The following is a 57,671-nucleotide window of genomic DNA, read 5'->3' on the forward strand; positions in this document are numbered from 1 at the left end:
GCATGGTGGGCATCCTTCCAGCGAGGAGCGCATCCTCACAGGTCAGGAGTCAACCGAACCGGGGGCAGTCCCGTAGGCGCGACGTGTCAAGGAAGCGCCACAACGCACAGACAGGATCCGGCCACGTGACTGATCCGGATCCGGTCAGCCACGGTGAACACCGACCGACCGGCCGCGCCGAAGTCCACGCTGATGCTTTCGGCGTGGACTTCGGTCACCGCGCCACGGCGGACGAGGGACCAGCCGGTCGCTGGGTCGGGCTCGCCGAACACGAGCACCCGGTCGCCGGCGCCGAAGTGGTCCCACCGGCCACCGTTCGCCGGACGGACGAGCGAGTTTGCCGTTTTCGCGTGAGCTCCGCCCCCATCGGCGTTCGCGGCGCATGAGGTCGGACCGGAGCCGGTTCTGTCCGGCGAGGCTCTCATCCGTGATCCAAAGAGGACCAGGAGCGGCTGAGAACCTGGGCGCCACAGCCAGAATCGTGCGTCATCCGCCAGTCGCCGAGCCCGTCCACGGGTTGCGCCCGGACACCGTCCCGGCGAGCGGTACGGCGGCGTTGCTCGACGGTCCCGACTGGACGCAAGAAGACGGCGACCATCAGGTCGGCAAGCCCAATGGCACGGTCGGCTGCAGCACCGATTCCACCAGCGCCTCGCTGCGAAAATGGGCTACCGCCTGGTAGTCGGGGTCACGAATCATGTCGGCGAACGCCTGCCGGCTCGGATAGCGGACCAAAGCCACCATGTCCCAGGCCTGCCCCCGCCTCGGCGACCAGCGCACGCCCGCCGTCGCCCAGGTAGTCCACTTGCAGGCCATACCGCACGTTGACCACCGGACTGAGTGCCTCGGCGTAGCGCTGGTAGCTCTCGCGACCGCCGTCCGGACGGAACCGCAGTAGGTTCAGCATCACCACAGGACCGCCCGGATCCTCGCTCAGCAAGGCATTCAGAGCGTGCTCGTCGATCTCGATCATCGAAATCCTCCGTTCGCGAACATGTCCACCCTCTCATACTTGTTGGCTGGCCGACAAGTTTATCGTAGGATCCTCTTCATGACCACTACCCGTCGCACCCAGCAGCAACGTCGCGACCAGGCCGAAACCGCGTTACTAGGCGCCGCCGCCGAACTCGTCGTCGAACAGGGAGTGCGCTCACTGACGCTTGCGCGCGTCGGTGAGCGAGCCGGGTACAGCCGAGGCTTGGTCACGCACCACTTCGGATCCAAGCAGGTGCTCCTCGAACGCCTGGCGCGTGCGACGCAGACCGGATTCGTGCCCGGCCTCGATGGTCTGTCACCTGGGCTGGAGCGCCTTTTGCGGCTGATCGAGGGGTACATCGGCGCACTCGGCGGAGTGGGCGTGCTGAACCGGGCGTTCCTTTTGCTGTGGGCCGAGGCGGCCACGGCCTCGGAACTGGCCCCGATTTTCCGCGAGCGGGACGAGGCGTTTCGCGCCGACCTTCGCGAGGACGTCGCCGCGGGAATCGACGACGGCACCATCCGTCCCGACGTGGAAGCCGACGAGGTCGCGATTGCCGTTGTCGGGCAACTCCGCGGGATCGGGCTGCAACGGCTTCTCGATTCGAAAGCCGTTGACACGGACCGGTTACGGCGGTCGGTCACCGAGTACTGGCACCGAATGCTGAGCCGAACCCCACTGTGACTCGAGGCCGCTACGCCGCGGGTGCGACCACCGGGGCCGTGAGCGGGGGGACGTCGCCGTGGACGAGCCTGGCCCACACCGCCGCGATGCTCTCGACTCCCACCGTTTCCGGGACGTTGACATGGGCGGAGGCCCATTGCACGATGGCTGTCCTCGCGCGGTCCTCGAGATCGGTGACCGCCCGCTCGCCGAACTCCGAGACGAGATGAACCCGCCGGGCGCCGGAGTTGAAGCGCTCGACCGGCGGGCCCGCCGGTACGGTCGGAGGCTGCGCCGCCGCGGCCCGGTGGCTGCCACCCACGGCGATGCTGCGCTTCAGCGACGAGCCGAGGCAGGCGTGCACCGCCGCCGTCACCGCAGGCAGCCCCGCCACATCGAGGTAGATGACCTCGGGGGACGGCGCGATGGTGTCGACGTCGGCGTAGGCGATCACTTCGCCGTACATCCCTGCCAGACCGGCTGCCTCGACGTGCGCGGGCGAGGTGATGCCGACGACGTCGATGCCCCGCCGAGACAGCAACAGAGCGCTGGCGAGAGCCGTCTTGCTGGTCGCACTGGACACGACGACGCGGCCGATCCCGATACCCGCGACCAACTCGTCGAGCAGGGCCGCTGCGACGCCCGGCAGCATCGCCACTGCCGACCGGTCATCCTCGTGACCCGCGACCGGGGACAGGTCCCGGTAGAGCGGCAGCATCCCAGCCCGCTCGGGCGCCACGGCCCGCAACCGCTCGCCGTGGCGTTCCACCCGGACAGTGACGTGCGTGGCCATCGGCAGGTAGCCCGACCAACGGCTACCCGGCGTGGCCAAGGCCGGATCGCCGTCGATCACCACAGCGTATCCCCACGCCGGTACCCGGCCCCACTCGGGCGACGAGGCGGGGAACGCGGCCCAATGCCCCAACTGATCCCCGAGCAAAGCGTAGGTGAGGTTGTTGGAGGCCACCGCGAACCGCTCGATCGCGAGCAGCACCTCCCCGTCCGCCGGCGGCCGCAGGGCTTCGCCGACAACCCTTACCTCGTGCAGCGGGTCATCACGGCGAGCTTCGAAAACGTACGCGATTTCAGGTGTCATACCTCAGTTTTACTTGTTGGTCGACTAGCAAGTCAATAGGTCCGCGTTCGTCGCCCGTCTCGTGGCCTCGAAGCCATCAGGAATGCCCAGCGCAACCAGAGATCGTCTCGTCGCCGTGCTCACCCGGTTCCTGCCGCGCGGTTGGCGCGATGGGCCAGCTCGACGAACGCCGCATGCAGTTCCGGTGGCCCGAGCACCTCGATTTCGGTGTCGAACCGAGCCAGTGCCGCGGCCAGTGCGGCCCACGACCAAGACCCGGAGGTCAGCTTCGTGCGGGTCGGACCGACTTCCTCGGCCATCCCGTCGCCGGCGAACGGGGCGACCTCCGTCACCGGCAGCTCGAGGAGCACCTCGCCTTGGCAAGGCCACGCGTTCGTGCTCTCGGACCCCTTGAACCGCGCCGACAGGAAGGCGCTCACGTCGCCGCCAGGCACTTCGCGACGGGCGAACCGCGGGCCGTTCGGGATGCGCGGGGTCATCCGGTCGACGCGGTAGATCCGCCAGTCGGCCCGGTCGGGGGACCACCCGACGACGTACCACCGACCGCCCCGCACCACCAGGTGGTGAGGCTGCACCCGGCGCGGTGGCGGCGGCTCGGCTTCCTCCGGCCGGCCCGGCGACCGGTAGTCGAACCGCAGCTCCTCACCCGCGCGGACCGTAGCGCTCAACGTCACCAGGAGCGCGGTGTCGACCTGCAGATCGGCACCGCGCCCGGCCGCGGAGATCTCGAGGGCGTCGACGCGCTGCCGCAACCGCGACGGCAGCACCTGCCGCACCGTGGCCAGCGCCCGCGCGGCCGCCTCCTCGATGCCCGCGCCGGTCCCGACTGCGATCCGCAACGCGACGGCGAGCGCGACCGCCTGCTCCTCGTCGAACAACAACGGCGGCATCTCGCTGCCCGCTTCGAGCCGGTAGCCACCGTCGGGACCCTTGACCGCATGCACCGGGTAGCCCAGCTCACGCAGCCGGTCGACGTCGCGGCGCACGGTTCGTTCGCTGACGCCGAGCCGCTCGGCGAGTAGGCCGCCCGGCCAGTCCCGGCGAGCCTGCAGCATCGACAGCAGCGACAGCAGGCGACTCGAGGTCGTCGTCGAGGAAGCGATCGGCATGGTTTCACCATGCCACAAATAGCGGACGTTCTCTGACCTCTACTGCTGACATGGTGGCCCTCATCGCCGGAAACCTCCGGCTCCGGGAACCACTCACGAAGGACCGCAACCATGCCTCTCAACGCTGTCGCGCACCTGAACTTCCACGGCGAGGCCCGCGAGGCCCTGAAGTTCTACCAGTCGGTCTTCGGTGGCCAGTCCACCGTCATCACCTACGCCGACTTCGGGATGCCCGCCGAACTGCCCGGTGCGGCCAACGTCGTGTTCGGCCAGATCGTCGCCGACAACGGCTTCCGCGTGATGGCCTACGACGTCCCCGGCGAGCACGCGCCCGCCGCGCACGGCGCGCCCAGCACGCGACGCGAAAACGGCACCACGATCACCCGGGAACCGTTCTTCCTCTCCGTCCGCGGCGAAACCGTCGACGAGGTCACCCCCGTGTGGGAGGGACTCGTCAAGGACGCGACCGTGATCGAGCAGTTCGGCCCCGCCCAGTGGGCGCCCGCGTTCGGGATGCTGACCGACCGCTTCGGGATCACCTGGATCATCGACGTCGCCGCCGACTACGCCCAGGCCTGACCTTCCGCGCGAGGAGCGCGGCCGTCCCGCCGCGCTCCTCCACTTCCCACCAGGAGCACCCATGCAGACCCGCCCCCTCGGCCGGACCGGCCTCCAGGTCAGCGGTTTCACCCTGGGCACCATGATGTTCGGCCCGTACGGCAACCCCGATCCCGACGAGTGCGTCCGCATCGTCCACCGCGCCCTCGACGGCGGCATCAACACCATCGACACCGCCGACGTCTACGGCGAAGGCGAATCCGAGAAGATCCTCGGCAAGGCACTGCGCGGCCGCCGCGACGAACTCGTCCTCGCCACGAAGTTCAACGGCCCGATGGGCGCCGACCCCAACCGGCGCGGCAGCTCTCGGCGGTGGATCCTGTCCGCCGTCGATGGGTCCCTGCGCCGCCTGGACGTCGACCACATCGACCTCTACCAGGCCCACCACCCCGAGCCCGGCACCGACGTCGAGGAAACGCTCGGCGCGCTCACCGACCTCGTGCGCGCAGGCAAGGTTCGCGCAATCGGCCACTCCAACTTGCCCGCGTCGGACATCGTGGAAGCGCAATGGGTGGCCGAACGACGGGGACTGGCCCGGTTCTGGACCGAACAGCCGCACTACTCGATCCTCAACCGCGGGATCGAACGCGAAATCCTGCCGGTCTGCGAACGGTACGGGCTCGGGGTGCTGGCGTGGAGCCCTCTCGCGATGGGCTTGCTCGCCGGCCGTCTCCGCAAGGGCAACGGCGAAACGGCGTCGGCCGGCCGCCTGCACTGGGCGCGCGAACACATGACCGACGAACGCAAGCTCGGCGCCGTCGAAGCCCTCGCCGGGCTCGCCGGGCAGGCCGGGCTGTCGCTCCCCCACCTCGCTCTGGCCTTCGTCACCGCGCATCCGGCGGTCACCTCGGCGATCATCGGCCCGCGCACACCCACCCAGCTCGACGACCTGCTCGCGGGAGCCGGCACTGTCCTCGAGGACGACTTGCTCGACCAGATCGACGAGGTCGTCGCCCCGGGAACCGACGTCGGACCCGTCGACGTCGCCTACGTCCCGCCCGCGCTCACCCAGCCGGCGCTTCGCCGGCGCCCTGTCTGACCCCTCCGCTCACTCGCCGCCGGTCATCGGTGTCCGACACCTCGAAGGACAAGAAATGTTTGCTGTTTTCACCCAGATCAACTGGATCGCCGTACTCGTCTCAACCGTCGTGCTGGCCGGGCTGGGCGCCGCGTACTTCATGTTGGCTGTCCCGCAGCAGTACGCCCGCGCCCTCGGCCGCGAAGACATGCCTCCGACCGAACGGCGCACCGTCGACGGGATTGGCCCGCTGGTGTGCACGCTGGTCAACGTGCTCACCAGCGCGGTCCTGTTTGCCGCACTGGGCATCAGCTCGATCGGAGACGCGCTCGTGTTCGGCCTGGTGATCGGGATCGGTTACCTCGTGGCGATGACTTTCAACATCGCGATCAACCCGAACTTCCCGCACCCGTTGCGCTACGGCCTGCTCAACGCGCCCTACTTCCTCGTCGGCAGCTTGCTCACCAGCTTCGCTCTCGTCGTGCTCTGACGCTTACCCGACTTGTTCGTGTCGAGCAGCAGCCACGAGATCACCTGAACTCCACGCTGTGCGGGTGCACTCAGCACCCGGCGCCCGGCCGGGACCGGGTCAATGGCCACTACTGGCTCGGCCCGGACGGCGACCCGCACATCAAACGCCGGTGTCGTGGGCAAGGCCGACTACCTGATCACCGACGGTGCCACGTTCACCGGGCAGACCATCCGCGCATCGGCGAGGGCGAGTCGATCGCGCTGTGGTGGAAGGTGGAGAACTTGCTCCGCCCGAACTCGACGTTCCGGGACCTCGGCGTCGCGTCGAACCCCGCCTGCACGACCAACGCACGGACCGGGGTGGCAGGAACGACGACCGCGGACTGCCTGAGGGCGCCAACGCCGTCAAGGTCACCCAGCTGAACTTGGCCCCTGAGGTCCGTTTCCCCGACTCGCCCCGAAAAGGTTCAGGCGCTCCTCCGCTAACCTCGGCGAACTCGGCCGCATCGGCGTGGTCGACCACGCATTCCTGGTGCTGTGGGCGGAAGCCGCCACCGACGCCGAACTCGCCGCGATCTTCCGCCAACGCGACGAGGCCTTCCGGGGCCGATCCGCGCGACGATATTCGTGCCGCCATCGCAGAAGGCACCATCGACCCTCACCCCAGCCCCGACGACGCCATCGCCGTCGTCGGGGAACTGCGCGGCATAGCGTTCCGGCGGCTGCTTGCCCCATCGGACGTCGCTGTCCGGCGGTTGCTCGGCAGCGTCACCGACCGGCGGCGCCAAGCCCCTCGGCCTGGCATGACGCAGATCACTCGCTTCTCGCCGGGCGATTGAACCGTCGGCAGGGGTGCGTCGTATCCGTGGGCGACAAGCACTCCCCACCTCGTGAAGGAGACAACGTGTCCAACACCAACTGGGCCCGCCGCGTACTCGTCACCACCGGAGCGGCACTCGCCCTCGCCGGCGGGTTCGCCGTGCAGGCGTCGGCCGCGCAACCCGCGGCCCTGCAGCTCGCCGCCGCCTCCGCCGTCGTCCCCGGACCTGTGCCGGCGTCGATCCCGGTCACCGCGCGCCGGACCTTCCTGAGCAGCGTCACCACGGCCGCCAACCCGGCCTGGGCGACCGTGAACGTCACGAAGGCCGGGCGCTACACGGTGGAGATTGAAAACCTCCTCCCGACCGTCGTGACGACCACGGTGGACGGCGTGCGACTGCAGCCCGTCACCCTCGGCGGCTACGACAAGAAGTGGTCGCAGACCGTCTACTTGGGCGTCGGCAAGCACACCTTCGACGTCGGCGCCTCGTCGACCGAAGCCGCGATCGATGCGTACCTCCTGGGCACCCTTTGATCGCCTGATTCCCCCGCTGCGCTGGGTGCCCCGGCACCCGGCGCGGCTCCACTCGAGGATTCGGCGGGCTATGACGGAGGACGAGCGACTGCTGCGCGCACTGTACGACGAGCACGCCGGCGCCGTACGGCGCTACGCGCTCAGTCTCATGAGCGGCGACGTGGCACGGGCGGACGATGTCGTCCAGGAGACGTTCCTGCGGGCGTGGAAGACTCCGGCGGTGCTGGACCAATCGCGGAACTCTTCCCGCCCTTGGTTGTTCACGGTCGCCAAACGGCTGATCATCGACGAATGGCGCTCGGGTCGAAGGCGGTACGAGAAGGTGACCGATGAGCCACCCGAAGTCCCCACGGCGGACCGCACCGACGCCGTCGGTGACCGCACGGTCGTGGCCCAGGCCCTGTCCAGGCTGTCGCAGGAGCACCGGTCGGTGCTGCTGGAGACGTACCTGCGCGGTTCGTCGCTCAAGGAGGCGGCGGCGCGCTTGGGCGTGCCGCTGGGCACGATCAAATCCCGCACCCACTACGCGTTGCACGCTTTCGCGGCGGCGGTGGCCGACCTGGGAGGTGTCTGATGACCGCTGATCCCTACCTGACGTGGGACGCCGCCTACGTCCTGGGCCTGCTGGACGAGGCCAACCGACTTGAGTTCGAAGACCACCTCCGCGGGTGCGACGACTGCGCGAGACGGTTGTCGACGCTGAGCGATACCCCCCGGCTGCTCGACGTTGCCCCGCTCGAATTGTTTCTCGTCGAGGAGCCGGACGACCTCCGGCCGGCCCGACGGGACCAGCTGCCGGCGGATCTGGTGGCCCAGATGCGGGCCACCGGACGCCGTCGCTCCTGGACCCGGCGCGCGGCGGCGGGACTGGCGATGGCGGCGGCCGTGGCCCTCGGCGCGGTACTGGGTAGCGTCGTGGTGAGCCGGCCGGGTGAGGAGCAGAGCCTCCCGGTCAGCCAGGCCACCAACGCGGTGATCGCGGCTCAGTTGAGCGTGTCCGCGCACGATTCCTGGGACCAGGTGGATCTGCGGTGCACGTACACCAGTCAGCAGTTCATCCAGGGCAACTACGTGGCCGTGGCGGTGGACCGGACCGGCCGGAAGGAGGTCGTCGGGACCTGGCCGCCGATTCCCGGCCAGACCGCGACGATCCGGACGCCGACCACCTTTCGCTCCGGTTCGATCACCATGGTGTCGATCCAGGACGCCCAAGGAAGGACTGTGGCCCAGCTCGGCGTGTGACCCGGTCGGAGATATCCGGTCGACACGGCCGGGTCACGATACTTTTCCCGCTCGCCAAGGGCGGGGCTACGTCCTGGGCAACCTGGCCGTCTCGGTCATCGCCGGCGTCCTCGCCCTGACCTGGCTGCTGATCTTCGGCGTGCCCTACGCCGCGCTGCTGGCCATCGCCGTCGCCGTGCTCGTCAGCGGTGCCCTGCTCGGCATTCTCGGCGCTCTGGTCGCGATTCCGGTGGCGGCGGCGATCCTCCTGCTGGTCGAAGAAAGTTCTCTACCCCCGCCTCGACCAGGCGTGACGGCCGGGGTCAGAAGTACCCCTCCCTGCCGCGGTCCGGGGCGACCTGATTGCCGAGGTCGGCGCTGATCCGCGCGGCCGCGCGCACCACCTGCGGCACCACCTCACGGCGCAGCTTTTCGACGTCGGAGCGCCCGCTCGACGTCGACGACGCCAGCGCCGCCACCACCGCGCCGCTCGCGTCCCGGACGGGCGCCGACACCGAGAGCAGTCCCTCCTCCAGCTCTTCGGCGACCAGTGACCACCCTTGGTCCTGCACCGTGCGCAACGCCCGCCGGAAGGCGGTTTCGTCCGTGACGGTCCGCGCGGTCAGCGCCGGCAGCCCGGCCGCGACGACCTCGTCCACCAGCGCCGGCGGCGCCCAGGCCAGCAGCACCCGGCCCATCGACGTCGCGTGCGCCGGCACGCGGGTGCCGATCGAGATGTTGATGCTCATGATCCGCCGCACCGGCACACGGGCGACGTAGACGACCTCGGCGCCGTCCAGCGCGGCCAGCGACGCTGATTCGCCGGTCTCCTCGGCGAGGCTCAGCAGCCGCGGCTGGGCGGTCTCGATCATCCCGTGCGAGGCCGAGTAGTGCTGGCCGATGCTCAGCACGCGCGGGGTCAGCGACCAGCGCGGGCCGTCGCCGCGGACGTACCCGAGTCGTTGCAGCGTCAGGAGAATCCGCCGGACGGCGGGGCGGGACAGGCCGGTCGCGGCCGCCAGTTCGGCGAGCGTCGGGTTCGCACGCTCGGCGTCGAAGGCCATCAGCACGGCGAAACCCCGCTCGATGCTCTGGACGAAGTCGCGGTCGGTCTCCATGTCGACATCCTCCCGCACCGCCGTCTTGACAAAGCGAACGCGTCGGGGGAATCTCCTAAGCGTGTCCGCACAGCGTTCGTATTGTACGCACAGCGTACAGGAGGTAAGAGCAATGCCGCTCGACCAACGCGAAATCCGCAACGCCTTCGGCCGCTTCGCCACCGGCGTCACGGTGGTGACCTGCCGCAACGACCAGGGAGAGCCGCACGGCGCGACGGTCAACGCGTTCACCGCCGTTTCCCTGGATCCGGCGCTGTGCCAGGTCACGCTGACGCGGCGGTCAAAGGCCTGCCAGTACCTGAAGGGCGCACCGTTCGCGGTCAACGTCCTCGCCGCGGACCAGCTCGACACGGCCTGGCACTTCGCCGGCCGCCCGCACGACCGGGCTCCGGCCTGGGCCGAAGGCTCCCTGGCACCGGTACTGACCGGCACCGCGGCCACCATCGCGTGCCGCCCGTGGCGGACCTACGACGGCGGCGACCACCTCATCGTCATCGGCGAGGTCGAGCACCTCGAAACCAGCGACGCCGACCCGTTGCTGTTCTTCGCCGGCGGGTTCCGCGAGCTCGGCCCGCGCGGCCACACCCACTGGTCGGCCTCGGTCGACTGCCCCGATCTCGGCTGGTTCGGCTCGGCCACCGAGTTCGCCCCGCTCACCACCGCTTCCTGAAGCCGTTCGACGACGAAAGGTTTGCCCGATGACCATCCAGGAGCACGACGCACCCGCGAAGGTGCGCACGACCCGGCCGATGACCGGCGACGAGTACGTCGAATCCATCCGCGACGGCCGGGAAGTGTTCATCTACGGCGACAAGGTCGACGACGTCACCACCCACCCGGCGTTCCGCAACTCCGTGCGGATGACCGCGCGGCTCTACGACGCCCTGCACGACCCCGAACAGCGGGCGGTGCTCACCGCCCCCACCGACACCGGCAGCAGCGGGTTCACCCACCCGTTCTTCCGCACCCCGAAGTCCCAAGAGGACCTGTTCGCCGACCGCGACGCGATCGTCGCCTGGGCCCGGATGACCTACGGCTGGATGGGCCGCAGCCCCGACTACAAGGCCGCCTTCCTCGGCACGCTCGGCGCCAACTCCGACTTCTACGAACCGTTCGCCGACAACGCACGACGGTGGTACGCCGAGTCACAGGAGAAGGTCCTGTACTGGAACCACGCGATCATCAACCCGCCGGTGGACCGCGACCGCAACCCCGACGACGTCAAGGACCTGTTCATCCACGTCGAACAGGAGCGCGACGACGGCCTCATCGTCTCCGGCGCCAAGGTCGTCGCGACCGGCTCGGCCATCACCAACTACAACTTCATCGCCCACTACGGCCTGCCGATCAAGAAGCGCGAATTCGCCCTGGTCTGCACCGTGCCCATGGGTGCTCCCGGCATGAAGCTGATCTGCCGCAACTCCTACGCCAACGTCGCCGACGCCACGGCCAGTCCGTTCGACTACCCGCTCTCGAGCCGGTTCGACGAGAACGACACCATCTTCATTCTCGACAAGGTGAAGATCCCCTGGGAAAACGTCTTCATCTACGGCGACGCGGAAAAGGCGAGCACCTTCTTCCCCGGCTCCGGCTTCCTGCACCGCTTCACCTTCCACGGCGTCGCGCGCCTGGCCGTGAAACTCGACTTCATCGCCGGGCTGCTGATGAAGGGCGTCGAAGTCACCGGCACCAAGGACTTCCGCGGCATCCAGACCCGCGTCGGCGAGGTCATCGGCTGGCGCAACCTATTCTGGGCGCTGTCGGACGCGATGGCCTCGAACCCGGATGAGTGGAAGAACGGCGCGGTGCTGCCGCACCTGGACTACGGCCTGGCCTACCGCTGGTTCATGACGCTGGGCTACCCACGCATCCGCGAGATCATCATGCAGGACCTGGGCTCCGCGCTGATCTACCTGCCGTCCTCGGCGAAGGACTTCGGCTCGCCGGAGATCCGGCCCTACCTCGACCAGTACGTCCGCGGCTCCAACGGCTACGACGCCGTCGAGCGCGTGAAGCTGATGAAGCTGATCTGGGACTCGATCGGCAGCGAGTTCGGCGGCCGGCACGAGCTCTACGAACGCAACTACTCCGGCAACCACGAGGGCGTGCGCGCGGAACTGCTGTTCGCCGCCCAGCAGTCCGGCTCGGCCGAGGCGATGAAGGGCTTCGCCGAGCAGTGCATGGCCGAATACGACCTGGACGGCTGGACCGTGCCCGACCTCTACAACCCTGGCGCCACCTCCCTCTCCCGCTGACGAAGGAAACGCACCATGACCACCACCGACCACGCACCCACCGCCGCCGGCTCCGGCAGCTCCGCCAGCGAAGCCTTCCGCGCCGCCGCCCGCGAGACGGCGAGCGTGCCGCGCGAGCGCGTCGACGAGGTCGCCCGCGCCCTGCTGCGCGGTGTGCACCAGGCCATCCGCGAGCACGACGTCACCTACCCGGAGTTCCAGGCCGCGAAGCAGTGGCTGATGGACGTCGGCGAGGGCGGTGAGTGGCCGCTGTTCCTGGACGTCTTCGTCGAGCACGTCGTCGAAGAAGTCGCCGCCCGCAGCCAGGACGGGACGAAGGGCAGCATCCAGGGCCCGTACTACCTGCCGGAACAGGAAATGCTGCCGTGGAGGACGACGCTGCCAATGCGGCCGGACGAGAAGGGCGAGCCGCTGGTGTTCGCCGGGCAGGTCCGCGACGTCGACGGCACGCCCGTCGCCGGCGCGGAGCTGGACATCTGGCACGCCGACGCCGACGGCTACTACTCCGGTTTCGCGCCGGACATCCCGGCCGGCAACTTGCGCGGCGTCGTCGTGAGCGACGGGCAGGGCCGGTTCGAGATCACCACCGTCCAGCCCGCGCCTTACCAGATCCCGACCGACGGCCCCACCGGGAAGCTGATCACGGCCGCGGCCTGGCACGCGTGGCGGCCCGCCCACCTGCACCTGATGGTGCGCGCGCCGGGCCACCGGACGATCACCACACAGCTCTACTTCCGGGGCGGTGAGTGGCTCGATAGCGACGTCGCCGAAGCCACCAAGCCGGAGCTGGTGCTCGACCCGGAACCGCGGGAGGACGGGCGGCTCGGCGTGACCTACGACTTCGTGCTCGAGCGCGCCTGACGTCCCGAGCCGACCGGGTCTCCCCCCGGCCCGGCCGGCCCTTTCCCGAAACGAGGAGACATGACAGACCTGGCGATCGAGCGCGTCGAGACGGTCCTGCTGGACGTGCCGCTGCGCCGCCCGCACCGCTTCGCCCGCACCGGCATGGCCGCGCAGCCGGTGCTTCTGGTGTTCGTCCACACCGGTGGCGGCGCCGTCGGCGTCGGCGAAGGCGTGGTGCCGGGCGGCCCGTGGTGGGGCGGCGAGTCCGTGGAAACCATGCGGCTCGTCATCGAGCGCTACTTCACGCCGGTCCTGCTCGGCCGTCAAGTGGACGACGTCGCCGGGACCCTGCGTGATCTCGGCGACGTCGTCGCGGCGAACCTCTACGCGAAGGCCGCCGTCGAAGTGGCCCTGCACGACGCGTGGGCACGCGCGCTCGGCGTACCGGTCCACACGCTGCTGGGCGGCCTTGTCCGGCGGTCGGTCCCGGTGACCTGGGCGCTGGGCACTGAGCCCGCGCCGGTGGTCGCCGACGAGGCCCTCGCAAAGCTCGACACCGGGCACCGCAGCTTCAAGCTCAAGATGGGCGCACTCGATCCCGCCGACGACGTCACGCGGGTGTGCGCGGTGGCGGAGAAGCTGGTCGGGGTGGCGAGCGTGCGGGTGGACCTCAACGCGCGCTGGGACCTGCTGACCTCGCTGAAGTACCTGCCGCGGCTGGCGGACGCGGGCGTCGACCTCGTCGAGCAACCGGTGCCGGGCGCGGAAGTCGAGGCACTGGCCGAGATCAACCGCGCGCTGCCGATCCCGGTGATGGCCGACGAAAGCCTCCGCACGCCCGGTGACGCGCTGCGGCTGGCCAAGGTCCGCGCGGCCGACGTGTTCTCGCTGAAGACGACGAAGTCCGGCGGCCTGCGCGCCACGCGGGCGATCGCGGAAGTCGCGGCCGCGGCGGGAATCCCTTGCCACGCGGGCACTTCGATCGAAAGCCCGGTCGGCACAGCGGCCTCGCTCCAGCTGGCCTGCACCACCCCGGCAGTCACGTGGGGGAGCGAGCTATTCGGGCCGCTGCTGATGAGCGAAGAGCTGCTGACGACGCCGTTGCGCTACGACGGCGGCGAGCTGCACCTGCCGGCCGGGCCCGGCTTGGGCGTCGACCTCGACCTGGCGGCCGTGCGCCGCCTGGAAAGGCGCTGACGTGCTGTTCCACGTGCGGATGGACGTGACGATCCCGCCCGGGCTCGACGTCACCGACCGGGTCGCCGAAGAGAAGGCCCGCGCGCTGGAGCTTCAGCGCGCGAGCGTGTGGGTGCATCTGTGGCGGATCGTGGGGTATTACAGCAACTTCAGCGTCTTCGACGTCGCCTCGAACGACGAGCTGCACGGCATCCTGTCGAGCCTGCCGCTGTACCCGTTCATGCGCATCGAGGTGACCCCGCTGGCGACGCACCCGTCGGACCTCGCCGCGCAGTAGCGCCCGACCTTCGACTTGGACGCGGCAATTCGGACGAGGTGAGTCACCCACAACCGCTGCGATTGCTCGGCCGCGACGATATTTTCCGAGCCCCGTTCGACCGCCCCGTGGTGGTAGCGCGGGTGATCATGGAATCCGCCGACAAGGCCCACCGATCGTCAGAGCGCAACTGAAAACCGCGACGACACCGTTCGACCCAAAGCTTTACCCCAAAGGACTAGACCAATAACCAGACAGCATCTCCGAGAACGCTTGACACCACCCCGGGCCCAGCCTTTCCTTGCTAGGCAGGCCCGACAACGATGTCACGCCGCGCTCCCGCCTCGCCGTCGGGGACCACCTCGATCCAGCCTGGAGACGCAATGGGCAAACGCCGGCGCCGTCTCGTCGTCCTGTCCTCACTCCTGCTCGGCTCGCTGACCGCCGTCGCGGCACCCACCGGCGTCGCAGCCGCCGTGGCCGATCCCGCGGCACTGATCAACCCCTTCCTCGGCACCTCCCATGAGGCCAACACCTTCCCCGGTGCCGACGCCCCATTCGGCATGGTGCAGTGGAGCCCCGACACGCCCTCGCCCGGGGGCAGACGTCCTTCGCCGAGTCCAGCTGCGCGACGCGGCGGGTCGCGATGCGGCCGGGAACGACTATGTCGGTGGTGATCCCGTTGGCTGCCGTCTCCCGGAACAGGGTCTTCGACCGGCCGAGCAGGCTCGCGCGCAGCGTGTTGGAGATGCCCGGGTTCGGGGTCGGCGCCACCACCCGGACGACGTGCTCCCGTTTCAAGGCCAGCGACTTCGGCAGTTCCCGGGCGAGCGCGCTGACCGAGTGCTTGTTGATGCCGGCGGGGGCGACGAGTGCGCCCTCGAACGACAGGGTGCGGGCGACTGCGCTGCCGAGGCCGCCGCCGGAGCCGAGCACCAGCGCTGTTCGGCGACCTACGACCGCCTCTGGTCGACGCTCCCCTGCCCTACGGGCTCACGGAGTTCGACGTCCACGAGTTCTTCGCCGGGATCGAGCTGCTGTGCGCGCTGTCGAAGTGCCCGGGCGGCGACCTGTCGATCCACCAGTGGGGCCCGGAGTCCCGCGGCCTCCTCGTGACGTGCCGACCGGTCACCATCGTCGGTCTTGGCGCCTGCGCAGCCGTGGTCACCGTCCGGCTGGACAGCGGACCACGGCTGCGCAGGACCAAGGTGACGGGTGGGCGGGCAGCACGTCTGCGGTCTCCTGCTCCCCGACCGGTTCACGGCCGCCCCCTTTGTCGGTGGCGCCGTGGTGCCCGAATGGTTCACGCTCGGACCGGGCACCGCCGACTACGGTCCGGCAGGCGAGCTGGTCGCGCGGCTACGTCGTCGCGTCGGGATCGCCGGTCTGCCCGATCTTCTCGTACTGCTCCGGACGTTTCCGCCGCAGCCACAGGGCCCGGCCGGCACCGGCCAGCGCGGCCAGGGCGGGCAACGCAGCGAGCGCCGTGACGGCCACCGGACCCGGGTCGCCGACGAGCAAGCTGAAGTTGCTCAGTGAAACCGCCGTCAGCGACACGAGTACGAGCAGGCTCAACGCCGGCGCGATCAGCGTGTGCCACGGGCGGTTGTCGACCGAATTCCTGCGGAAGAAGGCGAACACCGCGACCGAGGCCACCGCCTGGAGGACGATGATGCAGATCGCGCCGATACCGGTCGCCCAGACGTACAGCCCCGTGTAGGGAGGCGCACCGGCGACAGCGAATACGATGATGAGGACCGCCGCCGAGACGGCCTGCACCGTGCACGCGATGTGCGGTGACTGCCGCTCGTGGTGGGTCCTTCCCAGGTGTGTCCACATCAGACCCTGCCGGCCTAGCGCGAACAGGTAGCGAGCAAGGGTGTTGTGGAACGCCAGGACCGCTGCGAAGATGCTCGTCACGATCAGGACCTTCATGATCTCGACGGCGGCAGGGCCGAGGGTCTGCGAAATCGAGCGCTCGGCGAATCCGCCGGGGTCCTGCGCGGCGATTCCCACGACGGCGTCGATTCCGAATGAGTTGATGATCAGCCAGGTCGATGCGGCGTAGAAGACACCCATCGTGATGAGCGCGACGTAGGTCGCGCGTGGAACCGTGCGCCGCGGCTCGATCGCTTCCTCGCCGTAGATGACCGTGGCTTCGAACCCGATGAAGGAGGTGTACGCGAAGACCATCCCGATGCCGACCGCGCCGGCGAAGACGGCCTTCGGATCGAAGGGTTCCCACGAAAGGCCCGCGGGGCCCTCGCCCGATGCTCCGCCGGTCGCGAAGATGACAACGTCGAGCACCACGATGAGCGAGCTTTCCAGCACCAGCATCACCCCGAGTACTCGCGCGCCGAGGCTCACCTGCCGCACCCCCAGCACCCAGCAGAGCGCAGTACCGATCAGGGAATAGATCCACCACGGGATGTCAACTCCGGTGTAGTGCACCACGAGCGGGTTGACGTAGGCACCCAACGCGCCGAACATCCCCGCCTGGATGGCGGTGTAGGAAAAGAGCGCGAACGTGGCCGCGCCGAGTCCCGCCACCCTGCCGAGCCCTTGGGCCACGAAGACGTAGAAACCGCCCGCGTTGACGACCTGCCTGCTCATGGCGGTGTATCCGACGGAGAACAGCAACAGGACGAGCGCGACGACGACGAACGCCCCCGCCGCGCCGATCCCGTTGCCCAGGCCGATGATGACCGGTACCCCGAGCACCACACCGGACAGCGGTGCGGCGGCGGAGACGACGAAGAAGACGATGTGGCCCGCGCCGATGCTGCCACTGCGCAGTCTGCCGGTACTCGTGCCTTTTCCGGCACTGTGGATTTCTTGCGACATTTCGCTCACTACACTCCTTTGGATAGCGACGCGTTGCTGCTACACGGTTCCGAACCTGAGCTCGATCGAGTTCACATAGGACTCACCCGGCTCCAGCCGGGCCGACGGGAAGTGCGGGTGATTCGGTGCCCCCGGAAAGGTCTGGGTTTCGAGGGTGAAGCCGGCGTAGGCCGGGTACACCTCCAACGGGGCTTTGGCCGAGACTCCCCGGAGGTAGCCTCCGGTGTAGAACTGGAGCCCGGGCTGATTGCTCGACAAGGTCAGCCGCCGGCCGCTGCGGGGGTCGGTGGCCTCGAACACCTCCCGCATGCCTTCCCCGTCGAGCACGAAGTTATGGTCGTAACCCGCCGAATCGGTGACTTCACGCCCGGCCGCGGCGTTGTCGACCTCGGCGAGCCGGGCGCCGATCGCTGTCGGGGTGCGGAAGTCGAAGGCCGTGCCGTCGACCGCGCGCACCTCGCCGGTGGCGAGCAGTTCGTCGTCGACGGGGGTGTAGAACGAGCTGCGGATCCGGACGACATGGTCGAGGATAGTGCCGGAGTCGTGTCCACCGAGGTTGAAGTAGGCGTGGTTGACGATGTTCGCGATCGTGGCCGCGTCGGTGGTGGCCCGAATGCCGATGCGCAGCACCGGCGGGACGAGCGTGTAGGTGACGTGGGTGTCGAGGTTGCCGGCGTACCCTTCTTCGCCGTCGCGGGACATGCGGCTGAACCGGACCGAGTTCGCGTCGCGGTCGAGGTGGGTCCGCCACACGTGCTGATCGAAGCCGCGGATACCACCGTGCAGATGGTTCTTCCCCTCGTTCAGCGACAGCTGCACGCCGGCGCCGGCAAGGACGAACTGGCCTTCCTTGATCCGGTTGGCGTAGCGGCCCGCAGTGGCCCCGAAGTAGTTTTCGTCGTGCGCCATCTCTTCGAGGGTGGGCCGCTGCAGCACGACGTCCGCGGTGCGCCCGGATTTGTCGGGCACGTGCAGTTCGACGAGGCGCGCGCCGAGGTTCGTGAGGACCGCGCGCCAGGGTCCCTCGCTGAGGACGACGACGTCCACCTCGGTTCCGTCGACGGTGCGGGTGCTGTGCTCGATCATGGTTCTCCCGGAGGTGTGCGGTGATTCGGCTCAGGGCGCGGAGCTGCGCCACGCGGTGGCGGGCAGTCCGGTTGCGTCGACGCGTGCGGTGAACAGGGCACCCGACCGCGGGTGGGCCGCGCGAGCGGTTTCGTCGAGGTCGTCGATCGCGGTGGTGATCACCAACGTGTCCAGGCCGGGGCCGCCGAACGTCGGGCACGAGACGTACGGGGCATCGACGTGGACGGTGGCGTGCCGGCATCCGTCCGGGGTGAACGCCCGGACCTGCCCGGTCCCCCAGACCGCGAGCCAAACCCGGCCGTCGGCGTCCACGCACAGGCCGTCCGGCGAGCCGTCGGGAACTTCCGTGAAGATCTCGCGCGTGCCCCGGGCTCCCGAACCGACGTCGTACGGACGCCGCCAGACGACGTGGTTCAGCGTGTCGACCGAGTAGAGGACCGTGCCGTCAGGTGACCAGCCGAGCCCGTTGGACATGCCGAGGTCGTCGTCGACGACGTCTTCGCCACCGGGGTGCCACTGGTAAAGGGTTTCCGGTCCGCCGGCTCCCAGGCTCAGCGTGCCGACGAGGAACCGCCCGGCCGGGTCGGTCTTGCCGTCGTTGAGCCGGCGCCGTTCGCCTTGCGAGACCAGCCGGGCGATCGGGGTGACCGTGGTCCCGCCCGGTTCGATTTCGAACAGCTCGTGGTGACCGGCGACCAGGAGGCCGCCCCGGTCGCGGAGGGCGACGGCTCCGACGGTGCGGTCGACGTGCGTCTTCGACGTGGGGACCACCCGGCCGGCACGCAGGATTCCGCGGTGCACATCGCCGAAATGGATGTCGACCCAGACCAGCTCCCGCGCGCGGTAGTCCCACAACGGGCCTTCAGCGAGCGAGTAGGTTTCGGCCGTCGCCTGCTCGGCGTAGTGGTTTTTCGGCACCGTCGTCATCGGACTGTCACTCCCGGCTCCGTTCGTCGTTCGATGTCGCCGGGGCCGGGCAGCCCCTCCCAGTCACCCGCGGTGCCGACCGTGCACGCGGCGCACTTCGTGGCCCAGGCCAAGCGGGTGGCGAGGTCGGCACCGAGGTGCCGGGCGGCGAGGTATCCCGCGGCGAAGCTGTCGCCGGCGCCGATGACGTCGGTCACGGTGACGCCGTCGGCCGGTCGCTCGTGGACCTCTTCACCGCGGGCTGCCGCGAGGGCACCGGCCGCACCGCGTTTGACGATCACCTCGGTCGGCCCGAGGTCGAGTAGGCTTTTCGCGGCCGCCAAAGGGTCGTTCTGCGTGGTCACGAGATCGAGTTCGTCGTGGCCGGCGAAAAGGATGTCGGTGTCGGGCAGCAGTTCGGCCATCGTCGCCCGCGCCCGGGCGCGAGAGGTGAGTGCGTCGCGGTGGTTCACGTCGAGCGAGACCGTGGTCCCGCGTCTTTTGGCGATCGCCACGGCTTCGCGAACGGCGGCGCGGCAACCCGGTCCCAGTGCCGGCGTTATTCCGGTGACGTGCAGTACTTCCACCGTCCCCAGCCGGGTGAACGCGGTGCGGACGTCTTCCGCGTCGAGCCGCGTCCCCGCCAGCCCGTGCCGGTAGTACGTCACGGACGTCAGGTCCGGGGTCCGGTGGTCGCGGAGCATAAATCCGGTCGGGACGTCCTCGACCCGCCGGGCGCATCCGACGTCCACTCCCTCGGCTCGCAGGTCGCGGAGCACCCTCGTCCCGACCTCGTCCGTGCCAACGGTGCCCACCCACGCCGAGGAGAGCCCGAGCCGGCGCACGCCGATCGCGACGGTCGCTTCCGCGCCGGCGGTCGACAGCCGCAACGCGGTCGCCGTCCGTAACGGCGTACCGGCCGATGTCGCGGCCACACCGAGCACTTCGCCCAAAGCCAGCAGCACCACCATCGGCGCTCACTCCGTACATTCCAGCGAAGCGCGGAAGCCGGCGACCCGGGCGCGCAGCGCCTCGAACTCGCCAGACTCCAGGACGTCGCCGAGCAGTGCGCTGCCCAGGCCCACCGCCACCGCGCCGGCCCGCAGATAGTCCGGCGCCCCGGCGAGGGAGACACCGCCGGTCGGCACGAGGGGGATCGACGGGAAGGGCCCCGAGACCAGTTGCCCGACCAGCGGCGGACCGCCTGCCACGGCGGGGAACACCTTGACTGCGGCGGCTCCCGCTTGCCACGCCAGGCTGATTTCGGTGGGAGTGTAGGCGCCCGCGATGACCGGGATCCGGGCCTCGACCGCGAATCCGAGCACCGCAGGCTCGACGATCGGGGTGACGAGGAACCGGGCGCCCGCGGCAGCGGACGCTTCCGCATCGGCCACGGTCACCACGCTGCCGACGCCGACGAACGCAGCCGGACCGGCCGCGTCGAGGACCTCCGGCAGCGCGGCGAGCACGCCCGGCGTGGTGAGCGGGAACTCCACGACGGGAATTCCGCTCTCCACCAGGACCTGCGCGGTCTTCGCGCAGTGCCGTGCCTGCGAGCCGCGCGCGATTGCCACGCACCGGCTCGCGCGGAGGTCGGCCACGCTCAGCGCGCTCATCGCCCGGCGTCCCGGTCCACGACGAACATGACCTTGCCCCGGGCGCCGCCGTCGCCTTCGCGCAGGACCTTGATCGCGCGCTCGAACTGCGTCAGGTCGAACCTGTGGGTGACCAGCGGGAGCGGATCGATCGACCGCGCGTTGAGCAGGCGGACGACTTCGGCCCACGCCTCGGCCGTGTAGCTGAAGCTGCCCCGCAGGGTGAGGTCGTTGTTGACCAGGTCGTCGACCTGGATCCGCGCGGTCTGCCCGTGCCCGGCGATCCCGAGCAGCAGCACCCGGCCGCCCCGGCGCGCGGCCCAGACGGCCGTTTCGACCGCTTGGGTACTGCCCGCCGCTTCGACAACGAGGTCGTAGGCCGCCCTCTCGGGAGTGTCGACGGTGAACGCGTCGGCGCCACTGGCGGTCGCCAGTGCGCCCTGCTCGGCCCGGCGGCCCGCGACCGCCACCCACGCCGGAGACCAGAGCCGGACCAGCATCGCGGCCAGCAGCGCGACCGTTCCGTCGCCGAGCACCAGCACCCGCTCGCCGGGGGCCGGCCGGATTTCCCGGAGGCCCCGCAGGACGACCGCGGCCGGCTCGACCAGGGCCCCGGCCTCGATGGGCACGTCCGACGAGAGCCGGTGCACCAGGTGGGCCGCGACGGCGACCCCGGGCCCGAGCGCGCCGTCGGCGGTGAAGCCGAGTTCGTCGTAGTCCGTGCACAGGTTGGTGGCACCGCGCCGGCATTCGCGGCAGATCCCGCACGCCAGCACGCCTTCGACCACGACGTGGTCCCCGACCGCCAGGGTGTCGACGCCCGAGCCGAGCGCGGCCACCCGGCCGGCCCATTCGTGCCCCAGGACCAGGGGCAGCGACACGTAGGCGGGGTCGAGGTCGCCGTCGATGATCTCCAGATCGGTGCCGCACAGTCCGACGTGCGAAGCCACGACGAGCACTTCACCAGGCCCGGGTGTCGGCGCCGCACGCTCTTCGACCACCACTTCCCGCGGGCCGTGCACGACCAGCGACGGACTTTTGTTCGGCTGTGCCGAATACTGGTTGCTCATGCCGAAAAGCTAACAGGCCACCTGCTGGACTCGCAAGCGCTGTTCACGGCCTTGCGCTCACCCGGGGACGAAGTGTTATCGTTCGGTTGTTCAGAGCATGGTTCTGCACAGCCGAACAACACCTTGCAGTGCGTTGGACGCCCGAAGGAGTCGCCTTGACCGCCCAGCACTACGACGCGATCGTCATCGGCGCCGGCCACAACGGTCTGGTCACCGCCAACTACCTCGCCCGCTACGGGAAGTCGGTCCTCGTCCTGGAGGCGCGCGACGTCGTCGGCGGGGCTTCGGTCACCGAAGAGCTCATCCCAGGCGCGAAGTGGTCTTCTTGCGCCTTCATTGCGGACATGATCCGGCCGGAAATCGTCGCCGACCTCGACCTGCGGCGGTTCGGGTTCCAGATGTACAGCCCCTCGACCATGGGCTTCGCGATGTTCCGCGACGGCCGGCACCTCTTCCTCCACAGGCGCGTCGCCGACACGGTCCGCGAACTGGAGAAGCACTCGAAGTCCGACGCGAAGAACTTCGTCGAGTGGGGTGCCCGGCTCCGCCGGTTCGGCGACTACATGCGGCCGTGGCTGCTGTCTGCGCCGCCGAGCCGGGAGCACATCCGCGCCGAGTTCGCCCGCAACGGCGAGCTGGGCCTCTTCCACGACTTCTTCGAGTCCTCGACGCGAGAGCTGATGGACGGCGCTTTCGAGAACGACCTGATCAAGGGCTTCCTGACCTTTTACGGCATGGTCTCGGTGTTCGCCGGGCCGTCGACGCCCGGCACGTCCTACGTGTTCGGCCACCACTCCTCCGGCGACTTCGACGGCGAGTTCGGCGTGTGGGGCTTCGTCCGCGGCGGCATGGGCGGCTTCACCCAGGCGCTGGCCGACTCCGCACGCCACCAGGGCGTGACCATCCGAACGTCGGCCCGGGTCGCGCGGGTCCTCACCCGCGACGGACGCGCCACCGGCGTCGCCCTGAAGACCGGCGAGGAGTTCACCGCCGGCGTCGTCGTTTCGAATGCCGACCCGGTGCGCTCACTGCTCGGCTTTCTCGACCCCGCCGCGCTCGACCCGCAGCTGCGTGAACGCGTCTCAGACATCGACCAGCGTGGCTCGATGGCCCGGATCCACCTGCTGATCGACGAACTTCCGGCCTACCTGGGCCTGCCCGCCGGAATCGGACCGCAGCACCTAGGGCACCAGATGCTCGGCGCGTCGGTGGAGAACTTCGAGAATGCGTGGAAGGCCGAACAGGCAGGTGTGATCGCCGAGGACTACGCCATCGAAGCCGTCATCCAGTCCGCCACCGACCCGACCCTGGCACCCCGCGGGCTGCACACACTGACCCTCGGCGTGCAGCAGCTGCCGGGCGAGCTGTCCACGAAGGGCGGCTGGAGCGCGGCCAAGGAGTCGTGGGCAGACCTGATCGTGGACCGCCTGTGCGACTACGCACCCAACCTCAAGGCCCACATCCTCGACCGGCACGTCATCACGCCCAAGGACCTCGAAGACGAGTGGTCGCTGACCGGCGGAAACATCTTCCACGCGGCCATGTTCGACGACCAGCTCTTCAGCGGCCGCCCGCTGCCCGAGCTCTCGGAGTACGCCACGCCGATCGAGGGCTACTACCTCTGCGGCGCCGGCACCCACCCCGGCGGCGGCGTCATGGGCGCCAGCGGCCGCAACGCCGCCTACCGGATCCTGCAGGACCAGGCGCTGGCGAAACTCGACCGGCCCGCGAAGATCCCTCGGGCCCGGTTCACCGACCGGGTGGCCATGCACAAGCTCGGGCGGGAGATCTCCTACCGCGTCGCGCGACAACCCGTGTTCGACAAGGCACTCGGGTTCATCACTCGCGTCCCGATCCCGGAGCCGACGTCCTTCCCCACCACCGAGGTCGCCCGATGACCACCATCCCCAGTGGCGTCCTGCCCGTGATCGCGACCCCGTTCACCGAGGACGGGACGATCGACGAAGCGAGCCTGCGCAGCCAGATCGAGTTCGCCATCACCCACGGCGCGCACGGCGTCGTGCTCGGCATGGTGTCGGAGGTGCTGCGCCTGTCCGGGGCCGAACGCGCCCGGCTGGCCGATCTGACCTGCGACGCCGTCGCGGGCCGCGTCAGCGTCACCACCAGCGTCGGCGCGGAAAGCACGCACACGGCCGTCCGGCTGGCCGGGCAGGCCGCCGGCTCGGGCGCCGACGCGGTGATGGCCATCCCGCCGATGGCCACCGCCTGCGACGACGAGCAGCTGTTCGGCTACTTCTCAGCGCTCGTCGAGTCGATCGAAATCCCGGTCGTGGTCCAGGACGCCAGCGGTTACCTCGGGCGGCCGCTCAGCATCGACCTGCAAGCCCGCCTCTACGACGCTTACGGCAACCAGGTGCTGTTCAAGCCCGAAGCGCAGCCGATCGGCCCCCGGCTGTCCGCGCTGCTCGCCGCGACCCACGGCAAGGCCAAAGTGTACGAGGGCACCGGCGGGCTGGCACTGGTCGACAGCCACCGCCGCGGGATCACCGGTACCATGCCCGGGCCCGACATCGTCTGGGCGCTGGTCCGGCTGTGGCGGGCGCTCGAAGACGCGGACTGGGACACGGTGAACCGCCTCCAAGGCCCGATCAGCTCCCTGGTCTCGCTACAGAACAGCCTCGATTCCTTTGTGGCGGTGCAAAAGCACCTGCTCGTCCGCCAGGGCGTCATCCGGAGCGCGACCGCCCGCGGCCCGGTCGGGTACGTCCTCGATAAGGAAACCGCGGGTGAGGTCGACCGGCTCTTCGACGTGCTCGCCGCCGCCGGCCACCCCTGCTGATGATGGCGCTGCGCAGCGACCGGTGGTTCCGGCGCGACGACGAAGTGGGGGTCGAGCACCGGGCCGCGATGCACGCCGCGGGACGGCCGATCGCCGGAGACGGTGAGCGGCCGGTGATCGCGCTGCTCAACTCCACCAGCGACCTGAACCCCTGCAACGCACCGCTTTCCGGGCTGGTCGAGCACGTGAAGCAAGGCGTGCTCGACGCCGGCGGCATCCCCGTCGAGCTGGCGACCATGTCGCTCGGCGAAGACCTGATGAAGCCGACCGCCATGCTCTACCGGAACCTGATGGCGATGGAGGTCGAAGAAACCCTGCGCGCGAACCCGATCGACGGAGTGGTCCTGCTCGGCAACTGCGACAAGACCATCCCCGCCCAGCTGATGGGCGCGGCCAGCGCCGATCTGCCGACCGCCCAGCTCGGCGGCGGCTACCGCCTCCCCGGCCGGTTCCGCGGACGGGAGGTCGGCGCCGGCACGGACCTGTGGACGTTCTGGGACGAGCGGCGGGCGGGTCGCCTCGGCGACACCGAGTGGCGGGAACTGGAACGTGCCCTCGGCTGCAGCCCCGGAGCGTGCAACGTCATGGGCACCGCCCTGACCATGGCGATGCTGGCCGAGGTCCTCGGGGTGATGGTGCCCGGCGCCGCCACTTTGGCCGTCGGCTCGCCGCGGCAAGCGGAGCTGGCCCGCGAAACCGGACGGCGGATTGTGCGGCAAACCCTGGCCGGTGAAACGCTGAGCACGCTGCTTACGCGCGAAGCGTTTCTCCGGGCGTTGCGTGCCTTGGCCGCCATCGGCGGATCCACCAACGCGATCCTGCACCTGACCGCCATCGCCGGCCGCCGGATGATCGAGCTCACTCCCGACGACCTGGCCGCCGCGGCCCGCGCCGTCCCGGTGCTCGCCGACGTCCGGCCGATCGGCAGGCACACCATGTCAGCCTTCGACGCCGCGGGCGGGATCCAGGCCATTCTTTCCACCATGGATTCCGGGGTGGTACCGCCTCCGGCCGCGAAGGTCCCCGCGGTCGTCCGCGCGCCGGGGTCGCCGGTCACCGAGCTACCCGCGTTCGCCGTCGTCCGGGGCAATATCGCACCCGCCGGAGCGGTGGTCAAAGCCGCGGCGACCAGCGGCCGGCTCCTCCGGCACACCGGTCGTGCGGTGGTGTTCCGGGGGTACGGCGACCTGCTCGCCCGTATCGACGACCCCGAGCTCGAGGTCACCACGGACTCCGTGCTGGTGCTCACCGGGTGCGGGCCGAGGGGGGGTGACGGGTTCCCGGAGTGGGGCATGCTGCCCATCCCCCGCAAGCTGGCCCAGCGCGGGGTCACCGACATGGTGCGCATCAGCGACGCGCGGATGAGCGGAACCAGCTTCGGCACCTGCGTCCTGCACATCGCTCCGGAGGCGGCGATCCTCGGCCCGCTCGCCGCGGTCCGCGACGGCGACCTGATCACCCTGGACGCGCTCGCGGGCAGGCTCGAAGCCGACCTCACCGAGGACGAGATCACCGCTCGGCTCGCGCACCTGCAGCCGTCACCGGAGCGGCACCGCCGCGGCTGGCCCGCGCTCTACCAACGCCACGTCCTGCAGGCAGACCGCGGCGCGGACTTCGACTTCCTCGTGCCGCAGGACGAAGCCGAACTGGCCTTCATCGACCCCGTCGTGGGAAGGTCGTGAACGACGGTCACGAGGTGTTCGCGCGACCAGGATATCGAAGAACGCCAGGGCGGAGCAGTACGCCACCGACCGGCGTTTGCCTACGGCGAACCTCGCCGCGGACCTCCCGTTCCTTCAACTACTGCCTGTACGAAACCGACTGGGCGGAACCTTTGCTAACCTATTCGGCATGACCGTCAGTGATTCGGTTGAGCCGAACACCCCGGGACGCGGGAAGTACAGTCTGCAAGGGCTGTCAAGGTCCATCCGCTTACTGAACGGACTAGCCGCCGCAGGAAGCGCAGGAATGACCTTGACCGAAGCGGCCCAGCTCATCGAAACCACGAAGAGCAGCGCATTTTCGGTGCTGCGCACCCTGATGGACTTCGACTACGTCAGTACGACCGGCTCCGGGCCGCGGTATCGGCTCGGGCCGGCGGTGCTGCGGCTCGCTGACAGCTACTCCCAGTCCGTGCCCTGGCTCGAAGTCGCCCGGCCGGTCGCAGCATCGCTGACTGCACGCACCGGATGGACCTCGCGGGTCGCCTCCCACATCGGCGGGCACCCGGTGTTCCAGGACCGGGTCGACGCTCCGGGAACGATCCGTTTCCACACCGAGCTGGGCATCCGCGAGCTGCCGCACCGCAGCGCGGCGGGCAAGGCGATCCTGGCTTGCCTGACAGACGACGAAGTCCGAAGCATCATCAGCGAAACCGGGCTGCCCCGACGCACCCGCAACACGATCACCGACGTCGAGGCACTGCTGCAGGACTTGAAGCTCACCCGCGAACGCGGTTACGCCGTCGACGACGAAGAAGACGACGAGGGCGTGTTCTGCCTCGCCGCGGCCTTCCACTCGGCGGACACGGTCCCGCTGGGCGCCATCAGCATCACGGGCCTGAAGACAGACATGCCAGATTGGCGCCTGCACCAGACGAGCCCCGTCGTACGCGAGGCGGCCGACAAAATCACGCATGCTCTGGGCGGGAGGTCCGCAACTCGCCGGTCATGATCACCGGCCACCATCCATAATCTGTCCATGCCGGGGCGATGGTCCCGGCTACGACAATGCGACAGCTGCCACGACGTCGCCCGATCATTTGCTCACACTCCCGGCACCTGACGCAGCGGCGATCACCGTCGACCTGGTGCGCGCCGCGCTGGTCGCATCGGCGGCGATCCTCGAGCTGGCGCTGCCGGTCGTGGCGGCCCCGCTTGTGCTGGCGCAGGCGACTGGAGCACCGCAACGCCGCGCGGGCGGACCGCGGCCGCGGCACTGCCGGGCGAGCAGTACGTGCTGGGCAAGGGTGTGCTCGAGATGATCGTGCAGCTGGCGCAACGGTTCGCCACCGGCGGCACACTCGTGGCGGGCACGGGCACGCGCCCGGCAACGACGTTGCCGGGCGACGCCGGGAGCTTCCTCGTCTCGGCCGCGGTGATCCGTCCCGGGGTGCACCAGCGGCCCGCGCCGAACGTCACGGAGACCGGCGCGGTGGTCGGGCCCGCGGGCGCCGGCGGTGTGGCGCAGTACCCCAGGGGCGTGGCAGACGAGAGTGACCGGCTTGCCCGAGCGCAGGGTGGTTCCGGGACGGCGGTAGCCGGCTATCGGACTCCCGCACAGATACACGCATCGGATCGGACCTCGCACTCGCCGTTCCCGGAAGCAGCCTCCGCGATCTCGCCTGGGGCGCGTCGTGGCGATCCACTGGCCCAAGGTTTGTCCCCTGAAGAGGCGCCAGTGCCCGCCTACAGCGAACTGGTGGTCGACGCCAGGTCCACGAGGCGTGGAGGAAACTGGCCGACGCGCCGTCCTGGGCCGCCTCGTACCGCAATTCCCGCAACATCAAGCTCGACAACGCGGACGAACCGGGACCCGGTTCCGCTGGTCCACCTTCAACGTCCGAGTGGCCTGCGTGGTGACGTTCTTCGATCCGCACCGCGAACTCGGGTGAACGGGAACCGCGCTCGGCACGCGGGGACACCACCGGTGACGGCTGACCCCGCAGTCCGACGGAACAACGCACGTCGTGACCGAGGAAACTCAGCACGGTGCGTACCGACGCTCGTGGGTCGCACGCTCCGCAGCTGCTTGCATCATTGACTCCAGCGATGGCTGGAAGGATAGGACTCCCCCGGATCGCCGCGGTGACCCAGTACGGCGCCGGGGTTGAAGATCCCGTCCGGGTCAAGCGCGTATTTCACCGCGTGGTGCACTGCCATGCCCACTTCGCCGATCTCCCGAGCCAGCCATTCTCGCTTGAGACGACCGATACCGTGCTCCCCGCTGACGGTGCCACCCAGGGACAACCCAAGGTCCAAGATTGCGTCGAAAGCCTGCCTCGCCCGGATTTCTCCCTGAGGACCGGAGAACACGATGGTGGGATGCATGTTGCCGTCGCCGGCGTGGCCGACGACGGCGATGCGCAGGTCCAGTCGCCCGGCGATGTGCTCGCACCCGTCGATCAGTTCCGCGATGCGAGAGCGGGGAACGCAGACGTCGTCGGTGAGCAGTGTGCCGTAGGCCTCCAGCGCGGTGAGCACCACACGGCGTGCCTGCAGCAGCAGGGCGCCCTCGGCCTCGTCGGCCGCGATGTGGGTGAACACGGCGTTGTGCTTCTCGCAGACCCGAGCCAAGGCCACGACTTCTTCGTCCCCGGCGGCCCCCGCGTCGGATTGCGCCAGGAGCAACGCGCGGGTGCCGTCGCCAGCGCTGAGGTCGGTGCGCAAGTGTGCTTCCGCGGCACGGATCGACGCTTCGTCCATGATCTCCAGCAACGACGGAACCAGCCCGGCACGGACCGCGTCCGTCACTGCCGCTCCCGCGTCGGCGGCCGAGAAGAACGCCGCCACGAGTGTGGTCGGCGGCGGGGGTGCCGGACGCAGCGCCAGTGTCGCCTCGGTGATCACGCCCAGAGTGCCTTCACTGCCGACGAACAGCCGCGTCAGGTCGTAGCCGGCCACTCCCTTCGCGGTCCGCCGTCCGGTGCGCAGCACCTCGCCTGATGCCAGGACGACCTCGAGACCGAGTACGAAGTCCGCGGTGACGCCATACTTCACGCAGCACAGACCGCCCGCGTTGGTCGCGAGGTTGCCGCCGATCGTGGACCAGTCGAAACTGGAGGGATCCGGCGGGTAGAAGAGGCCGTGGCCGGCGACGTGGTCACGCAAGTGACGGGTGATCACCCCGGGTTGCACGACGGCCAGCCGGTTCCCCGGGTCGACTTCGAGGACCCGGTCGAGCTTGGTCGACGACAGCACCACGCACCCGTCGACTGCGTTGGCCCCGCCGGCCAGACCACTTCCAGCGCCGCGCGGGACGATGGGCACACCGTGGTCAGCGCAGGCGCGCACCACCGCGGACACCCCGGCTGTGTCGGCAGGAAAGACCACGGCGAGTGGCCGCCCGGCTGGTGCCAGCGGCATCATGTCGCGGGCGTAGGAGCCGGTGATGTCGGGATCGGTGAGCACTGCGACGTCACCAAGTTCGGCGCGGAGCCGCTCGAGCAGGCTGTCCATCGGTTTCCTCGGTGGTGGGTAGTCGTTCCCGTCCGCTGGGGAACGCGGACGGGAACGACGGGTTCGGGTGGCGCCTAGAAGTGGACGAGCGACCGGTCGATGATCAGTACCGGCGAGTCGTACACCGGGACGCCGGTGAAGGTGTACGACGTGCCGTTGCGTGACCAAGCAGCGTCCGGGATGTCGTGGATCGCCCCGGTCCGCAGGTCGACGTAGACGGGATCAGTGAAGTCACCGGCCGCGAACGTCATGGTGACTGGGGTACGAGTGTTGTCGTTCCCCGGAACGGCATCCTGGAACCACAGGGCGACCGCTTGTTTTCCGGTCCCCTGCTTCGCGAACGCCTGGACGTTGACGGAGGTCGATGTCGTGTCGCTGTACCGGAAGTTTGCGATCGGGTGCAGCGTCGCGTCCACTGTGGAGGTCAGCGACTGCACCGCGTAGTAGGACGGCTTGGCGTAACGGATGGTCTTGTCGGTGTTGGTCTGTAGCAGGCCCTTGGTGTTGTGCTGGTTACCGAAGTAGAGCGCGTCGGAGATCGTGAACAGGGAAGTGCTGACCCCGCGGCCGAGGTCGTTGAGTGCACGTCGCAGCAACCACTTGGACTGGCTCAGCTCGGTCCAGTCCAGGTCGCCCAGCGCGCCGAAGCTGGGCGATGCGGTGCTGGGCGCGCCGTTTTCGCCCTGGCGCAGGGTGATGCGCTGGTGGTAGCTGTCCGCGGCCGTCTGCAACGTCGCCATCTGCTTGGCCACCCACGGGTCGTCGGGGTTGGGTTGGTACGGGTGATAGGTCACACCGTCAAGCAGGTCGATCCGGCCACTGGCGTTCACATCCGTCATGAACGCCGTCAGGAACGGCACGTCGATGCTGGCCGACACGCCACCGTAGATGAATGAGGAGGCTTGGGCCGCGCGAACCAGCTTCGCCGTGCGGACGAAGAACGTCGCGTAGTCGGCCGCCGAGATGCTGCTGTTCGGCTCGTTCCAGATCTCCCAGTCGGTGACCCGGTCCCGGTAGCGGGTGACCGTATCGGTCACCCACTTGTCCCACGCCGCCAACGCCGCGGTCGATGTCGGCAGCACGCCACCCAGCCCGCTGCCGCCGCCGCCGGAGTACGCGCCATTGCCGTAGGACAGCTGCAGCCACGGGCGTACGCCGCGTGAGAGCGCGTCGTCGACCGCGGTGTCGAGCCACCCCCAGTTGCGCGCACCCGGGGTGGGTTCGACTTTCGCCCAGCCGGCCTGCATCCGAACCTTGGTGGCACCGAGCGGACCGAGGTACTTCCGGTACGACGAGTAGTCGACGTAGTCGCGGTCCTGGGTTTCCGCACCGATGCCGATGTTCGACGCGCCGATGGCGGACGCGGAGCGCGGAGCGACCGACCCGATCTGCGGCCAGGTGGTCCCGTTCGCCTCGGTCGTCACGCGGACGTCGTCCACCCAGACCGTGCCCGTCTCGGGCGTGGACACGCCGACTCGCACACTGTCGAGCTTCGCGGTTGCCGTGCGGAACGCGTAGCCGGTGCCTTTGCGGACGCCGTCGACGTAGAGCGTCGCCGTCGACGGCCGCACGATCGCCCGCACGTCGTACCAGGTGTTCGCGGCGTAGTCGCCGAGTACGGCCTTGGTCGTTCCGTTGTAGGTGTAGAACTGGCCTCCCGCACCCAGTCCGAAGGTGAACGCGGTACCGCCGGGACCCGTGACGTTCAGGCCGATCGTCGCGCTCGTCTGTTCGGCTCGCAGGCGGGCGCCGATGACCACGGTGTCGGTCGTCGCGGTGAAAGCACGTGCGGCTCCGGTGGACGCGAGGGTGGACGTGTCGCGAATCCGCAGTGCGCGGTCCGGCGCGAGGTCTTGGACGGTGGCGGTGCCGCCACCGGAGTCGACCGTCCAGCCCGGCGGTGCCGAGTTCGGCGCCGCGGTGGCGAAAGTGTCCTCAATCGCCGTGGCAGCCTCTGCCGTCCCGGCCGGGACGACGGCCATCGCACTGGCGGCGAGAGCCAGGACAGCGGCGAAAAGCATCGACTTCCCGAGGAATGTGGATATGCGCACTGCGGGACCTCCAGGTCAGGGCAGGGAGCTTGACGTAGCCGTGTCGGAGGACGGCGGGTGGGATGGTCCCGCCGTCCACCGGCACGGTCCCGGTTACGAGGCCGCCGCGGAGGCGCGGTCGGTGTCGCGGTAGGCGCGCAAGGTCGCCTCGTTGGGCGGGTAGGTGCCGCGCAGCGGCGCACCAGCGGCCACGCGGGCCTGGAGGAATGCTTCCAGTTCCTCCTGCTCGCGTGCGGGGTGCGCGATGACGGGTACGAGGTGCCTGGGGATGCACACGACGCCGTCCGCGTCGCCGAGCAGCACATCACCCGGGTACACCGCGACGCCCGCGCAGCCGACCGGGACCTGCAGGTCGACGGCGTGGTGCAGCGCGAGGTTCGTCATCGCGGCCGCTCCGGTGGCGTAGACTGGCATCGTCAACTCGTCGATACCGGCGATGTCGCGCAGGGTGCCGTCGGTGACGAAGCCGGCCGCGCGGCGGGCGAGCAGACGCGTCATGAGGATGTGGCCGGCCGAGGCCGCACGCCCCTCGTTGCGGCTGTCGACCACCAGGATCTGGCCTGGTCCCACGGACTCGACGGCGAGCCGCTGGGGGTGGTCGTAGTCGTCGAAGACGTCGAGGACGTCGATGTCCTCGCGGGCCGGGATGTAACGCAGGGTGAACGCCTCGCCGACCATGCGGCCTTCCGGCCGGCCGTAGGCGCGCAGCCCGGCGAGGAAGGTGTTGCGCAAGCCGAGCTTGAACAGCTGGGTGGTGACCGTGGCGGTACCCGCCTCGGCGAGGGCGGCGAGATCGTGCGGATCGAGGGTGTTGGCGCGGGTGTCAGTCATGCGGCCGGTGTCCTTCTCCTGGTGTCGGTGCGGCGGGTTCGAGGGTCGGGTCCGCGCCCGGGGGCCGGGCCTGCGCGGTGACACCACCGTCAACGGTGATCACCTGCCCGGTGACGTAGCCGGCGTCGGACGAGCACAGGAACGCGACCACCCCGGCCACGTCTGCCCCGGTTCCGACGCGGCGAAGCGGCACAGGCGCGGCACGCGACCGCTGTTGCTCGGAGGTGAGCGCGGCGAAGCGGTCGTTGGCGATCGGTCCCGGAGCCACCGCGTTGACGCGGATGTCATGCGCGGCGAGGTCCACGGCCATCGCCCGGGTGGCGGCCTCGACCGCGCCCTTGCCGGCGTCGTAGGCGATGGTGCCGAAGTGGGCCCGCGTGGCACCGATCGACGAAATGTTGACGACCGCGGAACCGGCGGCCATGACCCGCGCGGCCGCCGCGGTGGCAAGGAAAACGCCGCGGACGTTGACGGCGAAGCTGCGGTCCCAGTCGGCGGGGTCCAGATCGGCCAGGCTCCCGCGGGCGAACGTCGGCAACGCGGCGTTGTTGACCAGGAAGTCCAGCCGCCCGAACTCCGCAACCGCCCGGGCGACCGCCGCCGTCACCTCGGCCGCGTCCGACACATCGGCCGGGCAGGCCACAGCCCGGTGCCCCCGGGCGCGCAGGGCCACCGCCGCGGCCTCGGCCTCCTCGGCGTCCGGGCCGTTGACCGCGACGGCGGCTCCCTCGGCGGCGAAGCGTTCGGAAATGGCGAGCCCGATGTTCCGCGCGCCGCCGGTGACGAGCACCACGCGGTCGGCGAATCGCCTCACGACGTCACCTGCTGTCGGTCGACCACCGCGTCGGCGGTGGTGTGCCGCCACGTCAGGGCGCCGGCAGCGGCCGCCACCAGGTCGGGGTCGAGTTGCATGCCCAGGCCTGGCCCGTCCGGCACGCGCAGGCGGCCGTGGTCGTACCGGACGGGGTCGCGCACCACGTCGCGGGTGTAGAGCAGCGGGCCCACCGGGTCGCTGGGCAGCGTCACCGCCGGCATGGCCATGGCGACGTGGGCCGCGGCGGCGGTGCCGATCGACAGTTCCTGGGTCGTCCCGACCAGGCAGGTCTTCTCGGCGGCCTCGGCGATGGCGAAGATCCGGCGCGCCGGGGTGATGCCGCCGATCGCGATCACGCTGACGTTGAACACGTCGACCGCGTCCGCCGCGACCAGCTCCAGTGCCCACCGGTTTCCGTAGACGTGCTCGCTGATCGGCACGGGGAGGCGGCTGCGGGCGTAGCCCAGGCCGCGGATGTCGTGGTTGGGCGCCGGTGCCTCGATGAGGTCGTAGCCGACGTCCGCCACCCGTTCGGCGAAGCGGCAGGCGGACTTGGCGTCGAGGAGGTTGGAGAAATCGAGCGACTTGATCGCGAACCGGTCACCGAACCGGGCGCGGGCCTCCCGCAGGAACCGCTCGTCCAGGTCCAGACGGCGGCCCACGTAGACACGGAACCACTCGAAACCCTCGCCGAGCCGGCGCTCGACCATCGCGAGGTTGCGCTCGACGTCCGCCTCGTCCTGCTGGCGGAACACCGGGTACGCAATCGGCACGGAGTCGCGAACCTGCCCACCGAGCAGGTCGCAGACCCGGAGCCCCTGAATCTTGGCGGCGAGGTCCCACACCGCGATGTCGACGCCGCACTTGATGGCACGGCTCTTGTCGTAGATGTACCCCGCCTGCGGGAAGTTCGTCTCGAGCCGGCGTTCGACTTCCGTGGTGTGCAACGGGTTCACGCCGATGAGCAAGTCTTCCAGGGTCGCGGCGAGTTCGGGGATGTCGAAGTGGAAGCGCGGCAGGTGTTGCAAGTCGGACATCTCGCCCAGGCCGACGTGTTCGGTGTCGGTGTGCAGCTCGACCAGGACGTGCCCACAGGTGATGCTGTTGTGGCGCGGTGTGTTGACCGTCGTCAATCGGACCCCGGTGATGCGGGTCACGCGGTGCTCCTTTCGTGGGGGGTGGGGTGGCCGGGCGCGGCGGCCAGCAGCGAGCGGGTGTACTCGTGCTGCGGGTCCTCGTAGATGCGCTCGGCCGGGCCGGTTTCGACGAGCTGTCCGTGCCGCATGACGGCGATGTCGTGCGCCACGGACCGGACGACGGCCAGGTCGTGGGTGATGAACAGGTAGGCGACGCCGTGCCGCGTCTGCAGGTCGGCGAGCAGGTTGAGCACCTGCGCCTGGACGGAGACGTCGAGAGCGCTGACGGCCTCGTCGCAGACGATCAGCTTGGGGCGCAACGCCAGCGCGCGGGCGATGGCGATGCGTTGCCGCTGGCCGCCGGAGAACGCCGCCGGATAGCGGTCGAGGGCGGTAGCGTTCAGCCCCACGTCACGCAACAGTCCCATCAGCACTTCGGGATCGGGTTCCAAGCCGTGCACTCGCATCGGCTCGGCGATCAGTTCACGTACGCGCATCCTGGGATCCAGGCTCGCGTACGGGTTTTGGAAGACCACCTGCACTTCGCGTTGCAGGACCTTCAGCTGGCCGGGCGTCGGCCGGGTGACGTCGATCCCGGCGTAGGTCACCGTGCCGCTGTCCGGCTTCTCCAGGCGCAGCAACATCTTCGTCAGGCTGGTCTTGCCCGACCCGGACTCGCCGACGAGCGCGAGGGTACGCCCCGCCGTCACCCGCAGGTCGACTTCACGCACCGCGTGCACGTGGTCGGTGACGCGGCGCAGCACACCGGTCCGGATCGGGTAGCTCAGCGACACGGCGTCGAACGACGCGAGCACTACCGGCTCGACCGCCGGCCCGGCGAGTACGGAGTGGACCGGTGGCTCGAGTTTCGGGCGCTGTTCGACGAGCAGGCACGCGGCGCTCTGCGTGTCGTTGACCGGGGCCAGGGCCGGCCGGGTGTGCGCGCAGTCGTCGACGGCGACCGGGCACCGCGGCTGGAACGCACACCCGGCGTGCCGGTCCCGCGGTTCCGGTGGCCGTCCGCCGATCGCGGTGAGCCGTTGCCGGGCAGGGCTGTCCAGCCGGGGGGTTGCGGCGAGAAGCGACTGCGTATACGGCATCCGCGGGTCGTCCAGGACGTCCTTGGCCGGTCCTGTCTCCACCACCCGGCCGCCGTACATCACGGCGATCCGGTCGGCGTACCCGGCGACCACGCCGAGGTCGTGGGTGATGAGCACGACGCCCATGTCGAGGTCGGTGCACAGCGCACCCAGCATGGCCATGATCTCGCTCTGCACGGCCACGTCGAGCGCGGTGGTGGGCTCGTCCGCGATGAGCAGCCGGGGCCGCGCGGCGATCGCCATGGCGATCGCCGCGCGCTGGCGCATGCCACCGGACAGCTCGTGCGCGTACTGGCCGAGCCGCCGGTGCGGCTCCGGCATCCTGGCCATCTCCAGGGCATCCACGGCGCGCCGGCGAGCTTTGTCCTTCGACATCGGCTCGTGGGCGCGAACCGCGTCGGAGATCTGGACGCCCAGGGTGAGCAACGGGTTCAGCGCGGCCGCGGGGTCCTGGAAGACCATCGCCACGGTGCTGCCGCGCACCTCCCGCCACGACTTTTCGTCCAGTCCGATGACTTCCCGGCCGTCCACCGAGGCGGACCCGGTGGTGACGCAGCCGGCGTTGAGGCCCAGCAGGCTCAGTGCGGTGACGGTCTTTCCCGACCCGGACTCCCCGACGACGGCGAGGGTTTCCCCGGCGTCGAGGGAGAGGTCGACGCCGTCGACGACGCGGACCGGGTCTTGGCCCGGCCGGCCGGTGAAGGTGACGGAGAGATCGGTGACGTGCAGCAGGCTCATCGGTGTCCTCAGCGGTCCAGGGAGGCTTCGTCGAGGCGCCACTGGCCGTCGACGTTCAGCACGACGCCCTGGAGCGCGGTGCGGCGGACGAGCGGCGACTTCGCCTGGTGCAGGAACGTCCAGTAGTTCTCGGCCAGGATCCGGCGCTGGGCGTCGACGTAGGCCTTCGTGCGGGCGGCCTTGTCGTCGGTACCCCGAGCCGTCGCGAGCAGGCCGTCGAGCTGGGTGTCCTTCAAGCCGGACCAGTTGTTGGAGCCCGTGCTGGTGAAGTACGGGTCGAACGACAGGGACGGGTCCAGCCGGGGCACGTCGGCCACGAGCACGGCGGCGTCGAAGTCCTGTTTGCGCATCCGGTCGAGCTGGGTTTGCAGTTCGAGCACCTCCGACTTCACGGTGAAGCCGACGGCGCCCAGCTGCGCCTGCAGCAGTTCGGCGATCGACGGGTCCGGTGCGCGGCGGCGGGCCAGCACGGTGATCGAAACGGGCGTGGTGAGCGCCGCCTTGGCCGCCGCCGGGTCGTGCGCGGCCGGGGCGAGTGAGCCGTCGTAGTACCAGTCGGACTTGGTCGCGAACGAGGGTGCCAGGTCGAACTGGCCCGCGGCGGCGACCTTGCCGATGGCGGCCCGGTCGATCGCGGCGGCGAACGCGGCACGCGTCTTCGGATCGTTGAACGGCGCGCGGGTGGTGTTCAGCGCGACGTAGTAGGAGCGGCGGACGCCCGTGTCCTCCATCGTGATGTTCTTGTCGCCGTCGAGCTGGGTGAACTCCTCGGGCGGGAGGGCGCGGACCAGCTGGACGCCACCGGTGGCCAGCTCGGTGCGCAGCACCTTGGGTTCGGTGATGAACCGGACGACGACCTTGCTCAGCCGGGGCAGCGCGGAGCCGTCGGCCGCCTTGGCCCAGTAGGAACCGTTACGGTTGGCCGAGAGCTGGACCTTGGAGCGCCACTGGTCGAAGGTGAAGGGGCCGGTGCCCACCGGGCCGCGGCCGTAGTCCTTGCCCTTGGCTTTCAACGCCGCCGGGGAAACCATCATGCCCGCTTCGTGGGCGAGCTGCACCAGCAGCAGCGGGTCCGGTTGTTTCAGGTCCAGCCGCACGGTCTTGGCGTCGACGGCGGTGACCGCCGCGACCGTCGCCAGAGCGCTGGCTTTCGTCGACTTCGTGGCGGGATCCAGCACCCGGTCGAGGTTCGCCTTCACGGCCGCGGCGTCGAACACCGTGCCGTCGTGGAACTTGACGCCTTCACGCAGGGTGAAGGTGAGCGTCTTGTCGGCGGCCGCCCACTTCTCGGCCAACGCCGGCGCGAAGGCGCCGTCCCGGTTTTGCCGGAGCAGCGAGTCGTAGAAGAGGTTGAGGACGTTGCGGTCGGAGGAGATCTGGCTGGAGAACGCCGGGTCGAGGGTGGTGGGCTCGTTGTCGAAGCCGATGGTCAGGGTGCCGCCGGACTTCGGCGAACCGGCCGGCGAGGCGGCGTCACCTCCGCAGGCGGCGGTGGTGGCGAGGAGGGTGGCGGCGATGCCGGTGACGAGGGCACGCCGGGAAAGGCGGAGGGAGGACACGGCAGTGGATCCTTTGCGTGCGACGGAGTGGATGTCCTAGCGGATCGGGGTGAGTACCGGGCGGTGCGCGTCGAGTGCGTCGCGCAGGGCGTCGGCGAGCAGGTTGAACGCGGCGATCGTGAGGAGGATCGCCAAGCCGGGGAACACGCTCAGCGCCCAGGTGGCCTCCAGGTGGGCGGTGCCGGCGGCCACCATGCCGCCCCACCCGGGCTGGGGTGGCTGGACGCCGAGGCCGAGGAAGCTCAGCGATGCCTCCGCCATGATGGCGGTCGACGCCTGGAGCGCGGCGAAGACGAGCAGGGTGCCCGCCAGGTGCGGGAGCAGGTGGCGCAGCAGGATCTTCGGCGTGCTGACCCCGACGATGCGGGCTGCCGCGACCCATTCGCGGGTGCGCAGGGACAGCACTTCGCCGCGGACGAGCCGGGCGAAGCGGGGGGTGGTGACCACGGCGATGGCGATGAGGGCGTTGCGCAGCCCGGGACCGAGCGCGGCGACCACGGTCAAGGCGAGCACGAGCAGCGGGAAAGCCAGCAGACCGTCGGTGATGCGCATCAGCACGGCGTCGAGCACTCCGCCGCGGTACCCGGCGAGCAGACCAAGCGCGGTGCCCAGGACGAGGGCGACGCCGACCGCGATCGTGGCGACCTGGAGGGTCACCAGCGACCCGGCGATCACGCGGACGAAGATGTCGCGGCCGAGGTCGTCGGTGCCGAGCAGGTGCCTCGCGGACGGACCGGAGAACAGGTGGTCGGTGTCCGTTTCGGCGACCGCGCGGGTGAGGAAAGGCGTGAGGGCCGCACCCAGGACGACCAGGGCGAGCACCGGCACGGCGAACCAGGCACGCCGGTCACGGCGCAGCGCGTCGAGCAGCGGGCGTTCCCGCAACGGGGACTTCGTCGTCGTCATATCGGCTCCTAGTAGGTGATGCGCGGGTCGAGCCACGCGTAGAGGAGGTCGGCGACGAGGTTCACCAGCAGCACGAAGACCACGACGACGAGCACCGAGCCTTGGACCACCGGCAGGTCGCGGCTGAAGATCGAGTTGACGACCAGCGTGCCCATCCCCGGGAGCGTGAAGATCGTCTCGGTGACGACCGTCGCGCTCATCAGCGCGCCGATCTGCAGCGCCGTCACGGTGACGACGGGCACCACGGCGTTGCGCAATGCGTACACCGTGACGACCCGGCGGGTCGCGAGTCCGGTCGCGCGGGCGGTGCGGACGTAGTCCTCGCCCAGGGCCGCGAGCAGCGAACCGCGGGTCTGCCTCAGCACCACCGCGATGATCGTCGCCCCGACGGTGATGGCCGGCAGGACCATGTGCTGCAGATTGCCCAGCGGGTCGTCGGTGAACGGCACGTACCCGGACGCCGGCAGCACCCGCAGCCACAGGCCGAACACCAGGATCAGCAGCGTGGCCAGGTAGAAGTGCGGCGTGGACAGGGCGAACACGCTCGCGGTCGTCATGGCGGCGTCGGTCTTGGTCCGGTTGCGGACCGCGGCGAGGATGCCGGCGGGCAACCCGACCACGATGGTCAGCACCAAGGCGATGATCCCGAGTTCGACCGTGGCGGGCAGGCGGTCGGCAATCACCGAGGCCACGTCCTCGCCGGTGAGCCAGGATCGGCCGAGGTTGCCGGTGAACGCCCCGGTGATCCAGTCGAAGTACTGCTTCCACACCGGCGCGTCGAGCCCGAGGTCCGCCCGCAGCGCGGCGCGGTCGGCGGCACTGGCGTCCTGGCCGAGGATCGCCGCGGTGGGATCGCCCGGGAGCAGGCGCAGCAGCGCGAACAACACCATGGACACCACCAGCAGGACGGGCACGAGCTGGGCGAGCCGGCGGATCAGGTAGGCCGTCACGAGCGGACCTCCCCTGTGGTCTGGAGCGCGGGACGGCCGCGCCCGGTGGACAGTTCCCGCAGCCAGGCCGATCGCTCGGCGGGTACGAGGTCGTGCAGGTACAGCGAGAACGTGTCGACCCCGGCAACGGCCGAAGCAGCGGCTTCGAGGTGCGCCCGGGTCGGGGTCGCGGAAGCGAACAGGCTCCAGCCCACGCCGACTCGCGGGGTGAACGCCCTCGCGGCGGCCACTTCCCGCCGCAGCGCGTCGAGGTCACCGGAGAGGTCCGTGACCGTGAGCCCGACCCCGAGCGCGACGAGGTCCGCGAGGTTCCCGGCGGTTTTGCCGGCGCAGCCGTAGGGGTCGGCCGTGGCGCGCAGCCAGACGGGTACCGGCCCGGCCGCGTCGACCGTGGCGGCGACCACGTCCCGCGTCACTTCGGCCCGGACCCGCAGCACCGCATCGTGCAGCGGCTCGCCGAGCACCGCGTCGAGATCGGTCCCAGTGTCGGGTGCGGCCGGACGAGGGGTGGCGAGCTGGGCGCGCACGGCGGTCGTGGCCCGGGCCGCCAGTTCGCGGACATCCACGCCCGCGGCGGTGAAGCGGCCTGCGCACGCCCCGCAGACGCACAGCGACAGCAACCACCGGTCGGCGGGACGCAAGAGCGCACCCACCTTTTCGTGCGGTCCCTGGTGAGCCCAGCCGAGGTAGCCGAACGCTTCGAGTTCCAACCGGGACACGCCGGTGCGGGCGGCGCCCGCCACCAGTGCTCCGGCGAAGCGGACCACCTCCGGGCGAGCCGGGCACAGTGCGTGCCGGTAGTGGTGGCCGAGGACGTTGACCAGGGCCAGGTCCGGGCGCCGGCGGGCGATCGCCGACTGGTGCAGCCCCACGACCCAGCCGGTGGCGCGCAGTCCACTGGCCACGATGGCCTCGACGATCGCCGAGCCACTGTCGTCCACCTTGGACTGACCCAGCAGGTCGGCTCCGGGTGCCGGGAAGTACCGCCCGGCCGGGAGGTCGACAACCGCGCCGGGTTCGCTGGTGGTCAGCAGCCACCGGCCGCTGTGGTAGGACAGGGCGAGGGCGACGCCGTCCACTCCGGTCGCTGCGATCCGCCCTGCCGCCCGGGACACGCCGTGCCTGAACGAGACCGGATGGGCGAAGAGATCAACGTGCATCCGGACCATCCAGATCGCGAAACGCGGCGGCCAACGTCGTCGACGCCTTCTCGATGTGCACCAACGCCAGTCGCTCGGCGTGGTCGGCGTCGCCGCGCTCGACCGCGTCGAGGATCGCGGTGTGCTCCGCCGCCTCTTCCTCGAACGTCGCTTTCAGCCGCCACCCGGTCGTCGCCGCGAACGCAGTCAGGTCCTGCAGGCGATCGAGGCAGTCGGACAGGAACGGGTTGTCGCACGCCGTGTACAGCTCGCGGTGGAAACGCCGGTTGGCGATGCCCATGCCGGTTCTGTCCTCGCGGACCGCACACGCCGCGGCGGTGTCGAGCGCGTCGTGCGCGGTGGCGTGCCGGGCGGCGCCCATCCGGATCACGGCCAGCCGGACGGCGGCGGGTTCGGTGATCGCCCTCGCGGTGTAAAGCTTGCGCACGAATTCGGCGTCGAGCTCACGCACCCGGACGCCCTGGAACGACACCACCTCGACCAGTCCGGTCGAGCGGACCTGCTTGAGCGCCTCGCGCACGGGCGTCTTCGAGACGCCGAGCATTTCGGCGAGTTCCCGTTCCACCAGCGGCTGACCCGGCAGGAGCACACCGTCGAGGATCGCCCGGCGCAAGGTCGCGTAGACGGCGTCGGCGCGTGAAGCCGGCATCTGGGTGGGGAGAAGAGCGCTCAACGCGGCGCCGTCCAACGGCGCTCGGGCGTCGTCGGTGCTTCGAGTCACATCGCGAAGGGGCATGGCGGTATGGTGGTATACCGGCATACCAAAAGCAAGAGTTACCGGCGAAAATTCCGATTTCCGCTGGTCAACAACCAGACGGTGAGGGTTAGATGCACATCATCCCCCAGATAGACCCGGTCTCCGAGGCCGCCGAGGCAGCCCAGCTGGCTTTCAGGTCCTTCGCAGACTCCACCCCCGGCGAACGGGCCCGGCTGCTACGAAAGCTCTCCGCCGCCATCGGAGACCATCGCTCGACGTTGGTGTCGGTCGCGAACCGGGAAACGCACATCGATACCGCGCGACTCAACGGCGAAGTCGACCGCACACGGTTCCAGCTGCAGGCGTTCGCCGACGTCGTGGTCGCGGGCGGCTACCTCGACGCGGTGATCGACCCGCCCGTGTCCGGTCCCCCGCCCGCCGGTCATCCGGACCTGCGGCGAGTGTTGACCCCGCTCGGCCCGGTGGGCGTGTTTTCCGCGTCCAACTTCCCGTTCGCGTTCTCCGTGCTCGGCGGGGACACCGCGAGCGCGCTGGCCGCCGGCTGCCCGGTGCTGGTGAAAGCCCACGAGGGGCACCCGAGGCTTTCCGCGCTGACCTTCGAACTGGCCGCCGACGTACTTCCGCCGGGAGTGCTGTCCCTGGTGACCGGACGAGAGGCAGGTCAAGCGCTCGTTCGTGACCCCCGGATGAAAGCGGTGGGTTTCACCGGGTCCACCGCGGGTGGCCGGGCCTTGTTCGACCTCGCCGTCAGCCGGCCGGATCCGATTCCGTTCTACGGCGAGCTGGGTTCGGTCAACCCGGTGGTGGTCACCCCGGCTGCGTTGGAAGCTCGGGGTGAGGACATCGTGCGGGCCTTCGTCGCCTCGTACGCGCTGGGCGCCGGGCAGCTGTGCACCAAGCCGGGGCTGCTGTTCCTGCCCGCGGGGCACGACTTGGAGGATTCGTTGCGCGCCGCGGTGCAGGAGGTCGCACCGGCGGAAATGCTGGGGCCGTGGATCCGGGAGGGGTACCTCGCCGCGATTCGCGGCCTGGCCTCGGCGCCCGGCGTCCGGACAGTCGTTGCCCCGTCACCGGATGAGCAGATCGCCCCCAGCCTATTCGCGACGACCGCCGAAGCACTGCGCACTCAGCCCGCGGAAGAGTGTTTCGGCCCGGCGGCGCTGGTGGTGGAGTACGCCTCCGTCGAGGATCTGCGCGCGACCTTGCGCACGCTCCGGCCGAGCCTGGCCGCCGCCATCCACGCTGAAACCGGCGATGAGGTCGCTCAGGCCGTCCACGCCGACCTCGATGCCGGCCGCTTGGTGTGGAACGGCTGGCCGACCGGTGTCGCGGTCACCGCGGCCATGCACCACGGCGGAGCCTGGCCGGCGACCACCGCGCCCCTGCACACGAGCGTCGGGGCGAACGCGATCAACCGCTGGTTGCGGCCGGTGGCCTATCAGGACACTCCCGATTCCCTGCTGCCACAACCGCTGCGCCGCGACAACCCCTGGGGCATTCCCCGCCGGGTGAACGGCCGATGGACCCGCGATCCGGCCTGAGGGTCAACCAACCGCGAGCCGCTACCTACTGGAAAGTCGCTCCGGAAAAGGATTTCTGATTCGAAACTCGTTGCGCAGCAGAGTTTCCCAAGTTCTCCGGCTGCGCTACCATCGCCTCCTCAACGGCTCGGTCACCGCGCCCCGGAACGCTCCAGCCTCAGGAATCGCTTTCCTGTCAGGGTTTTCCCTGCCGGGCTTCGGTGGAGCCAAGCTGAATACCTTCGTCGCTTGTGTGGTCGTCCAGCCGTGCGGCACACTCGCGGCGCATCACTCCGAGAGGAAATTCGTGCAAGCCAACCCACTCCTGCGGTTCGTCGCGGCATCGGGAGCCGGCGCCCTGTCGCTGAGCCTTCTGACGGCCGGGACCGCCCACGCCGCCGGAACCACTTACTACGTCAGCCCTTCCGGCTCCGACGCCAGTACCGGCACCTCAGTGGACCAACCGTTCAAGACGGTCCAGAAAGCCGCGGACGTCACCGATCCCGGCGACACCGTCCAGCTGATGAACGGCACCTACCAGGAATCCGGTGCGGGCTGGGACGTCGTGCACATCAAACGTTCGGGCAAGCCCGGTGCGCCGATCACGTTCGAACCGGTCCCCGGTCACCACCCCGTGATCCACCCGGTCACAGGATGGAACGGCATCCAGATCGCCGGTGCGTCGTTCATCCGGATCCGGAACCTGGAGATCGCAGGCAACGCGAAGAACATCGACCTCGGCCAGGCACGGCAGCAGGCCGGACAGGCGAAACCGGTGTTCAACACCAACTGCGTCAGCGCGACCAAGGACCCCAAGTCCGGCGCGCAGGCCCACGACCTGGAAATCACCGGCAACCACGTGCACCACTGCCCGGGCGCGGGCATCTCCGCGATCGACGCCGACCACGTGACGATCGACCACAACCAGGTGCACGCCAACTCCTGGTTCACCGAGTACGGCTGCAGCGGGATCTCAATCCTGCGCGCACTGGATTCCGACCACGGCGACCCGAGCCGGTACAAGATCCGGATCACCGAAAACACCGTGTACGACAACGAGACCAAGGTGCCCTGGGTCAAGATCGGCCGGTTTTCCGACGGCAACGGAATCATCATCGACACCCTGAAGGCGAAGGACACCCAGGATCCCGACTACCAAGGCCGCGTCCTGGTGGCGGGCAACGTGTCCTTCGACAACGGCGGATCCGGCATCCACTCCTTCAAGTCGCAGCACGTCGACATCGTGAACAACACCGCCTACCGCAACTCCCGCAGCACGAACATGGAGGGCTACGCCAACATCTTCGCCGCGCAGAGCACGGATGTCCGGGTACTCAACAACATCTCGGTGATGAGCCCGGACAAGCCGGCCAACTCCACCAACAAGAACACCGACGTCACCTACGACTACAACATCTACTTCGGCGGCAAGAAGCCCGAAACGATGGGACCGCACGACCTCGTCACCGACCCCAAGCTGACCAAAGCGAGCACCGACCCGGCCACCGCCGACTTCCGCCCGGCCGAGGGGTCACCCGCGATCGACTCCGGCACGGCGTTCGACCTGCCTGCCCAGGATCTCTCCGGCCGGCCGCGCAAGGCCGGCTCCGCGCTGGACCGTGGCGCGCTCGAACTGGTCAAGGGCGCCCCGGCGAAGGCGGAAGCACCGGCGGCCACGTCCGAGGCGCCGGCGGCCGGCAATGCGGCGCAGAGCACCACAGCCGCCGACCCCACGACGGCAACCGCTGCCGTCACGACGGAGGTGGCCAACGCCTCCGACGGCAAGCCGGCGGACGGCCTCGCCTTCACCGGCGCGGACGTAATCACCGCGGCCGCTGTCGGCGCACTGGCGCTGGCGGCGGGGGTGTTCCTCGTCCTCTTCACGCGCCGCAAGCGCGCTCGGAAGAGCTGACCCGACGTGGCGCCGGTGGCCGTGCCACCGGCGCCACACGGACGCACGACCGATTTAGTGGCCTAACTGGTCTCGCAACGCCTCGGCCAACGTCCGCGACGCCGACTCCACGTGCTCTCTGGACCGGCGCTCAGCGACGTCGGCGTCCCCCGCCTCGACCGCGTCCAGGATGCCCTGGTGCTCCCCCGCCTCCTGCTCATAAGTCGCCTGCAGCCGCCAACCGGTCGTCGCAGCGAACGCCGTGAGGTCCTGGAGCCGGTCGAGGAAGTCGCACAGGAAGCTGTTTTCGCAGGTGGAGTACACCACCCGGTGGAAATTCCGGTTCGCGATCCCCAAGCCGGACACATCACCGGCAGCAGCAAACCCAGCGGCCTCGGCGAGGGCCGCGCGGGCGGCGATCAGTGTGGTCGCACCGGTTCGTTGCACACCCAACCGGACCGCGGCCGGCTCGGTGATCAACCGTGCCGTGTAGAGCTTCTCCACGAAGTCCGCGTCCAGTTCGCGCACTCGCACGCCCTGGAACGACACCACCTCGACGAGGCCGGTCGTGCCGACCTGCTTGAGCGCTTCGCGTACCGGCGTCTTCGACACGCCGAGCGACTCGGCCAATTCCCGTTCGACGAGCGGCTGGCCCGGCTTCAAGATGCCGCCGAGAATCGCCCGGCGCAACGCTTCGAGCACCGCATCGGACCGGGAGGCCGGCATCTGCTTCGGGAGCAGGTCGCTGAGATCGCCACCCTTCGCGGGCTTGCGGCGGGCGTCGAAGGCGGGAGCGGCGTCCGAAGGCATGTCACCCATCGTATACCGCGACACCGAGCGCGAGGATGTCCCCGCAGGCAGCCCAGCCAGGGTTCGCGCAACGCCGGAAGGGGACCGTCGGTGGTGACGTCCCCTTCCGGCGTCGCGGCGTCAGCCGGTGATCGAGCGATCGGCGATCACGACCGGGGTGTTACCGATCGGCAGGCCGGTGATGGTGACCGAATCCCCGTGGCGTGTCACGGCACGGGCCGGGATTTCGTAGATGAGCCCGGTGGTGAGGTCGACCAGGCGCGGGTGGCTTATGGTCAGCTTCGGGAACGTCACCGAGACCGGCTTCGTGGCCCGGTCCTCGTTCGGTGCCCGGTCGGGTCGCGAAGCGATGTCGATCTCTTTGCCCGTGCTGTCGTACCGGGGTTGCTGCGCCGGGTCGCCGCCGAACCAGAGTGCGACGGCCTGCTCGCCGCTGCCGATCCTCGTGAACGCCCGCGCGGCGACGGTCCGGGTACCGCTTCCCGAAGTGGTGTACTCGAAGCCTTGGATCGGCGACTTCTTCGTGACGTCGTCGGAGACCTCGAGCCGCGCTACCGGCCGCAGGGTGCTGTCGAACAGCGCGGCGACGTTCTGCACGCCGTAGTACGACCGCTTGGTGTAGGTCGCTTTCAGGTCCGAGGTCGCCGCGACGAGGCCCTTCGAGTTGATCTGAGGGGCACTGCTCGGCGTCCACTTGTACCAGAGGTCGACGGTGCCGAGCAGTTCGGTGCTGACGCCGACACCGAGATCGCCGAGGATCCGGCGCAGGTCGTAGGAGTTCTGGCTGTACTCGGTGAAGGCGTCGTTCGCGAAGGCACCTACGGTGCCCGCGGTACTGGGAGCGCCGTTTTCGCCCTGCCGGATGACGATTTTCGGTGAGTACTTCGCTAAGACCTGGCGCAGCGAAGCCATCGAATTGTAGAGCACGGGATTGTCCGGGTAGTTGCTGTACGGGTGGTAGGAGAACCCGTCCACCAGGCCGATCCGGGCTGCTTGCCTGACCGTGTCGCCGTCCGCCTCGTCGTTGTCCTTCGCGGCCTTGAGAGCGGCCATGAAGTGGTCGGCGAAGGCGACGTCGAGGCCGTACTCCCCGCCGAAGATCACCGCGTTCGGCTCCAGTTGCCGGATCGCGGAGCCCATACGCTTGTAGTAAGCCGCGTAGTCCGAGGCGATGGTCGAGGGCGCCGCAGGGTTGTTGGGCTCGTTCCAGATCTCCCAGTTCCGGACGCCGTAGCCCGGCCCGCGTCCCTGGTAGCGCACGCCACCGGGCTTGTAGCGCTCCACCATGGCCTTGACCCAGTTCTCGTTGACGTCGAGGCCCGCCCCGCTCGGCATCGGTGCGCCGAGGTTCGCACCACCGGCGGGGATGCCCTTCTGCCCGTACGCCCAGTTCCCGTAAGACACCTGCAACCACGGCTGGATGCCGGCGGCGAGGAGCGTGTCGACGATTTCATCCACCGTGGTCCAGTCGTACTTGCCGTCCGCCCTGGCCTCGACGGCGTTCCACTCGGGCTGCACGCGGCAGGAGGTGGTCCCGAGCGCGCTCAGCTGGTCTCGGTACTCGGCAAAGCGGGCGTACTTGCGGCCGGTGGTTTCGCAGCCGGACAACAGCTGCGAGGTGCCGATCTGCGCGGCTGTGCGAGGTTTGACGACACCCGCCGGCTTCCAGCCCTCCGGCGCAGAGGAGGCGAATACGCGCACGTCGTCGACCCATGCGGTGCCGACGCTTTCCCTGCTGACGCCGACTCGGAGATCGGTGATCGCGTCGGTTCGGACGCGGAAGGCCAGTCCGGTGGCCACCTGCTTACCGCGCAGGTAGACGCTGTACTTGCCCGAGGCCGGCTGAGCCACGATCCGGATGTCCGACCACTGATCGGCCTGGTAGGCACCGAGGTCCACGCGCTTGCGGCCGTCGTAGGTGTAGAGCCGCCCCGTCGAGTCCATCGCCACCGTGGCCGCGTCTCCTGCGCGACCCCGCAGGTGCACGCCGATCACCGCTGTGGTTTGAGCGGCACGCAGCCGGATGCCCGCCACGACGGTCGCCCTGTTCGTACCCAGGGGGTGGCCGATGACCGTCGAAGCGGTCGTCGAAGTGTCCTCCAACCGCAAGCTCCGGTCGAGGTCCGAGGACTGCTGCACACTGGCGGTACCCCCGCCGGACGACACCGTCCACCCCGCCGGGGAGGACCCGATCTCCCCATCGAAGCTGTCGTTGACGTCGGCGACAGCGGCGCTTTGGGCTGCCGCCCCGGTGTCGGCGGACGCCGCCGGGACGAGTGCGACGACCGCGGCCGGGGTGACTACGGCGAAAGCTGCGGCCAGTGCGACGGTCAGCCGCCGGGAGCGGCGGCGCGACCGCCCGAATAAGACATCTGCTTGTTGGGACACGTAACCCTCCGGTTGACGGTGGAGTGAGTACGCGGCGAACCGCGCGCGTGTGCCCGGACGTCGATCCGGGGCCGCTCCATCGAGCGACGGCGGGGGACGAAGGCCCACGAAGACGCAGACTGCGCGCCAGAGCACAGCTGGTATCTTGGTATACCGCGACACCAGGCACAACCTCTTCGTTAGCGCGCGGCCAAAGGTGCGAGTTTGGCCGCGCCCACATCGCAGTGACCGGCGACCAGGCCACTACCACCTCAGCCGACCACATGCCGAACCAATCAGTGGTCCTCACCCTCGCACGCCTGATCTTTGCCGCGGACACACACGGGCGATGCGCGCACGCATTACAAAGTCACACAATCACGCTGCGTGGTCGGTAGACTGCGTGGTGAGGTCGTTGTCTTTCGGAGGTGGGTGCGTGCGCGGGGGGTGGCTGACGGCGGCGGGGGACCTGCTGTGGTGGTCGGCGGAGCTCGCGCTGGACTCGGCGCCGGAGGTTGTTACCTCGTCGCGGGGTGGACCGTACTGGTGCGCGTACGAGCATGTCGGGCAGCATCACGAGCCGTTCATCCACCCGGCCCTCTTCTACCGCGATGCCGACGAGTACCTCGCAGGGACCGTCCCGTTCATCCGATTCAGCCTCGCCGCGGACGTGCCTGTCGCCGTATCGGTTCCCGCGGCCAACCTCGCGCTGCTCCGCGCCGAACTCGGCGCCGACGCCGAGGCGGTCCTGCTGATGGACATGGGCGTCGCCGGACGCAACCCGGGCCGGATCATCCCCGGCGTGCTGCGCGCCTTCGCCGACACCCACCCCGACCAGCACGTCCGCATCATCGGCGAACCGATCTGGCCGAACCGCAGCGACCACGAATACCCCGCCTGCGCCCAGCACGAAGCCCTGATCAACCTGGCCTTCACCGGCCGGGACGTCACCATCCTCTGCCCCTACGACACCCAGAACCTGCCCCCGGCGGTACTCACCGACGCCGAAATGACCCATCCCCTGCTCATCGACAGCACCGGTCAGCGAACCAGCGGCGCCTACGACCCCGAGACGATCATCGCCGGCTACAACCAGCCGCTGCCCGAACCGGTCGACGCCGCCGACCTCACCGTCGATACCACCAACCTCGCCCAAGCCCGGTCGTTCGCCCGCACCCACGCACGCCACGCGGGATTGTCACCGGACCGGGCCGCTGACGTGGAACTGGTCGTCACCGAACTGGTCACCAACAGCATCGACCACGGCGGCGGCTCCGGCACACTGCGGATCTGGACCGTAGACGGGCACTTCGTGTGTCAAGTCCACGACCACGGCACCCTGACCGACCCGCTGGCCGGCCGACACCCCGTCACACCCGATGCACACCGCAACCGCGGTCTGCTGCTAGTCAACCACCTGGCCGACTTGGTCCGCCTCCACACCAGTCCCGGCGACACCACCATCCGCGTCCACTTCCGGCTGTGACCGCCGTGAAGCTCGCGAGGTACGCCGAATCGATGAGCGCGGTGACGGAGAACCCGCCCGGTGCGCGGTGACCACGTCGACGGTGCTGCCGCGCCCTGGGTCATCGACCTGCGTGGCACCGATCCCTCCGCGCTGGCCTCGATCCGCCGATGGGCCGCGCGGCTACTTCCCCACCTCGGCACCGAACACCGCAACGACGTGCTGCTCGTGATCAACGAACTGGCCGCCAACGCCTACCTCCACGGCGGCGGACCGGTCCGAGCCCGCATCACCGCCCTGACCACGCCGTGCCGGGTCGTCGTCGAAGTCGACGACCTCTCACCCACACACCCACTCGCCTCGCGATCCGACTCCCCCGACGACGCCTCGGGGTACGGCATGGCCGTAATCCACGAACTCGCTGACACCTGGAGCGTGCACAACGACCCCGACTCCGACGGCAAGACAGTCTGGGCGCGGCTCACCTGCGGCAGCGGGGCCCGAGCGCGCTGCCCCTGACATCTCTGGTCCCTCGATGCGCAACCGATGACCGCTGCGTACCCGTGCCATGCAGGCGTTCGGAAACCGCCGAGCTGGTGGTGGATTTGGCAAGCGGGTGTCGCCGTCCGAGCGAAGTCATCGCACGATCGTCGTTCCCGCATCGGTTGTCGGCTAAAGTACCCGGGTGGCTCGACCATCCCCCTCCCCCCGATGGTCCTCGCCCGAACACCTGGCCTGGCGCCGGAGACGCTTCGGGAACTCTCAGAAGCGGCAGCAGTCGGTCAGCTCTGCCTTCAAGCAACGGTCCCCTGGCGGAAGTCGAGTGCTGGGCAGCCAGGTCACCGGAACCGCTATCACGGTTGCGGCGGTCCAGCACAGGGTCACTGACTCTCTGTTTCTATTTCGCGCGACTGAAACACGAACGAGTGAAGATAATTCTGCCATGACCCGCAGGTCAGTTCAGACATCTCAGCGGGTGTCCGGGCTGTTCGGATGAGCCGCGAGCGCGACCCAGTTCAGCGCGTCGGTGACATTGCGGTGAACAGACAGAACCTGCTCCAGGTCAAGCGCGGCGATCGGCCGCAGCAGCGCTCGCGAGCGGCCGGCCACGGCGAACGTCACCCGAGCCACGGTCGCGTCAGCGACGGTGTTGATCAAGATGGTCAGGACCCGTGCGGCGCAGAACCCGACCGCCGACGTGTCACAGATCAGCGCGGGTGGTTGCCGGCGCAGTTCCTCGGCGAGCAGGGCAGTGAGCTGATCGGTGACGGTCAGGTCGAGCTCGCCGGAGGCGGTGACCACACTTCCCTCACGTGTGCGGGTCACCGTGAATAACGCCGGTGGCCGGCGTCGCGGATCTCGCGGCCGGGGCACGGACGACGACATGGGCATGGCCTCCTTGAACGAACTGTGAGACCTCACTGCCGCTGCACCAGTTTCAGGCCCCACGCCACCCCGGGTCGTCGGGCCGGCGAGGTGCGGTGCGGGCGCGTTTTCGCGCGAGCTCCAGGCGGTAGCTACCCACCGCTGCGAGGAGGCCGAGCCGAGGCGGCACGGGCAGGGGCTCACTGGTCGCCGGGTACATCCGCGCGAGGAGGTGCCGTCCGTGCGGAACCGTCCGCGGCGTCGAGCGCCTCAGCCTCGGCCGGACATCCACCGTTCAGACCGGCAGCCGGTCGTTGCACCGGGTCGGCAGCACGGAGGCACGGGACATAGGGAAAAGGTGTTGACCCCTTTGGCTAATGACGCTAGCTTTACGGCAAACGCCTTTAGCCCACGTCACGGAGACCATCATGACCGAGAACCTGGACATCGCCGGCAACACCCTCGCCTACGAGGTGACCGGACAGGGGCCTCTCGTCGTTCTGGCGCACGGCCTCGGCGACAGCCGCCACTCCTACCGCTTCCTCGCCCCCGCCCTGGCCGCCCAGGGCTACCGGGTCGCCAACGTCGACATCCGCGGCTGTGGTGACTCCAGCCTCGGCTGGGACGGGTACAGCCGCACCGACATCGCCGGCGACCTGGTCGCCCTCGTCCGCCACCTCGGCGGCCCGGCCGTGATCATCGGCCAGTCGATCAGCGGCGGCGCCGCCACCATCGCGGCCGCCACCGCGCCCGACCTCATCGCCGGCGTCATCGAACTGGCGCCGTTCACCCGCGCGCAGCCCTTCGACCTTCCCGGACTGGTACGGGTCAAGCGCTTCCGGGCCGGCTACACCCAGATGGCCCAGGTCATCATGCGCGGAAGAGTCGAAAACTGGCTGAAGTACCTCGACGTGGCATTGCCGGCCAAGCCCGCCGACTGGGACGGCGAACTGGCCCGCATCGAGGCGAAACTGCGCGAGCCGGGCCGGATGAAGGTCCTGCAGGCCATGTGCAAGACCAGCCCGGCCGACGCCGGAGCGCAGCTGGCCAACGTCGAATGTCCGGTCCTGGTCATCGAGGGCAGTGCCGACCCCGACTGGGCCGACCCCCGCGCCGAGGGCGAGAAGATCATCGCCGACCTGCCGCAAGGTCTCGGCGAACTGGTGGTCATCGAGGGTGCCGGACACTACCCGCACGTCCAGACGCCCGACCGGGTCGTCGCGCTGGCCCGGCCTTTCCTGGACCGGACGTTGACTCGTGCCTAGGGCCGGGCTCACCCCGGCCGCGGTCACCGAGGCCGGTGCCGAGCTGGCCGACGAACTCGGGTTCACCCGGCTCAGCATGGGGCTGCTGGCCGAGCGGCTCGGTGTCAAGACGCCGTCGCTCTACAAACACGTCACCAACCAGGCCGACCTCGTCCACCGCATCGCGGTCCAGGCCGCGAACGAGCTCGCCGACACCATCCGCGACGCGATCCAGGGGCGGGCGGGCAGCGACGCCCTCACCGCCGGCGCCCAAGCGATGCGCGCCTATGTGAAGCAACACCCCGGCCGGTACGCGGCGGGCAACGCTGCCCGCCCGACCGGGCCGGACGACCCGCTCATCGCGGCGCTCGACCGGGTGCTCGATTCCTGGGCGGCGATGGTGCGCGGGTACGGGATCGATCCCGGCCAGAAGATCCACGTGCTGCGGCTGGTGCGCACCGTGCTGCACGGGTTCGCGACACTGGAAGCGGCCAGCGGATTCCAGATCGACGTCGGCGTCGAGGACAGCTTCACCTGGATGATCGACTTCATCGACCAGGGTCTGCAGTCCCTGGACGGCGCACCCCGATCCCCCGCGGATTCCACGATCCTTCATGAGGAGTTGCCAGGTCCGTGACTGCCCCGAACATCGCCGGCGAACCCGAGGACGTAAGGACCGAGCGGCACGCAAGCTGGGCGGAGCTGTTCTTCGACCTGGTGGCCGTGGCCGGCGTGGCAGCCCTGGCACACGTCCTGGGTTCCGGACCGGACGCCCCGGCAATGGGCCTTTACGCGTTGCTGTTCCTGGCTTTCTGGCTGTCGTGGACGACTTTCATGTTGTACAGCAACGTCGCGGCCGGGAAGGCCCGCGTGGTGCGGCTGATGATCGGCATGTTCGGCCTCGGAGTGATGGCCGCGTCCGTACCGGGCGTGGCGCATTCGGTGCTCGGCCACGACGGCGATGCCCACCCGCCGACCGTTTTTGCGATCGCCTACATCGCAACACGCATCTACGGATCCCGGTCGTGGCGCAAAGGCGAAGTACTGCTGGACTTCCCGGTAGTGCAGTACTCGACGGGACTGCTGCCCTGGATCGTGTCGATCTGGGTTCCCGGGCCGTGGATGCTCGTGCTCTGGGCGGTCGGGATCGGCCTGGACCTGCTGCTGATCCTGGCCGTGTCCGGTGACAAGCTCCTCAAGCAGGTCCAGTCGAGGTTCACCGAGCGCACCGATATCCGGCACCAGCCAATGCACGGCGTGCGCCCCGAGGGGAGCCCGTCCGCGATTCACGGGGTGTCGATCGATCCGGCGCACTTCTCCGAGCGACTCGGGCTCTTCATGATCATCGTGCTCGGCGAATCGGTGGTGCAGGTCATCGGCGCCGCGGCCGAAGCACACTACGACCTCGGCGTACTGGCCACCGGACTCGCCTCGTTCGTCCTGCTGGCCGGCATGTTCGGCTTGTCCGTCGTCTTCGGATACGCCGGTTTGCCCCACTTGCGGGCCGGGCGGATCCCCGCTCGTGCCGCCCTCGGCCTGCACTGCCTGGTCAGCGGCGTCGTGGCCACGGTGGCGGTATCGCTCTCGGCGGTGATGAAGCACGGGTCCGATCCACTGCCCGAGCAGGGCCGTTGGCTGCTGTGCGGCGCTGTCGCGGCGTACTTCGCCCTCGGCGTGATCACCGGCGTCGTCAGCCACAGCTCCGATCTGCAGAGGACGATTTCGCGGATCGTCACCGGCATCGTGGTCCCGCTTCTGCTCGGCTTGTTCGCCACCGGTACCGGCGGCCGCACGTTGGTGCTCTGCATGGCCTCGGTGGTGGTCGCCCACCTCTGGTTCGAACGGCATCTCACGTCGATCGGGGACGGTGCCTGACAAGGCAGAGCCGGCAGGCGGACATCGGACGAACATTCACCACGACACCGCACCCCCCGGCATGGCCTCACCCTGGTCACCGTGACCTTGGCAATCTCGGCGGCCCTGACCAGCACAAGCCGCCGCGCGCTGACCATTTACAAGCCGACGCCCCGTCGGTTCGCGATGACGGCTCGTCGGGCTGTTTCACCCGCTCCGCGGGCGAAATTGCCGGCTTGACCTGCGGAAGCGGCGACACCGGCGGAGTGGGCGGCAGGGCATCGCGCTAGCCACCGCACCCATGACGCAACGCTGCGGAGGCCGGCGGGGACATGGTGGTGTGACGACAATTGCAGATCAGGAGCGGGGGCGATGGATGCGGCCCGGCCGCAGCGCGGACGCAGAACCCCCTCCCGCCGGCAGTGACCGGACGTTATGGGAACAGGCTGCCCAAGGCAGCACCGCAGCGTTCGGGGAGTTGTTCGGCCGGCATGCCGGTGCAGTGTGGAACTACGCCTACCGGCTGACCGGGTCGTGGTCGGTGGCCGAAGACCTGACCTCCTCGGTGTTCCTGACGGCGTGGCGGCGTCTCGGTGACGTGACGTTGGTGAATGACAGTGCGCGGCCGTGGCTGTACACCGTGACCAGCAACCTGGCCCGCCGTGAACAACGCAGGCTGGGCCGGTTCGCCAGTGCGTTGTCGCGCCTGCCACGGGGTGGCGTCGTGCGTGATCACGCCGAGGACGTGGCCGGCCAGGTCGACGCGGACCGCAGGTTGCGGGCGGTTCTGGACGCGGTCGCCGCGCTGCCCCGCGCCGAGCGGCGGGCCGTCGAACTGTGCCTGCTAGGCGGTCTGTCCACCGCGGAAGCCTCGGCTGTGCTCGGGATCGCTGAGCCGAGCGTGCGCGCGCGGATTTCCCGGGCCCGCGGCCGCCTGCGTGGCCTTCTGCGGGACACCCCCCTTGACGCACTCACCACCGAGGAGCTGTGATGACCGACGACTCCGACCTGCCGCGGGACCGCCCGATGCCCGATCACCTGCGCTACGCCCTGTGGGCTCGGCTCGAGCCGCAACTGGCGGCCTCACGGGGCGGCGAGCGCCGCAGGAAGCCAGGCAAGCCATGGGTGGCCGCCGCCGCGGTCGGTGTCCTCGCGGTCGCCGCCGCGGCGGTGTTCGGGCCGGCGCCCGACACGGGCCCCAGCACCACTGCGGTCCCGGCCGGCGCCGGATCCGGGTCTCTTGCCCTGGGCAAGCCGGCGACGCCCACCCCCGCCCCAGGGGAGATGAAGCTGGTCAGGGACTGCGTGAACGCCACCCTCGCCGACGGGATAGCGGTGCCCGATCGGGAAAGCTGGCGACCGGCCGCCGGCGTCGATACGGACACCCCGCACGGTTTCCTGGTCATCCGCAATGACAGGGCTGCCGCGGTCTGCATCATCGACGGCGGCAAAGCCGTCGGCATGATGGGCGCCGACGTCAACGACATGACCGGCAGGCGCGGCGGCTACGCCAAGCTCACCGCCGAGCGCCCCTTCGACCCCTTCACTGGCCTCAGCGGTCTGCACGAACCGGAGTTCTTCTTCGGGATCGTGACGGACGACGTGACCGCGGTTTCACTGATCGAACCGGACAACTCGGTGACCCCCGCCTCCCTGCGCGATGGCACGGTCGCTGTGAAAGGCAGCGAGCGACCGTTCTCATCGGGCGAGACAGATCATTTCACGTTTCATTTCCGGGTGACCCTGAAGAACGGGAATGTTCTCGATCTCCCGGAGACTGTCCGGAGCCGCTGATAACCGCGTTCCTCATCCGTGGTTGCGCGGTCCACTACCGAATGTGTGCGCTGGTGGTCAATGTTCGAGATATCTGATGTGCAAGGAGCAGAGCGATAATGGCGACAGGGTTGCTGACGCGTCGGTCGAGCAACGAGTCCTCGGTGCTCGACCGGTCGCGGGTCTTGTTCGCTTCGGCGGGTGGGTTGCCGATCGGGGTGGCCGTGGCGTCGGCACTGGTTTTTCTGCTGGTGCGTGTCCATCTGATCGACGACACCTACATCACGTTGAGCTACGCCCGCAATCTCGCGTTCCACGGGCACTGGGGGCTGCTGGCCGAGGGCACCACCAACACCGCGACCTCGCCGCTGAACGTGCTCTGCCTGGCGGTGTTGACGTTCGTGGTGCGGGACGCGGTGTTCGCCGCGGGCGCGTTGTACGTGGTGTGCCAGGTGCTACTGGTGCTCGCCCTGCGTCGGCTCGGCGCGGCCACCGGCCTGCCGGGCTGGTTCCCGGTTCTCACGATCACCGCGCTGACGGTGAACCCGCTGTTGGTGTCCTCGATCGGGATGGAGGTCGAGCTGGGCGCTGCGGGACTCGCGTGGCTGCTCGCCCTCTCCGTGGAGCGGCGTCCGTCCGCGTTCGGTCTGGTCGCGGGGATGGTGGCGTTGGTCCGCGTCGATCTCCTGATCTTCGCAGTGGTGATCTTCGTGGCCCGGCGGCGGCCCTGGGTCGATGTCCGGCGCAGTGTGCGTGTCGCGGTGCTGGTCGCGGCGCCGTGGTTCGTGTTCAGCTGGGTGGTATTGGGTGCGGCGGTGCCGGACACGGTGGTCATCAAGACGTTGCAGGGCGCGCGACGGGCCTGGGGCCGGTGGGAGTTCGGCAATGGCCCCGGGCTGTACTGGCAGGGGATGCCCGGGCAGACCGTCCTGGCGTTTCTGCCCGTCGGGCTGGCGCTGCCGGCCGGGCTGTACTGGCTGATCCTGGTGGTGCGACGAAACTCCGCCAGTCGCCGGCTGCTCCCGTTCGCCGTGCTCGCCGCGGCGGGAGCGGTATACAGCCTGGCGTACGTTCAGTTGCGGGTGCCGCCGTACCACTGGTACTACGGACCTGGCATTGTCGCTGCGACGGTGTTCGCCTGCGCCGCCACCGCCGGGTTCGTACGCCGGGCCGAACGGGGACTGAGCCTGCTCCTCGTGGCAGCTTTGCTCCTGGCCGGCGTGGCGGGGTACGCCCGCGTCGGCCTGCCCCGTGACTTCGCTCCGTTGACCTCGAACTACACCTCCAGCGAACAGTATGCTCAAATCGGGCGCGACATCGCCCGGCTGGCCGGTGGCAAGACTGTGGCAAGCGCCGACGAGATCGGCGTGCTGGCCTACACCTGCGGCTGCGCGATCATCGACGTGTTCTCCGACCGCGGACTGATGCCCCAGGCGATCACCGAGCTCGAAGCGCGTACCGGACGCTTGACGCGCGGGCTGCTCAGAGTCAACTTCGCATTCTTCGACGACACCGTACGGCCACGCCCACTCGACCTCGCTCTGCGGCGGATCAACGGCACCCCGCCACCGAACTACCTGGCGACCTGGACCATCTCCGCACCCCTGTCCGGCACAGCGCAGCTCTATCTGGTCCCCGCGTCCTGAATCGGAACCCGGCCGAGCACTGTCCCGGCGTTGCCGGATCTAGTACAGCAACTACACTCATTTGTGTTGTGGTAAAAGGACTCCCCCGGCTGCGGCCAGC

51 protein-coding genes are annotated in these 57,671 nt (G+C 69.5%); 27 read left to right on the forward strand and 24 right to left on the reverse strand.

The window, feature by feature from the left end; translation table 11 throughout:
- Positions 1–688: 688 nt before the first annotated feature.
- Positions 689–973: a hypothetical protein gene (locus C2L58_RS28520; RefSeq protein WP_233225995.1), complete on the reverse strand. Its 285-nt coding sequence runs from the start codon at positions 971–973 to the stop codon at positions 689–691.
- Positions 974–1,051: 78 nt separating this feature from the next.
- On the opposite strand from C2L58_RS28520, the gene C2L58_RS28525 reads away from it, so the two are divergent.
- Positions 1,052–1,660 carry a TetR/AcrR family transcriptional regulator gene (locus C2L58_RS28525; protein WP_103340816.1) on the forward strand — a complete coding sequence of 203 codons (609 nt, stop codon included), beginning with the start codon at positions 1,052–1,054 and terminating at the stop codon, positions 1,658–1,660.
- A gap of 10 nt (positions 1,661–1,670) precedes the next feature.
- On the opposite strand, the gene C2L58_RS28530 is transcribed toward C2L58_RS28525, so the two are convergent.
- Positions 1,671–2,735: a DUF2855 family protein gene (locus C2L58_RS28530; RefSeq protein ID WP_103340763.1), complete on the reverse strand. Its 1,065-nt coding sequence runs from the start codon at positions 2,733–2,735 to the stop codon at positions 1,671–1,673.
- Between the two features lie 119 nt (positions 2,736–2,854).
- Positions 2,855–3,844 carry a helix-turn-helix transcriptional regulator gene (locus C2L58_RS28535; RefSeq protein WP_103340764.1) on the reverse strand — a complete coding sequence of 330 codons (990 nt, stop codon included), beginning with the start codon at positions 3,842–3,844 and terminating at the stop codon, positions 2,855–2,857.
- A 111-nt stretch (positions 3,845–3,955) separates the two neighbouring features.
- Between C2L58_RS28535 and C2L58_RS28540 the strand changes: the two genes are divergently transcribed.
- The 6 genes from C2L58_RS28540 (at position 3,956) to C2L58_RS28565 (ending at position 8,547) form a co-directional block, all read left to right on the forward strand.
- The gene (locus C2L58_RS28540; protein ID WP_103340765.1) at positions 3,956–4,423 is read left to right on the forward strand and encodes a VOC family protein; all 468 of its coding nucleotides are present in this window, start codon (positions 3,956–3,958) and stop codon (positions 4,421–4,423) included.
- A 61-nt stretch (positions 4,424–4,484) separates the two neighbouring features.
- On the forward strand, positions 4,485–5,501 hold the full coding sequence (locus C2L58_RS28545; RefSeq protein ID WP_103340766.1) for an aldo/keto reductase: 1,017 nt from the start codon (positions 4,485–4,487) through the stop codon (positions 5,499–5,501).
- Positions 5,502–5,556: 55 nt separating this feature from the next.
- Positions 5,557–5,970, forward strand: a complete 414-nt coding sequence (locus tag C2L58_RS28550; protein ID WP_103340767.1) for a DUF1761 domain-containing protein — start codon at positions 5,557–5,559, stop codon at positions 5,968–5,970.
- Between the two features lie 885 nt (positions 5,971–6,855).
- The gene (locus C2L58_RS28555; RefSeq protein ID WP_103340768.1) at positions 6,856–7,305 is read left to right on the forward strand and encodes a hypothetical protein; all 450 of its coding nucleotides are present in this window, start codon (positions 6,856–6,858) and stop codon (positions 7,303–7,305) included.
- A 70-nt stretch (positions 7,306–7,375) separates the two neighbouring features.
- A complete protein-coding gene (locus C2L58_RS28560) occupies positions 7,376–7,879 on the forward strand; it encodes a sigma-70 family RNA polymerase sigma factor (protein ID WP_103340769.1) in 504 nt (167 codons plus the stop codon).
- The gene (locus tag C2L58_RS28565; protein ID WP_103340770.1) at positions 7,879–8,547 is read left to right on the forward strand and encodes an anti-sigma factor family protein; all 669 of its coding nucleotides are present in this window, start codon (positions 7,879–7,881) and stop codon (positions 8,545–8,547) included. Before C2L58_RS28560 ends, C2L58_RS28565 begins: the two co-directional genes overlap by 1 nt.
- A 302-nt stretch (positions 8,548–8,849) precedes the next feature.
- On the opposite strand, the gene C2L58_RS28575 is transcribed toward C2L58_RS28565, so the two are convergent.
- The gene (locus C2L58_RS28575) at positions 8,850–9,644 is read right to left on the reverse strand and encodes an IclR family transcriptional regulator domain-containing protein (protein WP_103340771.1); all 795 of its coding nucleotides are present in this window, start codon (positions 9,642–9,644) and stop codon (positions 8,850–8,852) included.
- A 112-nt stretch (positions 9,645–9,756) separates the two neighbouring features.
- Between C2L58_RS28575 and C2L58_RS28580 the strand changes: the two genes are divergently transcribed.
- The 6 genes from C2L58_RS28580 to C2L58_RS28605 all read left to right on the forward strand — a co-directional run bounded on the left by C2L58_RS28580 (position 9,757) and on the right by C2L58_RS28605 (position 14,872).
- The gene (locus C2L58_RS28580; RefSeq protein WP_103340772.1) at positions 9,757–10,314 is read left to right on the forward strand and encodes a flavin reductase family protein; all 558 of its coding nucleotides are present in this window, start codon (positions 9,757–9,759) and stop codon (positions 10,312–10,314) included.
- Positions 10,315–10,342: 28 nt separating this feature from the next.
- Positions 10,343–11,899, forward strand: coding sequence for a 4-hydroxyphenylacetate 3-hydroxylase family protein (locus tag C2L58_RS28585; protein WP_103340773.1), 1,557 nt, complete (start codon positions 10,343–10,345; stop codon positions 11,897–11,899).
- A 15-nt stretch (positions 11,900–11,914) separates the two neighbouring features.
- Positions 11,915–12,760, forward strand: coding sequence for a catechol 1,2-dioxygenase (gene catA, locus C2L58_RS28590; RefSeq protein ID WP_103340774.1), 846 nt, complete (start codon positions 11,915–11,917; stop codon positions 12,758–12,760).
- Positions 12,761–12,820: 60 nt separating this feature from the next.
- On the forward strand, positions 12,821–13,939 hold the full coding sequence (locus C2L58_RS28595; RefSeq protein WP_103340775.1) for a muconate/chloromuconate family cycloisomerase: 1,119 nt from the start codon (positions 12,821–12,823) through the stop codon (positions 13,937–13,939).
- 1 nt (position 13,940) lies between these two features.
- Complete coding sequence (locus C2L58_RS28600) at positions 13,941–14,216, forward strand: muconolactone Delta-isomerase (RefSeq protein ID WP_103340776.1); 276 nt, start codon at positions 13,941–13,943, stop codon at positions 14,214–14,216.
- 362 nt (positions 14,217–14,578) lie between these two features.
- Positions 14,579–14,872 (forward strand): hypothetical protein, encoded by a 294-nt coding sequence (locus tag C2L58_RS28605; protein WP_103340777.1) that lies wholly within the window; start codon positions 14,579–14,581, stop codon positions 14,870–14,872.
- Between the two features lie 682 nt (positions 14,873–15,554).
- Here C2L58_RS28605 and C2L58_RS28615 read toward each other — a convergent pair.
- Genes C2L58_RS28615 through C2L58_RS28640 form a run of 6 tightly spaced genes read right to left on the reverse strand, consistent with a single transcriptional unit; the run spans position 15,555 to position 21,696 of the window.
- Entirely contained in the window at positions 15,555–17,039 is a 1,485-nt protein-coding gene (locus C2L58_RS28615) for an APC family permease (RefSeq protein WP_103340778.1), read from the reverse strand.
- A gap of 39 nt (positions 17,040–17,078) precedes the next feature.
- Positions 17,079–18,125, reverse strand: a complete 1,047-nt coding sequence (locus C2L58_RS28620) for an aldose epimerase family protein (RefSeq protein ID WP_103340779.1) — start codon at positions 18,123–18,125, stop codon at positions 17,079–17,081.
- Between the two features lie 30 nt (positions 18,126–18,155).
- Positions 18,156–19,052: an SMP-30/gluconolactonase/LRE family protein gene (locus C2L58_RS28625; protein ID WP_103340780.1), complete on the reverse strand. Its 897-nt coding sequence runs from the start codon at positions 19,050–19,052 to the stop codon at positions 18,156–18,158.
- Complete coding sequence (locus C2L58_RS28630) at positions 19,049–20,002, reverse strand: sugar kinase (protein WP_103340781.1); 954 nt, start codon at positions 20,000–20,002, stop codon at positions 19,049–19,051. Before C2L58_RS28630 ends, C2L58_RS28625 begins: the two co-directional genes overlap by 4 nt.
- A gap of 6 nt (positions 20,003–20,008) precedes the next feature.
- The gene (locus tag C2L58_RS28635) at positions 20,009–20,647 is read right to left on the reverse strand and encodes a bifunctional 4-hydroxy-2-oxoglutarate aldolase/2-dehydro-3-deoxy-phosphogluconate aldolase (protein WP_103340782.1); all 639 of its coding nucleotides are present in this window, start codon (positions 20,645–20,647) and stop codon (positions 20,009–20,011) included.
- Positions 20,644–21,696 carry a zinc-dependent alcohol dehydrogenase gene (locus C2L58_RS28640; protein WP_103340817.1) on the reverse strand — a complete coding sequence of 351 codons (1,053 nt, stop codon included), beginning with the start codon at positions 21,694–21,696 and terminating at the stop codon, positions 20,644–20,646. Before C2L58_RS28640 ends, C2L58_RS28635 begins: the two co-directional genes overlap by 4 nt.
- Before the next feature lie 155 nt (positions 21,697–21,851).
- On the opposite strand from C2L58_RS28640, the gene C2L58_RS28645 reads away from it, so the two are divergent.
- From C2L58_RS28645 to C2L58_RS28660, 4 genes are all read left to right on the forward strand, one after another.
- Positions 21,852–23,594 (forward strand): phytoene desaturase family protein, encoded by a 1,743-nt coding sequence (locus tag C2L58_RS28645; protein ID WP_158264189.1) that lies wholly within the window; start codon positions 21,852–21,854, stop codon positions 23,592–23,594.
- Complete coding sequence (locus tag C2L58_RS28650) at positions 23,591–24,496, forward strand: dihydrodipicolinate synthase family protein (protein ID WP_103340784.1); 906 nt, start codon at positions 23,591–23,593, stop codon at positions 24,494–24,496. Before C2L58_RS28645 ends, C2L58_RS28650 begins: the two co-directional genes overlap by 4 nt.
- Before the next feature lie 2 nt (positions 24,497–24,498).
- A complete protein-coding gene (locus tag C2L58_RS28655; RefSeq protein ID WP_103340785.1) occupies positions 24,499–26,178 on the forward strand; it encodes a dihydroxy-acid dehydratase in 1,680 nt (559 codons plus the stop codon).
- 169 nt (positions 26,179–26,347) lie between these two features.
- The gene (locus C2L58_RS28660; protein ID WP_103340786.1) at positions 26,348–27,169 is read left to right on the forward strand and encodes an IclR family transcriptional regulator; all 822 of its coding nucleotides are present in this window, start codon (positions 26,348–26,350) and stop codon (positions 27,167–27,169) included.
- A gap of 1,082 nt (positions 27,170–28,251) precedes the next feature.
- Here the strand turns inward: C2L58_RS28660 and C2L58_RS28670 are convergent.
- The 11 genes from C2L58_RS28670 to C2L58_RS28720 form a co-directional block, all read right to left on the reverse strand.
- A complete protein-coding gene (locus C2L58_RS28670) occupies positions 28,252–29,673 on the reverse strand; it encodes an FAD-binding oxidoreductase (protein ID WP_103340787.1) in 1,422 nt (473 codons plus the stop codon).
- Between the two features lie 74 nt (positions 29,674–29,747).
- Complete coding sequence (locus C2L58_RS28675; RefSeq protein ID WP_146073704.1) at positions 29,748–31,724, reverse strand: LamG domain-containing protein; 1,977 nt, start codon at positions 31,722–31,724, stop codon at positions 29,748–29,750.
- 93 nt (positions 31,725–31,817) lie between these two features.
- The gene (locus tag C2L58_RS28680; RefSeq protein WP_103340789.1) at positions 31,818–32,555 is read right to left on the reverse strand and encodes a ribonuclease activity regulator RraA; all 738 of its coding nucleotides are present in this window, start codon (positions 32,553–32,555) and stop codon (positions 31,818–31,820) included.
- Positions 32,548–33,369, reverse strand: a complete 822-nt coding sequence (locus C2L58_RS28685) for an SDR family NAD(P)-dependent oxidoreductase (protein WP_103340790.1) — start codon at positions 33,367–33,369, stop codon at positions 32,548–32,550. Before C2L58_RS28685 ends, C2L58_RS28680 begins: the two co-directional genes overlap by 8 nt.
- On the reverse strand, positions 33,366–34,526 hold the full coding sequence (locus C2L58_RS28690; protein WP_103340791.1) for a mandelate racemase/muconate lactonizing enzyme family protein: 1,161 nt from the start codon (positions 34,524–34,526) through the stop codon (positions 33,366–33,368). The genes C2L58_RS28685 and C2L58_RS28690 overlap by 4 nt, the downstream gene beginning before the upstream one ends.
- Positions 34,523–36,343 (reverse strand): dipeptide ABC transporter ATP-binding protein, encoded by a 1,821-nt coding sequence (locus C2L58_RS28695; protein WP_103340792.1) that lies wholly within the window; start codon positions 36,341–36,343, stop codon positions 34,523–34,525. Before C2L58_RS28695 ends, C2L58_RS28690 begins: the two co-directional genes overlap by 4 nt.
- An 8-nt stretch (positions 36,344–36,351) precedes the next feature.
- Positions 36,352–37,902, reverse strand: coding sequence for an ABC transporter substrate-binding protein (locus C2L58_RS28700; RefSeq protein WP_103340793.1), 1,551 nt, complete (start codon positions 37,900–37,902; stop codon positions 36,352–36,354).
- Between the two features lie 36 nt (positions 37,903–37,938).
- The gene (locus C2L58_RS28705) at positions 37,939–38,808 is read right to left on the reverse strand and encodes an ABC transporter permease (protein WP_103340794.1); all 870 of its coding nucleotides are present in this window, start codon (positions 38,806–38,808) and stop codon (positions 37,939–37,941) included.
- Between the two features lie 8 nt (positions 38,809–38,816).
- Positions 38,817–39,758 carry an ABC transporter permease gene (locus tag C2L58_RS28710; protein ID WP_103340795.1) on the reverse strand — a complete coding sequence of 314 codons (942 nt, stop codon included), beginning with the start codon at positions 39,756–39,758 and terminating at the stop codon, positions 38,817–38,819.
- Positions 39,755–40,918 (reverse strand): hypothetical protein, encoded by a 1,164-nt coding sequence (locus C2L58_RS28715; protein WP_146073705.1) that lies wholly within the window; start codon positions 40,916–40,918, stop codon positions 39,755–39,757. Before C2L58_RS28715 ends, C2L58_RS28710 begins: the two co-directional genes overlap by 4 nt.
- Positions 40,908–41,654: a GntR family transcriptional regulator gene (locus C2L58_RS28720; RefSeq protein WP_158264190.1), complete on the reverse strand. Its 747-nt coding sequence runs from the start codon at positions 41,652–41,654 to the stop codon at positions 40,908–40,910. The genes C2L58_RS28715 and C2L58_RS28720 overlap by 11 nt, the downstream gene beginning before the upstream one ends.
- A 92-nt stretch (positions 41,655–41,746) precedes the next feature.
- Here C2L58_RS28720 and C2L58_RS28725 point away from each other — a divergent pair, with 92 nt between their 5' ends.
- Together C2L58_RS28725 and C2L58_RS28730 are read left to right on the forward strand one after the other, a co-directional pair.
- Positions 41,747–43,177, forward strand: coding sequence for an aldehyde dehydrogenase (NADP(+)) (locus tag C2L58_RS28725; protein WP_103340798.1), 1,431 nt, complete (start codon positions 41,747–41,749; stop codon positions 43,175–43,177).
- Positions 43,178–43,463: 286 nt separating this feature from the next.
- Positions 43,464–45,068: a right-handed parallel beta-helix repeat-containing protein gene (locus C2L58_RS28730; protein ID WP_103340799.1), complete on the forward strand. Its 1,605-nt coding sequence runs from the start codon at positions 43,464–43,466 to the stop codon at positions 45,066–45,068.
- Between the two features lie 54 nt (positions 45,069–45,122).
- On the opposite strand, the gene C2L58_RS28735 is transcribed toward C2L58_RS28730, so the two are convergent.
- Positions 45,123–45,857 (reverse strand): GntR family transcriptional regulator, encoded by a 735-nt coding sequence (locus C2L58_RS28735; RefSeq protein WP_103340818.1) that lies wholly within the window; start codon positions 45,855–45,857, stop codon positions 45,123–45,125.
- A gap of 120 nt (positions 45,858–45,977) precedes the next feature.
- Complete coding sequence (locus C2L58_RS28740) at positions 45,978–48,245, reverse strand: hypothetical protein (RefSeq protein WP_146073707.1); 2,268 nt, start codon at positions 48,243–48,245, stop codon at positions 45,978–45,980.
- Between the two features lie 565 nt (positions 48,246–48,810).
- On the opposite strand from C2L58_RS28740, the gene C2L58_RS28745 reads away from it, so the two are divergent.
- Both C2L58_RS28745 and C2L58_RS28750 read left to right on the forward strand, forming a co-directional pair.
- Entirely contained in the window at positions 48,811–49,710 is a 900-nt protein-coding gene (locus tag C2L58_RS28745; RefSeq protein ID WP_233225999.1) for a sensor histidine kinase, read from the forward strand.
- A gap of 60 nt (positions 49,711–49,770) precedes the next feature.
- The gene (locus C2L58_RS28750) at positions 49,771–50,208 is read left to right on the forward strand and encodes an ATP-binding protein (protein ID WP_103340801.1); all 438 of its coding nucleotides are present in this window, start codon (positions 49,771–49,773) and stop codon (positions 50,206–50,208) included.
- Between the two features lie 450 nt (positions 50,209–50,658).
- Here C2L58_RS28750 and C2L58_RS28755 read toward each other — a convergent pair whose 3' ends face one another.
- Positions 50,659–50,991 carry an STAS domain-containing protein gene (locus tag C2L58_RS28755; protein WP_103340802.1) on the reverse strand — a complete coding sequence of 111 codons (333 nt, stop codon included), beginning with the start codon at positions 50,989–50,991 and terminating at the stop codon, positions 50,659–50,661.
- Positions 50,992–51,482: 491 nt separating this feature from the next.
- Here C2L58_RS28755 and C2L58_RS28760 point away from each other — a divergent pair, with 491 nt between their 5' ends.
- From C2L58_RS28760 to C2L58_RS28785, 6 genes are all read left to right on the forward strand, one after another.
- On the forward strand, positions 51,483–52,319 hold the full coding sequence (locus C2L58_RS28760; protein WP_103340803.1) for an alpha/beta fold hydrolase: 837 nt from the start codon (positions 51,483–51,485) through the stop codon (positions 52,317–52,319).
- Complete coding sequence (locus C2L58_RS28765; RefSeq protein ID WP_103340804.1) at positions 52,312–52,935, forward strand: TetR/AcrR family transcriptional regulator; 624 nt, start codon at positions 52,312–52,314, stop codon at positions 52,933–52,935. Before C2L58_RS28760 ends, C2L58_RS28765 begins: the two co-directional genes overlap by 8 nt.
- Positions 52,932–54,173, forward strand: coding sequence for a low temperature requirement protein A (locus C2L58_RS28770; protein WP_103340805.1), 1,242 nt, complete (start codon positions 52,932–52,934; stop codon positions 54,171–54,173). The genes C2L58_RS28765 and C2L58_RS28770 overlap by 4 nt, the downstream gene beginning before the upstream one ends.
- A gap of 355 nt (positions 54,174–54,528) precedes the next feature.
- Positions 54,529–55,143, forward strand: coding sequence for an RNA polymerase sigma factor (locus C2L58_RS28775; protein ID WP_103340806.1), 615 nt, complete (start codon positions 54,529–54,531; stop codon positions 55,141–55,143).
- A complete protein-coding gene (locus tag C2L58_RS28780; protein ID WP_103340807.1) occupies positions 55,143–55,946 on the forward strand; it encodes a hypothetical protein in 804 nt (267 codons plus the stop codon). The genes C2L58_RS28775 and C2L58_RS28780 overlap by 1 nt, the downstream gene beginning before the upstream one ends.
- 143 nt (positions 55,947–56,089) lie before the next feature.
- Positions 56,090–57,571: a hypothetical protein gene (locus C2L58_RS28785; protein WP_233225998.1), complete on the forward strand. Its 1,482-nt coding sequence runs from the start codon at positions 56,090–56,092 to the stop codon at positions 57,569–57,571.
- Positions 57,572–57,671 lie beyond the last annotated feature (100 nt).

It is taken from the genome of Amycolatopsis sp. CA-126428 (assembly GCF_002904335.1).
Taxonomy (GTDB): domain Bacteria; phylum Actinomycetota; class Actinomycetes; order Mycobacteriales; family Pseudonocardiaceae; genus Amycolatopsis.

Excerpts from the sequence above, each read along its gene's own strand:
- C2L58_RS28780 (WP_103340807.1), top strand. The coding sequence starts at position 55,143 with ATGACCGACGACTCCGACCTGCCGCGGGACCGCCCGATGCCCGATCAC.
- C2L58_RS28575 (WP_103340771.1), bottom strand. The coding sequence starts at position 9,644 with ATGGAGACCGACCGCGACTTCGTCCAGAGCATCGAGCGGGGTTTCGCC.
- C2L58_RS28760 (WP_103340803.1), top strand. The coding sequence starts at position 51,483 with ATGACCGAGAACCTGGACATCGCCGGCAACACCCTCGCCTACGAGGTG.
- C2L58_RS28670 (WP_103340787.1), bottom strand. The coding sequence starts at position 29,673 with ATGGACAGCCTGCTCGAGCGGCTCCGCGCCGAACTTGGTGACGTCGCA.
- C2L58_RS28605 (WP_103340777.1), top strand. The coding sequence starts at position 14,579 with ATGGGCAAACGCCGGCGCCGTCTCGTCGTCCTGTCCTCACTCCTGCTC.
- catA (WP_103340774.1), top strand. The coding sequence starts at position 11,915 with ATGACCACCACCGACCACGCACCCACCGCCGCCGGCTCCGGCAGCTCC.
- C2L58_RS28715 (WP_146073705.1), bottom strand. The coding sequence starts at position 40,918 with ATGCACGTTGATCTCTTCGCCCATCCGGTCTCGTTCAGGCACGGCGTG.
- C2L58_RS28520 (WP_233225995.1), bottom strand. The coding sequence starts at position 973 with ATGATCGAGATCGACGAGCACGCTCTGAATGCCTTGCTGAGCGAGGAT.
- C2L58_RS28640 (WP_103340817.1), bottom strand. The coding sequence starts at position 21,696 with ATGAGCAACCAGTATTCGGCACAGCCGAACAAAAGTCCGTCGCTGGTC.
- C2L58_RS28565 (WP_103340770.1), top strand. The coding sequence starts at position 7,879 with ATGACCGCTGATCCCTACCTGACGTGGGACGCCGCCTACGTCCTGGGC.
- C2L58_RS28525 (WP_103340816.1), top strand. The coding sequence starts at position 1,052 with ATGACCACTACCCGTCGCACCCAGCAGCAACGTCGCGACCAGGCCGAA.
- C2L58_RS28705 (WP_103340794.1), bottom strand. The coding sequence starts at position 38,808 with ATGACGACGACGAAGTCCCCGTTGCGGGAACGCCCGCTGCTCGACGCG.
- C2L58_RS28775 (WP_103340806.1), top strand. The coding sequence starts at position 54,529 with ATGCGGCCCGGCCGCAGCGCGGACGCAGAACCCCCTCCCGCCGGCAGT.
- C2L58_RS28655 (WP_103340785.1), top strand. The coding sequence starts at position 24,499 with ATGGCGCTGCGCAGCGACCGGTGGTTCCGGCGCGACGACGAAGTGGGG.
- C2L58_RS28535 (WP_103340764.1), bottom strand. The coding sequence starts at position 3,844 with ATGCCGATCGCTTCCTCGACGACGACCTCGAGTCGCCTGCTGTCGCTG.
- C2L58_RS28635 (WP_103340782.1), bottom strand. The coding sequence starts at position 20,647 with ATGAGCGCGCTGAGCGTGGCCGACCTCCGCGCGAGCCGGTGCGTGGCA.
- C2L58_RS28650 (WP_103340784.1), top strand. The coding sequence starts at position 23,591 with ATGACCACCATCCCCAGTGGCGTCCTGCCCGTGATCGCGACCCCGTTC.
- C2L58_RS28540 (WP_103340765.1), top strand. The coding sequence starts at position 3,956 with ATGCCTCTCAACGCTGTCGCGCACCTGAACTTCCACGGCGAGGCCCGC.
- C2L58_RS28625 (WP_103340780.1), bottom strand. The coding sequence starts at position 19,052 with ATGACGACGGTGCCGAAAAACCACTACGCCGAGCAGGCGACGGCCGAA.
- C2L58_RS28615 (WP_103340778.1), bottom strand. The coding sequence starts at position 17,039 with ATGTCGCAAGAAATCCACAGTGCCGGAAAAGGCACGAGTACCGGCAGA.
- C2L58_RS28620 (WP_103340779.1), bottom strand. The coding sequence starts at position 18,125 with ATGATCGAGCACAGCACCCGCACCGTCGACGGAACCGAGGTGGACGTC.
- C2L58_RS28630 (WP_103340781.1), bottom strand. The coding sequence starts at position 20,002 with ATGGTGGTGCTGCTGGCTTTGGGCGAAGTGCTCGGTGTGGCCGCGACA.
- C2L58_RS28595 (WP_103340775.1), top strand. The coding sequence starts at position 12,821 with ATGACAGACCTGGCGATCGAGCGCGTCGAGACGGTCCTGCTGGACGTG.
- C2L58_RS28720 (WP_158264190.1), bottom strand. The coding sequence starts at position 41,654 with ATGCCCCTTCGCGATGTGACTCGAAGCACCGACGACGCCCGAGCGCCG.
- C2L58_RS28550 (WP_103340767.1), top strand. The coding sequence starts at position 5,557 with ATGTTTGCTGTTTTCACCCAGATCAACTGGATCGCCGTACTCGTCTCA.
- C2L58_RS28585 (WP_103340773.1), top strand. The coding sequence starts at position 10,343 with ATGACCATCCAGGAGCACGACGCACCCGCGAAGGTGCGCACGACCCGG.
- C2L58_RS28560 (WP_103340769.1), top strand. The coding sequence starts at position 7,376 with ATGACGGAGGACGAGCGACTGCTGCGCGCACTGTACGACGAGCACGCC.
- C2L58_RS28680 (WP_103340789.1), bottom strand. The coding sequence starts at position 32,555 with ATGACTGACACCCGCGCCAACACCCTCGATCCGCACGATCTCGCCGCC.
- C2L58_RS28695 (WP_103340792.1), bottom strand. The coding sequence starts at position 36,343 with ATGAGCCTGCTGCACGTCACCGATCTCTCCGTCACCTTCACCGGCCGG.
- C2L58_RS28735 (WP_103340818.1), bottom strand. The coding sequence starts at position 45,857 with ATGCCTTCGGACGCCGCTCCCGCCTTCGACGCCCGCCGCAAGCCCGCG.
- C2L58_RS28660 (WP_103340786.1), top strand. The coding sequence starts at position 26,348 with ATGACCGTCAGTGATTCGGTTGAGCCGAACACCCCGGGACGCGGGAAG.
- C2L58_RS28725 (WP_103340798.1), top strand. The coding sequence starts at position 41,747 with ATGCACATCATCCCCCAGATAGACCCGGTCTCCGAGGCCGCCGAGGCA.
- C2L58_RS28545 (WP_103340766.1), top strand. The coding sequence starts at position 4,485 with ATGCAGACCCGCCCCCTCGGCCGGACCGGCCTCCAGGTCAGCGGTTTC.
- C2L58_RS28580 (WP_103340772.1), top strand. The coding sequence starts at position 9,757 with ATGCCGCTCGACCAACGCGAAATCCGCAACGCCTTCGGCCGCTTCGCC.
- C2L58_RS28530 (WP_103340763.1), bottom strand. The coding sequence starts at position 2,735 with ATGACACCTGAAATCGCGTACGTTTTCGAAGCTCGCCGTGATGACCCG.